Source organism: Pikeienuella piscinae, assembly GCF_011044155.1.
Lineage (GTDB): Bacteria > Pseudomonadota > Alphaproteobacteria > Rhodobacterales > Rhodobacteraceae > Pikeienuella > Pikeienuella piscinae.
In genome coordinates, this window is the sequence record NZ_CP049056.1 from 4,158,490 (window position 1) to 4,214,736 (window position 56,247).

53 protein-coding genes and 1 tRNA gene (2 of these 54 cut by a window edge) are annotated in these 56,247 nt (G+C 67.5%); 29 read left to right on the forward strand and 25 right to left on the reverse strand.

Going from position 1 to position 56,247, the window contains the following annotated elements; genetic code table 11:
• Positions 1–676: the 5' portion of an MBL fold metallo-hydrolase gene (locus G5B40_RS19805; RefSeq protein WP_165102512.1), read on the reverse strand. It extends 404 nt beyond the left edge of the window; only the first 676 of its 1,080 coding nucleotides appear in the window; it begins with the start codon at positions 674–676; its stop codon lies off the left edge, out of view.
• Between the two features lie 3 nt (positions 677–679).
• A complete protein-coding gene (locus G5B40_RS19810) occupies positions 680–2,386 on the reverse strand; it encodes an acyl-CoA dehydrogenase family protein (RefSeq protein WP_165102515.1) in 1,707 nt (568 codons plus the stop codon).
• 218 nt (positions 2,387–2,604) lie between these two features.
• Between G5B40_RS19810 and G5B40_RS19815 the strand changes: the two genes are divergently transcribed.
• From G5B40_RS19815 to G5B40_RS19825, 3 genes are read left to right on the forward strand one after another with little or no spacing between them, the layout of a single operon-like run.
• Positions 2,605–3,792: an MFS transporter gene (locus G5B40_RS19815; protein WP_165102518.1), complete on the forward strand. Its 1,188-nt coding sequence runs from the start codon at positions 2,605–2,607 to the stop codon at positions 3,790–3,792.
• 41 nt (positions 3,793–3,833) lie between these two features.
• Positions 3,834–4,799 (forward strand): L-threonylcarbamoyladenylate synthase, encoded by a 966-nt coding sequence (locus tag G5B40_RS19820; RefSeq protein ID WP_165102520.1) that lies wholly within the window; start codon positions 3,834–3,836, stop codon positions 4,797–4,799.
• Positions 4,800–4,812: 13 nt separating this feature from the next.
• Positions 4,813–6,234: an FAD-binding oxidoreductase gene (locus G5B40_RS19825; RefSeq protein WP_165102523.1), complete on the forward strand. Its 1,422-nt coding sequence runs from the start codon at positions 4,813–4,815 to the stop codon at positions 6,232–6,234.
• Between the two features lie 7 nt (positions 6,235–6,241).
• Here the strand turns inward: G5B40_RS19825 and G5B40_RS19830 are convergent, their stop codons facing one another.
• The 3 genes from G5B40_RS19830 to G5B40_RS19840 all read right to left on the reverse strand — a co-directional run bounded on the left by G5B40_RS19830 (position 6,242) and on the right by G5B40_RS19840 (position 9,413).
• Complete coding sequence (locus G5B40_RS19830; protein ID WP_165102526.1) at positions 6,242–8,071, reverse strand: hypothetical protein; 1,830 nt, start codon at positions 8,069–8,071, stop codon at positions 6,242–6,244.
• 163 nt (positions 8,072–8,234) lie between these two features.
• Positions 8,235–8,984, reverse strand: a complete 750-nt coding sequence (gene recO / locus G5B40_RS19835; RefSeq protein ID WP_165102529.1) for a DNA repair protein RecO — start codon at positions 8,982–8,984, stop codon at positions 8,235–8,237.
• A gap of 3 nt (positions 8,985–8,987) precedes the next feature.
• Positions 8,988–9,413 (reverse strand): PaaI family thioesterase, encoded by a 426-nt coding sequence (locus G5B40_RS19840; RefSeq protein WP_165102532.1) that lies wholly within the window; start codon positions 9,411–9,413, stop codon positions 8,988–8,990.
• Between the two features lie 199 nt (positions 9,414–9,612).
• Between G5B40_RS19840 and G5B40_RS19845 the strand changes: the two genes are divergently transcribed.
• The gene (locus G5B40_RS19845) at positions 9,613–10,014 is read left to right on the forward strand and encodes a hypothetical protein (protein WP_165102535.1); all 402 of its coding nucleotides are present in this window, start codon (positions 9,613–9,615) and stop codon (positions 10,012–10,014) included.
• 4 nt (positions 10,015–10,018) lie between these two features.
• On the opposite strand, the gene G5B40_RS19850 is transcribed toward G5B40_RS19845, so the two are convergent.
• The 7 genes from G5B40_RS19850 to G5B40_RS19880 form a co-directional block, all read right to left on the reverse strand.
• On the reverse strand, positions 10,019–10,351 hold the full coding sequence (locus G5B40_RS19850) for a DUF1491 family protein (protein ID WP_165102537.1): 333 nt from the start codon (positions 10,349–10,351) through the stop codon (positions 10,019–10,021).
• Positions 10,348–11,283, reverse strand: coding sequence for a GTPase Era (era, locus tag G5B40_RS19855; RefSeq protein WP_165102540.1), 936 nt, complete (start codon positions 11,281–11,283; stop codon positions 10,348–10,350). Before era ends, G5B40_RS19850 begins: the two co-directional genes overlap by 4 nt.
• The gene (gene rnc, locus G5B40_RS19860) at positions 11,276–11,962 is read right to left on the reverse strand and encodes a ribonuclease III (RefSeq protein WP_165102542.1); all 687 of its coding nucleotides are present in this window, start codon (positions 11,960–11,962) and stop codon (positions 11,276–11,278) included. Before rnc ends, era begins: the two co-directional genes overlap by 8 nt.
• A 6-nt stretch (positions 11,963–11,968) precedes the next feature.
• Positions 11,969–12,739 carry a signal peptidase I gene (gene lepB / locus G5B40_RS19865; protein ID WP_165102545.1) on the reverse strand — a complete coding sequence of 257 codons (771 nt, stop codon included), beginning with the start codon at positions 12,737–12,739 and terminating at the stop codon, positions 11,969–11,971.
• A 69-nt stretch (positions 12,740–12,808) separates the two neighbouring features.
• Positions 12,809–13,216: a holo-ACP synthase gene (acpS, locus tag G5B40_RS19870; protein ID WP_165102548.1), complete on the reverse strand. Its 408-nt coding sequence runs from the start codon at positions 13,214–13,216 to the stop codon at positions 12,809–12,811.
• Complete coding sequence (locus tag G5B40_RS19875) at positions 13,213–13,845, reverse strand: LysE family translocator (RefSeq protein ID WP_165102550.1); 633 nt, start codon at positions 13,843–13,845, stop codon at positions 13,213–13,215. The genes acpS and G5B40_RS19875 overlap by 4 nt, the downstream gene beginning before the upstream one ends.
• Entirely contained in the window at positions 13,842–14,621 is a 780-nt protein-coding gene (locus G5B40_RS19880) for a pyridoxine 5'-phosphate synthase (protein WP_165102553.1), read from the reverse strand. Before G5B40_RS19880 ends, G5B40_RS19875 begins: the two co-directional genes overlap by 4 nt.
• A gap of 181 nt (positions 14,622–14,802) precedes the next feature.
• On the opposite strand from G5B40_RS19880, the gene G5B40_RS19885 reads away from it, so the two are divergent.
• From G5B40_RS19885 to G5B40_RS19905, 5 genes are all read left to right on the forward strand, one after another.
• Entirely contained in the window at positions 14,803–16,617 is a 1,815-nt protein-coding gene (locus G5B40_RS19885; RefSeq protein WP_165102556.1) for an adenylate/guanylate cyclase domain-containing protein, read from the forward strand.
• A gap of 92 nt (positions 16,618–16,709) precedes the next feature.
• Positions 16,710–17,753, forward strand: coding sequence for a signal recognition particle-docking protein FtsY (gene ftsY / locus G5B40_RS19890; protein ID WP_165102559.1), 1,044 nt, complete (start codon positions 16,710–16,712; stop codon positions 17,751–17,753).
• A 92-nt stretch (positions 17,754–17,845) separates the two neighbouring features.
• Positions 17,846–18,043: a hypothetical protein gene (locus G5B40_RS19895; RefSeq protein WP_165102562.1), complete on the forward strand. Its 198-nt coding sequence runs from the start codon at positions 17,846–17,848 to the stop codon at positions 18,041–18,043.
• 170 nt (positions 18,044–18,213) lie between these two features.
• On the forward strand, positions 18,214–19,116 hold the full coding sequence (locus G5B40_RS19900) for a DMT family transporter (protein WP_165103892.1): 903 nt from the start codon (positions 18,214–18,216) through the stop codon (positions 19,114–19,116).
• Between the two features lie 80 nt (positions 19,117–19,196).
• On the forward strand, positions 19,197–19,793 hold the full coding sequence (locus G5B40_RS19905; protein ID WP_165102565.1) for a septation protein A: 597 nt from the start codon (positions 19,197–19,199) through the stop codon (positions 19,791–19,793).
• 31 nt (positions 19,794–19,824) lie between these two features.
• On the opposite strand, the gene G5B40_RS19910 is transcribed toward G5B40_RS19905, so the two are convergent.
• Complete coding sequence (locus G5B40_RS19910; RefSeq protein ID WP_165102568.1) at positions 19,825–20,820, reverse strand: 2-hydroxyacid dehydrogenase; 996 nt, start codon at positions 20,818–20,820, stop codon at positions 19,825–19,827.
• A 92-nt stretch (positions 20,821–20,912) separates the two neighbouring features.
• Here G5B40_RS19910 and G5B40_RS19915 point away from each other — a divergent pair, with 92 nt between their 5' ends.
• Positions 20,913–21,440, forward strand: coding sequence for an SH3 domain-containing protein (locus tag G5B40_RS19915; protein ID WP_165102570.1), 528 nt, complete (start codon positions 20,913–20,915; stop codon positions 21,438–21,440).
• 12 nt (positions 21,441–21,452) lie between these two features.
• On the opposite strand, the gene G5B40_RS19920 is transcribed toward G5B40_RS19915, so the two are convergent.
• A complete protein-coding gene (locus G5B40_RS19920; protein WP_165102573.1) occupies positions 21,453–22,958 on the reverse strand; it encodes a M48 family metalloprotease in 1,506 nt (501 codons plus the stop codon).
• A 149-nt stretch (positions 22,959–23,107) separates the two neighbouring features.
• Between G5B40_RS19920 and G5B40_RS19925 the strand changes: the two genes are divergently transcribed.
• A tRNA-Arg gene (locus G5B40_RS19925) sits at positions 23,108–23,184 on the forward strand.
• A gap of 38 nt (positions 23,185–23,222) precedes the next feature.
• Here the strand turns inward: G5B40_RS19925 and G5B40_RS19930 are convergent.
• The 8 genes from G5B40_RS19930 to G5B40_RS19965 all read right to left on the reverse strand — a co-directional run bounded on the left by G5B40_RS19930 (position 23,223) and on the right by G5B40_RS19965 (position 33,622).
• Positions 23,223–24,038, reverse strand: coding sequence for an NAD-dependent epimerase/dehydratase family protein (locus tag G5B40_RS19930; RefSeq protein ID WP_165102575.1), 816 nt, complete (start codon positions 24,036–24,038; stop codon positions 23,223–23,225).
• A 165-nt stretch (positions 24,039–24,203) separates the two neighbouring features.
• Positions 24,204–25,406 (reverse strand): ABC transporter permease, encoded by a 1,203-nt coding sequence (locus tag G5B40_RS19935; RefSeq protein ID WP_165102578.1) that lies wholly within the window; start codon positions 25,404–25,406, stop codon positions 24,204–24,206.
• A gap of 16 nt (positions 25,407–25,422) precedes the next feature.
• A complete protein-coding gene (locus G5B40_RS19940; RefSeq protein ID WP_165102580.1) occupies positions 25,423–26,358 on the reverse strand; it encodes an ABC transporter permease in 936 nt (311 codons plus the stop codon).
• Between the two features lie 34 nt (positions 26,359–26,392).
• Entirely contained in the window at positions 26,393–28,048 is a 1,656-nt protein-coding gene (locus tag G5B40_RS19945) for an ABC transporter substrate-binding protein (protein ID WP_165102583.1), read from the reverse strand.
• A 169-nt stretch (positions 28,049–28,217) separates the two neighbouring features.
• Complete coding sequence (locus G5B40_RS19950; protein WP_165102586.1) at positions 28,218–28,631, reverse strand: DUF427 domain-containing protein; 414 nt, start codon at positions 28,629–28,631, stop codon at positions 28,218–28,220.
• A gap of 37 nt (positions 28,632–28,668) precedes the next feature.
• A complete protein-coding gene (locus G5B40_RS19955; protein WP_165102589.1) occupies positions 28,669–30,135 on the reverse strand; it encodes an aromatic amino acid lyase in 1,467 nt (488 codons plus the stop codon).
• On the reverse strand, positions 30,132–31,469 hold the full coding sequence (locus G5B40_RS19960) for an aromatic amino acid lyase (RefSeq protein WP_165102591.1): 1,338 nt from the start codon (positions 31,467–31,469) through the stop codon (positions 30,132–30,134). The genes G5B40_RS19955 and G5B40_RS19960 overlap by 4 nt, the downstream gene beginning before the upstream one ends.
• Positions 31,470–31,732: 263 nt before the next feature.
• The gene (locus G5B40_RS19965) at positions 31,733–33,622 is read right to left on the reverse strand and encodes a LysR substrate-binding domain-containing protein (RefSeq protein ID WP_165102594.1); all 1,890 of its coding nucleotides are present in this window, start codon (positions 33,620–33,622) and stop codon (positions 31,733–31,735) included.
• A 118-nt stretch (positions 33,623–33,740) separates the two neighbouring features.
• On the opposite strand from G5B40_RS19965, the gene G5B40_RS19970 reads away from it, so the two are divergent.
• From G5B40_RS19970 to G5B40_RS20010, 9 genes are all read left to right on the forward strand, one after another.
• Positions 33,741–35,351 (forward strand): S-methyl thiourocanate hydratase, encoded by a 1,611-nt coding sequence (locus G5B40_RS19970; protein WP_165102597.1) that lies wholly within the window; start codon positions 33,741–33,743, stop codon positions 35,349–35,351.
• A gap of 9 nt (positions 35,352–35,360) precedes the next feature.
• On the forward strand, positions 35,361–36,428 hold the full coding sequence (locus G5B40_RS19975) for an S-methyl thiohydantoin desulfurase (protein WP_165102600.1): 1,068 nt from the start codon (positions 35,361–35,363) through the stop codon (positions 36,426–36,428).
• A gap of 9 nt (positions 36,429–36,437) precedes the next feature.
• Complete coding sequence (locus tag G5B40_RS19980; RefSeq protein ID WP_165102604.1) at positions 36,438–37,049, forward strand: glutathione S-transferase family protein; 612 nt, start codon at positions 36,438–36,440, stop codon at positions 37,047–37,049.
• Complete coding sequence (locus G5B40_RS19985; protein WP_211907374.1) at positions 37,046–38,719, forward strand: S-methyl thiourocanate hydratase; 1,674 nt, start codon at positions 37,046–37,048, stop codon at positions 38,717–38,719. Before G5B40_RS19980 ends, G5B40_RS19985 begins: the two co-directional genes overlap by 4 nt.
• Entirely contained in the window at positions 38,716–40,059 is a 1,344-nt protein-coding gene (locus G5B40_RS19990) for a dihydroorotase (protein WP_165102606.1), read from the forward strand. The genes G5B40_RS19985 and G5B40_RS19990 overlap by 4 nt, the downstream gene beginning before the upstream one ends.
• Positions 40,056–41,315, forward strand: coding sequence for a Zn-dependent hydrolase (locus tag G5B40_RS19995; protein WP_165102609.1), 1,260 nt, complete (start codon positions 40,056–40,058; stop codon positions 41,313–41,315). The genes G5B40_RS19990 and G5B40_RS19995 overlap by 4 nt, the downstream gene beginning before the upstream one ends.
• 64 nt (positions 41,316–41,379) lie before the next feature.
• Positions 41,380–42,411: a TRAP transporter substrate-binding protein gene (locus tag G5B40_RS20000; protein WP_165102612.1), complete on the forward strand. Its 1,032-nt coding sequence runs from the start codon at positions 41,380–41,382 to the stop codon at positions 42,409–42,411.
• Between the two features lie 62 nt (positions 42,412–42,473).
• Entirely contained in the window at positions 42,474–43,016 is a 543-nt protein-coding gene (locus G5B40_RS20005; protein WP_165102615.1) for a TRAP transporter small permease, read from the forward strand.
• 4 nt (positions 43,017–43,020) lie between these two features.
• Positions 43,021–44,325 carry a TRAP transporter large permease gene (locus G5B40_RS20010; protein WP_165102618.1) on the forward strand — a complete coding sequence of 435 codons (1,305 nt, stop codon included), beginning with the start codon at positions 43,021–43,023 and terminating at the stop codon, positions 44,323–44,325.
• Positions 44,326–44,351: 26 nt separating this feature from the next.
• On the opposite strand, the gene G5B40_RS20015 is transcribed toward G5B40_RS20010, so the two are convergent.
• On the reverse strand, positions 44,352–45,152 hold the full coding sequence (locus G5B40_RS20015; RefSeq protein ID WP_211907375.1) for a phosphate/phosphite/phosphonate ABC transporter substrate-binding protein: 801 nt from the start codon (positions 45,150–45,152) through the stop codon (positions 44,352–44,354).
• A 128-nt stretch (positions 45,153–45,280) separates the two neighbouring features.
• Here G5B40_RS20015 and G5B40_RS20020 point away from each other — a divergent pair, with 128 nt between their 5' ends.
• Positions 45,281–46,306: an ornithine cyclodeaminase family protein gene (locus G5B40_RS20020; RefSeq protein WP_165102623.1), complete on the forward strand. Its 1,026-nt coding sequence runs from the start codon at positions 45,281–45,283 to the stop codon at positions 46,304–46,306.
• Positions 46,306–47,955, forward strand: coding sequence for a hypothetical protein (locus G5B40_RS20025; RefSeq protein WP_165102626.1), 1,650 nt, complete (start codon positions 46,306–46,308; stop codon positions 47,953–47,955). The genes G5B40_RS20020 and G5B40_RS20025 overlap by 1 nt, the downstream gene beginning before the upstream one ends.
• Positions 47,956–48,349: 394 nt before the next feature.
• On the opposite strand, the gene lexA is transcribed toward G5B40_RS20025, so the two are convergent.
• Both lexA and G5B40_RS20035 read right to left on the reverse strand, forming a co-directional pair.
• On the reverse strand, positions 48,350–49,036 hold the full coding sequence (gene lexA, locus G5B40_RS20030; RefSeq protein WP_165102629.1) for a transcriptional repressor LexA: 687 nt from the start codon (positions 49,034–49,036) through the stop codon (positions 48,350–48,352).
• A gap of 29 nt (positions 49,037–49,065) precedes the next feature.
• The gene (locus G5B40_RS20035) at positions 49,066–49,830 is read right to left on the reverse strand and encodes a DUF599 domain-containing protein (protein ID WP_165102631.1); all 765 of its coding nucleotides are present in this window, start codon (positions 49,828–49,830) and stop codon (positions 49,066–49,068) included.
• A gap of 117 nt (positions 49,831–49,947) precedes the next feature.
• On the opposite strand from G5B40_RS20035, the gene G5B40_RS20040 reads away from it, so the two are divergent.
• The 7 genes from G5B40_RS20040 to G5B40_RS20070 all read left to right on the forward strand — a co-directional run.
• Entirely contained in the window at positions 49,948–51,384 is a 1,437-nt protein-coding gene (locus G5B40_RS20040) for an FAD-linked oxidase C-terminal domain-containing protein (protein ID WP_165102634.1), read from the forward strand.
• Positions 51,384–52,544, forward strand: a complete 1,161-nt coding sequence (gene glcE, locus G5B40_RS20045) for a glycolate oxidase subunit GlcE (protein ID WP_165102637.1) — start codon at positions 51,384–51,386, stop codon at positions 52,542–52,544. Before G5B40_RS20040 ends, glcE begins: the two co-directional genes overlap by 1 nt.
• Before the next feature lie 2 nt (positions 52,545–52,546).
• A complete protein-coding gene (locus G5B40_RS20050) occupies positions 52,547–53,209 on the forward strand; it encodes a response regulator (RefSeq protein WP_165102640.1) in 663 nt (220 codons plus the stop codon).
• 4 nt (positions 53,210–53,213) lie between these two features.
• On the forward strand, positions 53,214–54,500 hold the full coding sequence (gene glcF, locus G5B40_RS20055; RefSeq protein WP_165102643.1) for a glycolate oxidase subunit GlcF: 1,287 nt from the start codon (positions 53,214–53,216) through the stop codon (positions 54,498–54,500).
• Complete coding sequence (locus G5B40_RS20060; RefSeq protein ID WP_165102646.1) at positions 54,497–55,219, forward strand: trypsin-like serine peptidase; 723 nt, start codon at positions 54,497–54,499, stop codon at positions 55,217–55,219. The genes glcF and G5B40_RS20060 overlap by 4 nt, the downstream gene beginning before the upstream one ends.
• A 100-nt stretch (positions 55,220–55,319) precedes the next feature.
• The gene (locus G5B40_RS20065) at positions 55,320–55,790 is read left to right on the forward strand and encodes an Hsp20 family protein (protein ID WP_165102649.1); all 471 of its coding nucleotides are present in this window, start codon (positions 55,320–55,322) and stop codon (positions 55,788–55,790) included.
• 237 nt (positions 55,791–56,027) lie between these two features.
• Positions 56,028–56,247: the start of an AMP-binding protein gene (locus G5B40_RS20070; RefSeq protein WP_165102652.1), read on the forward strand. It continues 1,748 nt past the right edge of the window; 220 of the gene's 1,968 nt are visible here — the first part of the coding sequence; it begins with the start codon at positions 56,028–56,030; its stop codon lies off the right edge, out of view.

Here is a 56,247-nt window from a genome sequence, read left to right on the forward strand (position 1 = left end):
GGTCTGCGCTCAGCACCACCTCGCCATCCGTCGACCAGAAGGTCGCCTGTTCCGGCGCGTGGCCGTCGCCGGTGAAGACCCGCCATGCGCGTCCGCCCATCTCGATCCGCTCGCCATCTCTCAGACGGCGATAGCCGGGCGGGAGCGGCGCGACGATACGGGAGAAATTCATCGGCTCGCGCGCGCGCGCCCACTCGAGCCGGGCGGCGTCCGCGCCCGCTCGTTTCATGTGGAGAAGATTCGGCGCCGAGGTCCGCTCCTGATGGTCGAGGGTCAGCATCCGCGCGAAAAGCCAGGCGGTGCGCGTGGTCCAGAGGCTGGCGCCGTGCTCGGCCTGAAACCAGCCGGCGAGGCCGATATGGTCCGGGTGGTGATGGGAGGCGATTACGCGGCGAACCGGCTTGGCCGCCAGCGGGCCGTTCATCAGGTCGGCCCAGATCGCCTTGGTCTTGTCGGTCTGGAAACCGGTGTCGACGATGGTCCAGCCGTCGCCGTCGTCGAGCGCGTAGACGTTCACATGGTCCAGAGTCATCGGCAGCGGCAGGCGCAGCCAGAGGATGCGTTCCGCGACCTCGATCGCCCCGTTCGGCGCCGGTATCGCTTCGCCGTGCGGGTAAGCGAGCCCGGCTGGCAGGCGGCGGCTCTCATCGAGGGGCGCGTCGGTTCGTTGGTCCATCCCTCAGCCTACCAGCGCTTCGGCGGAAAGCGCATAGAGCGGGGCCGCGCCTTCGGTCGCAGCAACGAGGAGGCCCGGAATCTCCGCCATCGCCTGCCTGATGTGAAAGGCCGCGAGAGGCGCATGGCCGGGGTCTTCCGCAGCTTTCAGGAAATGCCAGCCGCCGAGAAGGAGCGCCCAGGCCCGGAGATAGGGCGCGGCGCCGGCGAAACGGTCGTTGATCTCCGGCGCGTTCAGCATCCAGTCGGTCGCCCGCGCAACCTCGGCGTGGGCGGCCAGCACCCGACGAGCGAGTTCCGAATCGCCGGAAGCTTTCGCCCCGGCTTCGATCTCCGCCAGCAGCGCGTGCGCGGCGGCGCCGCCATCGGAGAGCTTCCGTCCGACCAGGTCCATCGCCTGCACGCCGTTCGTTCCCTCGTAGATCGGGGTAATGCGCGCGTCGCGGGCGAATTGCGCGGCGCCGGTCTCTTCGATGAAACCCATGCCGCCATGGACCTGAATGTTCAGATTCGCCACCTCATTGCCGATATCCGTGGAGAACGCCTTGGCGATCGGGGTGAGGAAGGCGGCGCGCGCCTTCCAGCCCGCGCGCTCCGCCTCCGGCGCCGCGCGCGCCATGTCGGTGCTGAGGGCGGTGTCGAGGCAGATCGCGCGGGCGGTGAATGTCAGCGTCTTCATCCGCAGCAGCATCCGGCGGACATCGGCGTGGTCGATGATCGCGCCCGACCCTTCCACCGGCGTCCGGCCCTGCTTGCGCTCGGCCGCGTAGGCAAGCGCCATCTGCGTCGCCGCTTCGGCGATCCCAAGCCCTTCCGCCGCCACGCCGAGGCGGGCGTTGTTCATCATGGTGAACATCGCCGCCATACCGTCGCCCGGCTCGCCGACAATCCAGCCGGTCGCGCCCTCGAAGGCCAGAACGGCGGTGGGCGATCCGTGAATGCCGAGCTTGTGCTCCAGGCTCACCACCTTCAGCGCGTTGCGGACGCCCGGTTTTCCGGCCTCATCCGGGATCAGCTTCGGGACGAGAAAGAGCGAGAGTCCCCTGGTCCCTTTCGACGCCTCCGGCAACCGCGCGAGCACTAAATGGCTTACATTTTCCGCGAAGTCGTTGTCGCCCCAGGTGATGAAGATCTTCTGGCCGGTGATGGCGAAGGTCCCGTCATCGTTCGGCTCCGCCCTGGTGCGGAGAGCGCCGACATCGGAGCCCGCCTGCGGCTCGGTCAGGTTCATCGTGCCGGTCCATGTACCGTCGATCAGTTTCGGCAGGTAGAGCGCCTTCAAATCGTCGGAGGCGTGATGCTCCAGCGCTTCGATCTGGCCCTGGGTGAGAAGCGGACAGAGCGAAAGCGAAAGACAGGCCGCCGCGGTCATCTCGTTCACGACTGTGCCGAGCGTGAACGGAAGACCCATGCCGCCATGCTCGGGATCGGCGGAGATGCCGACCCAGCCGCCCTCGGCGATGGCGCGGAAGCCTTCGGCGAATCCGGGTGAGGTGCGCACCACCCCGTTTTCCAGTCGCGCGGGATGCAGATCGCCGGCGCGCTGCAAGGGGGCGATCGCGTTCTCGACCATCCGCCCCGCCTCTTCGAGGATCGCGGCGCGCGTCTCCGCTGTCGCCTCGGCGAAGCGTTCCGTCTCAGCCAGCCGGTCGGCGGCGATGATGCGGGAGAGGATGAATTCGATCTCCGCGAGCGGGGCGCGATAGGTCATGTTGGCGGCCTCGATCTAGTCGTGGCGGGAAAGGCCCGCCAATTGACGTTTACGTTAAAGTCATTACCGACGTCGGGCAAGCGACGCTCACCCCCTGATGCGCAATGACCGCGTCCACGTCCAGTGGGGGAGGGAGAATTGGCTGTGAAAACCGGCGCGGCCGCGCAGGCCGCAGGCCGCGACTTGCCGCCGCCGTCGGCGCGCCCTAACGATTGCGGATGCCGTCCCCGACCGACGATCCCAAACGCGGCGCGCTGCTGATTCCCGTCCTCTCGGCGGCGAATTTCACGATCGGCGTGGGCGCGTTCATGGTGATCGGCGTGCTTGGGCCGATCGCCGGCGATCTCTCGATGACCGAGGCCGAGGCGGGGCTGATCATCACCGTCTACGCCGTGGCTTACATGATCGGCTCGCCCCTTCTCGTGGCGTCCACGGGCGGATTCGGGCGGCGCAATCTTCTGGCGGGGGCGCTCGTCGTCTTCGCCGCCGCCGCCGTTCTGATGGCGCTCGCCGAGAGCGCGGCGGCGCTCCTGGCCGGGCGTGCGCTAGCGGCCATCGCGGCGGGCGTCGTCTCCCCCGTCGTCGCCGCCACCGCCGCCGCCTCGGCCACCCCGGAGACGCGCGGGCGGGTGCTCGCCGCGGCGTTCTTCGGATTGACGCTGTCGCAAGTCGTCGGCGTTCCGATGGGCGTCTGGGTCGGATACACCTATGGCTGGCGGGTGGATTTCTGGGCGATCGCGGCGCTTTCGTTACTCGCAGCCGTCGCCATTCGACGATTCGTTCCGAAGGATATCGCGGCGGATCCGGGCCGGCTCGCCGATCTCGGCGCGGCGCTAGCCGACTGGCGGGCGATGCTCGCGATCTCGTTCACCACCATCTTTGTCGGCGCCGCCTATCTCTTCTACACATTCGTGGCGCCTGTCCTCGAAGCCGGTATGGGCATGGGGCGCGATGGCGTCAGCCTCTTTCTGCTGGTTTGTGGTTTCGGAGCCGTCGCCGGCAATCTGATGGCGGGGCGGCTGGCGGACAGGATCGGCCCGGCCCGGACGCTCGGTTTGCTCTGTCTCGTCGTGATTGCGGTTCTGCCGGTGTTCTCGATGCTGCCGACGCCGGCTTGGGCGCTCTATCTTGCGGCGTTCGTCTGGTCGGCGTTCGGCTGGGGCTTTTTCGCCGTGCAGCAGATGCGGCTGTTCGCGCGCGCGCCGCAGCAGGGCGGGGTGATACTGTCCTTGAACGCCGCCGCGCTCTATCTCGGCATGTCCCTTGGCTCCGCGCTGGGGGCGGCCCTGGTCGCGTGGGTCGGGCTGCACGCGCTCGGTTGGGGCGCGTCGGCGCTCGCCGCGCTCGCGTTGCTCAACCTTGTCGTCGCGGAGCGCGCGCTCGCCCTGCGCGGCGCGGCGGCCTGACCCGCTCGCGTTCCGGCGCAGCCGATGCTATCCGGTCATCCATGAGTATTGCCGCCGAGCCGGCGCTGAAAAGCGCACCGACCCTTCGCTGGACAGCGGGGGAAATCGACAGGGCTGCGGAGACGCTTGCGCAAGGCCGACTCGTCGCCTTCCCAACCGAGACCGTTTACGGGCTTGGCGGTGATGGCGGCGCGGATGCGGCCGTCGCTGCGATCTACGCGGCCAAAGGGCGGCCGCGCTTCAATCCGTTAATACTGCATGTGGCGGGACTGGAGGAGGCGTCGGCGTTGGCCGCCTTGCCGCCCGGCGCGCGCTTGCTGGCGGAACGGTTCTGGCCCGGCCCGTTGACGCTTGTCGCTCCGGCGCGGTCCGGCGCGCCGATCTCGGCGCTCGCGCAGGCCGGGCTGTCAAGCGTCGCGCTTCGCGCTCCGGCGCATCCGCTGGCGCAGGCGCTTCTCACGGCGTTTGGCGGGCCGCTTGCGGGGCCTTCCGCCAATCCGTCGGGCGCGATCAGTCCGACGACGGCCGATCACGTTCTCGCCGGGCTTGCCGGGCGCATCGCGGGCGTGTTGGACGGCGGCCCCTGTGTGATCGGAGTAGAGAGCAGCATCGTCGGGTTCGATGGCGACAGGCCGGTTCTGCTTCGCCCCGGCGGGCTGGCCGCGGAGACGATCGAGGCGGCGCTCGGGCGGCCGCTGGGGCGGCCGGGCGGCGCGATCACCGCGCCCGGGCAACTGACGAGCCATTATGCGCCAAAGGCGCGACTTCGGCTCAATGCGGACGAGGCGGAGAAGGATGAAGCGCTGCTCGGCTTCGGCCCGACGCCGGGCGCCGCGCTCAACCTCTCGCCTTCGGGCGATACCGAAGAAGCCGCCGCCAATCTCTTCGCCATGCTGCGCGCGCTGGACGCGCGGGCCGACGCCATCGCCGTCTCGCCGGTTCCTGAGCGCGGCCTTGGCAACGCGATCAACGACCGGCTGCGCCGCGCCGCCGCGCCGCGCCCCTGACAGGAACGGCCCCATGAACCTCAGACCCGCCGCAGAGGATCTTCTCGCCGGTTTGCGCGATTTTCTCGGCCCGCCGGGCTGGCGTGCGCCCGATGACGCACCTGAGGTCTTCGTCGACGATCGCGACCGGTTCACCGGCCGTGGCGCGCTGGTGGCGCGGCCGGGGACGACGGCGGAGGTCGCGGAGGTGGTCCGCCGCTGCGTCGCCGCGCGCTATCCGGTCGTTCCGGTCTCCGGCGGCACGGGGCTGGTCGGCGGGCATCTGACGATGACCGAACCGGCGCCGGTCATTCTCTCGCTTCAGCGGATGAATCGGATTCGCGCGGTTGACGCCGCCGATAATGCGATGATCGTCGAAGCAGGGGCGATCCTGAAGGATGTTCAGGACGCGGCCGAGGCGGCGGATCGCCTGTTTCCGCTTTCGCTCGCCTCCGAGGGTTCCTGCCGGATCGGCGGCAATCTCTCCTCCAACGCGGGCGGGGTGAACACGCTGCGCTATGGCAACGCGCGCGATCTCTGCCTCGGGGTCGAGGCCGTGCTGCCGGACGGAACCGTATTCAACGGGCTGAAGCGGCTCCGGAAGGATAATATGGGCTATGACCTGCGCCATCTGCTGATCGGCGCGGAGGGCACGCTCGGCGTCATCACCGCCGCCGCGCTGAAGCTCTTCGCGCGCCCGGCCGAAAGCGCGACCGCGTGGCTGGCGGTCCCCGATCCGGAGGCGGCGGTCGAACTGTTGCATTTTCTGCGCCCGCGCGTTGGCGACGTGATCTCGGCGTTCGAACTGATTGACGTGGTTGGTTTCGGGTTTCTGGAGGAAGCCGGTCTCGATCGGCCGGCGCCGCTCGACCCGATGCCGAAATGGTCGGTGCTTGTCGAATGCGGCGGGCGTCCCGGTGTCGCGGAGGCGCTGGAGACGGCGCTCGGCGCGGCGTTCGAAGCCGGGTTGGCCAGTGACGGCGTGATCGCGCAGTCCCAGAGCCACGCTTCCGATTTCTGGGCGATCAGGGAGACGATACCGGTCGCCAATCGCGCCGTCGGCGCGGTCTCCAGCCACGATATTTCGGTTCCCGTGGCGCGCGCGCCGGAATTTATCGAGCGGGCGACTGCGGCGCTCGGGGCGTTCGACGCTACGCTCCGGATCAACTGTTTCGGGCATGTCGGGGACGGCAATCTGCATTTCAACGTTTACCGGCCGAAGGGCGCGGACAAGGCCGCCTACGCCATGAAGAGCGAAGACGTGAAACGCATCGTCAACGATCTGACGCATGCGTTCGAGGGATCCGTCGGGGCGGAGCATGGTGTCGGCCGGGCGAAGACAGTCGATTTGGTCAGATATGGCGATCCGGGGCTGTTGGCGGCGATGCGGGCGATCAAGGCGGCGCTCGACCCGCATGGCGTCATGAATCCCGGCGCGGTGCTGGCCGCACTGTGACACGAGTTCAGGCGGCGCGTCGGCGCCCCGCCGCAGCCACGGCGACCAGAGCCGGTGCGAGCCGTCGGTCGAGCTGCGCGAGCGCGGCGGAGTAGGCGGCGCGGGCTTCCCGCTTGAGGGACGCCGCGCGCTCCGGGCGCGCCTTCGCCTCCGTCTCCAGCGCTTGGCCGAGAGCGATCTGAAATCCGGCCCAGCGGAGCGGGCCGAGCGCGACGGGCGTCATCGTCAGCGCCCGCCGGCAGAGCGCCGCCGCTTCGGCCGCCGCCTCCGCCGCCGCTTCGCCGCTCAGCGCGGCCGCCTCCGCTTGGCGCGCGCCGGCGAGCGCGCCAAGCGCCGCGGCCCATGGTTCGAGCCCGGCCTCCAGCGGGCGGGCGGAAAGCGCGGCGCGCGCCGCCGCCGTCGCTTCGGCCGCCAGCCGCGCCGCGCTCTCGCGGTCGGCGCTTGCGGCGAGTTCGGTAAGCGCCAGCGCGAGATTGGCGCGGATCGCGGCTCTGCGCGGATCTTCCGCCGCGCCCTCGCCGCCGAGCGCGCTCAGGGCGTCGCGATAGGCCTCGACCGCCCGCGCCAGTAGCGCGCCGTCGCCGCCGGCCATCGCCCGGGCGCGAAGCGCATTGCCGAGATTGTTGCGCGCCGCCGCCCAGTGCTCGGGCGTCGTTTCGCGGTCGTAAATGCTGAGCGCGGCCTGGCTTGCTATCGCCGCGTCTCGCAGCAGGCGCACGCCCTCCGCGCGAGGCGCGCTCAGGGCCGCCGCGCCGAGCGCGAGACCGAGTTCGGCCTGCGCTTCGGCCCAGCTGGCGGGTTTCGCACGGCGCGAACAGACCGAAAGCGCGTCGCGATAGGCGTCGGCGGCGGCGGAGAACAGCGTCGCCGCCTCGCCGCCTCGCCGGCGGCGGGCGAGGTTGGCGAGCGCGGTCGCGAGGTTGCTATGCGCCGCGCCCCAGCGTCCGGGGTGCGCAGTGCGGTCATAGACCTTGAGCGCGGCGCGATAGGCCGTGATCGCGCGCTCAAGCAGGGCGGCGACGGCGTCGCCTTCCTGTTTCAGAGCGAGGTCGTGCAGGACATTGGCGAGGTTGTTCTGGGTCATGGCCCATTTCTCCGGGCGTCGGTCGCGCCGCCAGTAGTCCAGATTGCGGCGAAAGAGCCGCGCCGCCGCCTGCTGGCCTTCGAGGCCGAAAAACCGCCCGTGCCGATGAAGCGCGCCGGCCGCGGCGTTCCTCAACTCCGCCGCGGCGTCCGGCGCGAACGGGTCGAGATAGCCTGCGGCGGCCGCGAAATGCCGTTCGGCGCGCTCGGCGTCACACCCGAGCAGGGCGATCTCCGCGCGCTCCTTGCGAAATTCGATCCGCGCCGGGCCGCGCCGGGCGCGGGCCTCGGCCTCCGCCAGCAAGCCGTCCGCCTCCAGAAAGCCGGCGCGGTCCAGCGCGGCCTGCGCGGCCTGCGTTGTCGGCCGGAGCGCGGCGCGAGTACGCCCAAGGGCCGCGAGCCGCAAGCGTGACGCGTGATAGTCCTGCGCCTTTAGCCGGGCCGCCGCCCTGCGCGCGGCGCCTTCGGTGCTCGCGAGTCGTTGCAACGCCTGTTCGAGGACCGGCGCGGGCGGCGGCGTCGGGCCGAGTCCGGATTGCTCCGCGGCGTTGAACCCGAGCGCGCTGGCGAGCGCCTCCACCACGCGCGGCGCCGGCGCGCCGATCAACCCGTCCTCGATATCGGCGATTCGGTGTTCGGAAGCGCCGGCGCCGAGCGCGGCGGCGGCGAGGGCTTCGCGGCTCATACCGCGCGCCAGGCGTTTCGCCTTCACGAGCCCGCCGAAAGCGGCGCCGAAACTCAGGGAGGAACGCATTTTGACACTCGCCCGCGACAAGAACTGGAAGCTTCATCGATTTTCGCCCGCATGGCTGGCGTTCGGCCACCGAATTCAACGCGGCATTCGTCTCGAATGCGTTCTAGCGCGTTGTCGGCGCTGGGCCGGGCCGCGTCCGCGGGACGTCAGATGAAAATCCGCGTTAGTCGGGGAGATCAGTCTCCCGCCCGACGCCGCGCCGCGACAACCGTTCGACAAGGCGGTCGCGGGCTTTGGGCGGGGTCTCTGCGCCAAAGCCCGGCGCGACCCACTGGCGAAGGAAGTGCCCGGTCATGCGCAATCCGGCTCGAAGCGCGTTCGCGTCGCTCTCCTCACCCGCGAGAAAACCGGGAAGAGGCAGTAGCCTGTCGGCATAAGGCGCCCCTGCGGCGGCGCTCACCGCCTTTCCGGTGCGTGGCGAGACCCATTTCAGCCCGTCCGTCGCCCCGGTCGCGGCGCAGGCGGAAAGATCCAGCGGAAAGCCGAGTTCGGCGAGCAACATCACCTCCCACCCGATATATGCCTCCGGCCAGTCCGCGCTCACGCCGAGCCGGTCGAGAAGCCCGACCGTCGCCGCATAGAGCGCGGGATGCGGATCGCGTTCGGGAAGATAGGCGCAGAGGAGCGCGGCGACCGAACCCATCGCCGCCAGCGCGTCACCCTCCGTCATCAGAGCCGCGGCGCGCGAACGCGCCGGCTCGACCCGGTATGCGCCGAGATGTGATTCGAGCCGCGCGCGCCACTCGACGCTGAGCTGTGTTCCAGGCTGCAACGCCGGCGCCATACGGCGCGAGGAGCCGCCGCGCACCACGCCGGCGTGACGGCCGTGCGCCGCGGTCAGCACCTCGATGATGGCGGCGTCCTCGCCGTGGCGGCGGGCGGTCAGGAGAACGCCTTCGTCGCGCCAGTCCATCGATCAGCCCTTCGGCCAGAGCACCATCTGCGTGCAACGGAATTGCGCCATCGGGCGGCCTGTCGCCGTGGATGTCACGGCAGCGTCCCAGACCTGCGTCCGGCGGCCGAGATGGAGCGGCGTCGCCGAACAGATCGCCTTCCCCTCGCGCGCCGTCGAGAGGAAATTCGATGAGAGGTCGATCGTGGTGAATCCCGTGGCGCCGTCGGGAAGGGTTCTCAGCGCGCCGACGCCGCAACAGGTGTCGGCCAGCGTTACGACCGCGCCGGCATGAAGATACCCGTTCGGCGCGAAAAGGGCCTTACGAACATCGAGAACGCCGATCACTTCGTCGGGCTCGGCCTTTCGCAGGCGCAGTCCGACCAGGCCCGGGAAACATCCTTCGAAGCGCGCGTTCCAGTCTATTGGTTCGCTCGTCTGCCGGCTCATCTGCGTCTCCTCTCATCCCGGCGAAGAAGATGGTCCGGGCGCCGCGCACAGTCGAGGCCTTTGTCGCCATGCCGGACGCGCATGGGGCCCGTCGGCCGGTGAAATCAGGTGAAGCGCGAACTGGTCGGATGCGCTAGTATGGTCTCCGTCGCCCGAGGGCGCGTGCGCGTCCACAGGATTTGAAGAGTGGGAATCTGACATGAATCGACTTTTCTTGAGCGCCGCCGCCGGTCTGGTTCTGGGGGTCGCCGGCTGCACCGGCGACGTGCAGGAGACGTCGCCGACCGCTGCAACCACGCCCGCCGGCCCGTCGCCGCTGGCCGGGATCGCGTCGGGCGACTACAAGTCCGATCAGGTTGATGGCTGCGCCTATCTCACCGTCTCCGGCGAAGAGCCCGTTCTCTTCAACTGGAACCCGAAATGCGACGGCAGCCCCGATTTCACCTCGCGACCGCCGAAGCTGAGGGTGGAGGGCGACAAGATCTTCGTCGGGCGGCGGGACACTTCAAATTATTCGAACATTCGTCCTTCGGGCGACGGATTCATGGCGACTCAGGAGTTCCGCGGCAGAACGCTGGACGTTCAGTTCTCGCCGGACTGAGGGGTCAGTCCAAACCCTCTTCGGCGAGCAGCGTGCGGCCCTTCGGGTCCTCGATCTCGACGATCCAGAGGTCGGGGTCGAAATTGCGCTGGCGGGCGAGAACGGCGTCGACATCGGGCTCCGGCGCCGCTTCGGCCAGCGGCGTCCAGACGCGGTCGCCCTCTGGTCCATAGGCGCGGGTGAAGGCGGAGGCCCGCCCGTCCATCGTCGCCACCTTGACGATGACGGCGCCGGCGGTCGGGTCGCCCTTCGCGGCGAGATAGGCGGGGATCGCCGCCCTCTCCAGCCGCGCGAGATAGGCGGCGACCCAGAATTCGGCGGTCAGGCGGGGTTTCACTCGTCTCCGCCGGAGAAATCCAGGCCGATCGCGTCGAACCGCTCTTTCTCATCCAGCCAGCCGGGGCGGGATTTCACTTCGAGGAAGAGATGCGCGCGCCGGCCGATCAACTCCTCGATGTCCTTTCTCGCCTCGGCGCCGATCGCCTTGATCGTCTCGCCGCGTTTCCCAAGCACGATCCCCTTGTGGCCGTCGCGGATCACATAAATGATCTGCTGGATGCGGGCGGAACCGTCCTTCAACTCGCTCCAGCTCTCGGTCTCGACCGTGAGCTGATAGGGCAACTCCTGATGCAGGCGCAGCGTTAGCTTCTCGCGGGTGATTTCGGCGGCGATGGTCCGGAGCGGCAGATCGGAGATCTCGTCCTCGGGGTAGAGGAACGGGCCGACCGGCATCTCCTCGGCCAGCCATTCGCGCAGCGTTTCGACGCCGTGGCCGCGTTCGGCCGAGATCATGAACGTGGCGGCGAAATCGCGTTTCTCGTTCATCTCCGCGGTCAGCTTCAGGAGCGCAGGCGCCTTCACCCGGTCGATCTTGTTGATGATCAGGGCGACGCGCGCTTCCGGCCGATTGGCGAGTGTCTCCATGATCGCCTCGACGCCCTCGGTGATCCCGCGATGCGCTTCGATCAGCAGGCAGACGACATCGGCGTCCTCCGCCCCGGCCCATGCGGCGGCGACCATGGCGCGATCAAGCCGGCGGCGCGGGCGAAAGAGGCCGGGCGTGTCGATGAAAACGATCTGCGCGCGTCCGCCATCCGGCGCGGCGCCCATGGCGACGCCGCGGATGCGGGCGCGCGTGGTCTGCACCTTGTGGGTGACGATGGCGACCTTGGCGCCGACCATCGCGTTGAGGAGGGTGGATTTGCCGGCGTTCGGCTCGCCGATCAGGGCGACGAAGCCTGCGCGGGTCTGGGGGGCTGCGTCAGTCATCGATCTCTCCGATCAAGTGGAGCAGGCGATACGCCGCCTGCTGCTCGGCGGCGCGTTTCGAGGTCGCCTGCGCCATCGCGGCGCCGCCATTCTCCAGCGTCACCTCCACCGTGAAAAGCGGCGCGTGATCCGGGCCTTCGCGCCCGGTGACCTGATAGCGCGGCGGGCGCATCCCCCGGCCCTGCGCCCATTCCTGCAACCATGTCTTGGGATCGCGCGGGGCCTCGTCTCCCTGCGCCTCAATCCGTACGGTCCAGAAACGGAGGATCGCCGCGCGCGCCGCCTCCAGCCCAGCGTCCAGATAGATCGCCGCGATCACCGCCTCCATCGCATCGCCGAGGATCGCGGTCTTGCGCCGCACCCCGCTGCGGCTCTCGGCCTTGCCGAGGCGCAGCCAGCCGTCGACGCCGATCTCGCGGGCCACCGCGGCGCAAGTCTCCTTGCGCACCAGCTCGTTGAATCGCGGCGCAAGTTCTCCTTCCGTCGCCTCGGGGTAGCGTTCCGCCAACGCTTCTGCGATGACCAGCCCAAGCACGCGGTCGCCGAGAAACTCCAGACGCTGGTTATGCGGCCGCGAGGGGCTGGCGGCGGAACTGTGCGTCAGCGCCTCGTCCAGGAGCGCCGGCCGGTCGAACCGATGGCCGAGCCGGGCCTCGGCCGCATTTTCGTCAGCGGCCAAGCGCGCTCACCTTATGATGGTCAGGAGCCGGCCCCAGCGCCAGTTCCAGATTTCGTAGAATGGCCCGTCGGAGGAGACCGCGATCACCTCCGCGCGGCCCACCAGATTCTCGAACGGCACGAATCCGACGCCCTGCCGGCTGTCGTTCGAATTGTCGCGGTTGTCGCCCATGAAGAAATACTGCCCTTCGGGGACCGTGAAGACGCGGGTGTTGTCGGTGGCCGACGAAAGGTTGCCGTCGGCGTTGAGTACGGAGTGGGTGACGCCGTTGGGCAGCGTCTCAAGCCATTCCTCCTTCACGCAGCGAACGTCCCCGTCGATCACCGGCTTGTCGATGCAGCGGGTGCGCATCGGATCGATATTCTCGATGAAATCGCCGTCCCGCACCATCTCCACCGGCTCGCCATTGATCTGCAGGACGCCGCCCTTCACCTGCACCGTGTCGCCGGGAAGGCCGACCAGACGCTTAATGAAATCCTCGCCGTTGCGCGGATGCTTGAAGACGATGACGTCGCCGCGCTCGGGCTGGCTGGCGAAGATGCGTCCGTCGAACGGACCGAGCGACCAGGGGAAGGAGTGCTTGGAATAGCCGTAGGCGTATTTCGAGATGAAGAGATAGTCGCCGATCAGCAGCGTCGGCTTCATCGAGCCGGAGGGAATCCAGAATGGCTGAAAGAGGAAGGTGCGAAAGACGATGGCGATGAGGATCGCCCAGACGATGGTGCGGATTGTCTCGCCAATCCCGTCCTTCTGTTTGCCGTGTTTGGATTTGGCCATCTTCCGCTCCGATTTGAGGCGTCGCTTGTGGCGGGGGCGAGGGGGCGAGTCAAGTTGACGAAACCGCGCTCAGCCGCTCAAGGAGGGCAGCGCCTCGATCACCACGAAAGCCTGGGCGTAGGGATGATCGTCGGTGATGGTGACGTGAATCGAAGGCGCGTGGCCAGGCGGAATCAGGGCCGCCAATCGCGCCGCCGCGCCGCCGGTGAGCGCCATGGTGGGTTGGCCGGAGGCGAGATTCACGACGCCCATCTCGGACCACGCGACCCCCATCCGCAGCCCGGTGCCGAGCGCTTTCGAGCAGGCTTCCTTTGCGGCCCAGCGCTTGGCGTAGCTGGCGGCGCGGGCGCGGCGCCGTTCGGATTTCGCTTGCTCTATTTCGGTGAAGACGCGCTTGACGAAGCGCTCGCCGAACCGGTCCAGCGTCTTCTCGATCCGTCTGATATCCGCGAGGTCGGAGCCGATGCCGACGATCATGGCGATTCCGCCCGCCACGTGAGGAGCCGAAGCCCGGCGAGGCAGAAGAGCGCCGCCGCCGCGCCCTCGACCCAGCGCCGCGCGGCGGCGTAGACCCGCCGCGCCGTCGGGCGGGCGAAGAGCGCGGAATAGCCGAGATAAGCGACAAGGCCGAGCGCGGAGCAAAGCGCCCATATCAGCCAGACATCCGCCGCGCCGGTGTCCGGTCGAACCCCGAGCGCGATCACCGCGCCCCAGGCGAGCAGCGCCTTGGGGTTGACGCCGTTGAGCGTCGCGCCGCGCAGGAACAGGCGGCCGCTTGGTCGGGCCGGCGCCGCGTCCGGCGCGTCCTCGGCCGGTTTGAGCGCGCGCCGCGCCGCGCCCCAGGCCAGCCAGAGGAGGAAGAGCCCGCCGCCGACCTTCAACGCCAGCAACGCGGGCGCGAAGGCGGTGAGGACCGGGCCGAATCCGGCCGCCGCCAGCGCGCCCCAACCGGCGAGGCTGAGGCCGAGACCGGCCGAGAGCGCCGCCGCCGCCCGCCCGCCGGAGGCCATCGCCGTCTTCGCCACCGTCAACGTCGCCGGGCCCGGCGCGGCGGCGAGCGCGAAGAAGGCCAGCGCGGGGGCGATGAGGAAGCTGAAATCGCTCACGCCGCGCCCGTCCCGAAAGCGTCGCGCCGGGCGCGGTCCATGATTTCGCGCATCCGGCGAATCGCGCTGTCGAGGCCGGAGAAGATCGCCTCGCCGATGAGGAAATGGCCGATATTCAGCTCCATCACCTCAGGCAAGGCGGCGACGGGCGAGGCGGTGTCATAGGTCAGCCCGTGCCCGGCGTGAACCTCGAGGCCGAGCTCATGGGCGAAGGTCGCCATCTCCCGCAGCCGCTCAAGCTCTGTGTCGCGGTCCGCGATGCGGTTTTCGGCATGAGCGTCGCAATACGCGCCTGTGTGGAGTTCGATCACCGGTGCGCCGATCCGCGCCGCCGCCTCGATCTGCGGCTTGTCGGCGGCGATGAAGATCGAGACGCGGCAACCGGCGTCGCGCAAGGGCGCGATGAAATGCGCGAGACGGTTTTCCTCACGCGCGACTTCAAGGCCGCCCTCGGTGGTGCGCTCCTCCCGCTTTTCCGGCACGATGCAGACAGCGTGCGGCTTGTGGCGGAGCGCGATCGCCTGCATCTCGTCGGTCGCCGCCATCTCGAAATTCAGCGGAATGTCGATCGCCGCCATGATCGCCTCGATATCGGCGTCCATGATGTGGCGGCGGTCCTCCCGCAGATGCGCAGTGATGCCGTCGGCGCCCGCGGCTTCCGCGATGCGCGCGGCGCGCACGGGTTCGGGCGTGGCGCCCCCGCGGGCGTTCCGGATCGTGGCGACATGGTCGATATTGACGCCGAGGCGCAGGCGGCCGAGAGGGGGGTGCGGCATTCTTTCGCTCCTTTTCCGGCGCAGTCTAGGTCACGGCTTCGCAGGTCCGCAACAGGATGCGATGCGGGCCGGGCCGGCGCGGGCGCTTCGGTGTCGCGCCTCTCGCATCGCGGCCGCGCGCGGCCTGTCCGCACTTGGCGCCGCTTGACGTAATGACCGGCACGCCGGATCTTCATACGCCATGGACAGATCTGACGCCGTCGCCCGAATCCGCGCCCTCGCGGTCGAAGGCGAATTGCTGGCCGCAGTGGACCTCGCCCGCGCCGCCGCGCCCGAGGCCGCTGACGAGGGTGAGCGCCGCGCGATCCGGACCGAGGAGGTGATCGTCCTCGCCCGCATGGCTTCGCTGGAGGAAGCGCGCGAGAAATACGAGGAATACGGTCTCGCTACTGGCGACGGGCTTGCGCGTTCGCTCCGCGCGCGGCTTCTGAAGGATGTCGGCTTCGAGGCGGAGGACGAGGGCGCGAGCGCCCGCCTCATGCGCGAGAGCCGCGATCTCTATCTCGATATCACGTTCGGGCATGACCCGGACGGGCCGGCGCCGAATCGCGAGCAATACGAGTATAACGCGATCAACGCGATCACGCTTTCGCGGCTGATCGGCGACATGGGCCCGGTGGCGGAACCCGTGGAGCGGTTGGGGCGCGGCCGCCCGGAAGACACCTACTGGAGCTGGGCGACGCGGGCGGAGTATCTGCTCGCCACCGGCGCGCCGGCGACGGCGGTGGGCGATGCGCTTGGCGAGGCGGTCGCGCGACCCGGCGCGGGCGTCGGGCCGCGCGCCACGACGCTAAGACAGCTCACCCGAATCGCGCCGGACCATCCGGCGCTGGATATTCTGCGGCCCGGACCCGCGCTCCACCACGCTGGCCACATGATCGCGCCGAAGGGCGCGCGCCACGGCCGCATTCTCGCGTCGAACGAGGCCGAACTGACGCGGCGGATCGGCGAGAAGCTGACCGAAATTGGGCCTTCAGCCGTTTTCGGCTCGCTCGCCTCGGGCGCCGACGTCATCGTCACCGAATGGGCGTTGGCGAACGGTCGGGACGCGCATGTCTATCTCCCGTTCGCGAAGAAGGCCTTCTTCGCCGCTTCGATCCGCCCGGCCGGCGCTGCGTGGGAGGAGCGAGCGCGCGCCTGTCTCAGGCATCCGCGCTGCCGACTCATCGAATTGACGGCGGAGCAGCCGGTGCCCGGCGACGATCATGCGTTCAACGCGGTCTCGCGGTTCGCGATGGGCGCCGCGATCCTGCGAGCGGAGCGCGCGTTTGGCCCTGCGGAGCAGCTTCTGGTCTGGGACGGGACGCCGGCGACAGGCCCGGCCGGCGCGGCGGCGGACGGCGAGATGTGGCGGCGAACCGGGCGTGCGCAGCACATCGTGAACGTCTCCGATCTCGGCACCCGCCCGCCTGCGCCGCCGTCGCGAGACGCGGCCAGCCCAAATCGCGCCGCCCGCGCGCTGGTTTTTGGCGACGTTAAAAACTTCTCAAAGCTGAACGAGGCCCGTCTTCCCGAATTCGTCGCCGTTGTCATGGGTGCGGTGCGCGCCGCGCTCGACGACGCGGCGGCGCGGGCCGGGGCGGCCGTCTTCGTCAACACCTGGGGCGACGGTGTCTTCGCGGTTTTCAACACGGCGGCGGCGGCGGCGGTGTTCGCGCTCGCCCTCCAGGATCGGATGCGCGCGCTCGATCTCGCGGGTCATGGGCTGCCGCCCGATCTGGCGATTCGGCTCGGGTTGCATTTCGGCATGGTCTATCCTCTGGCCGAGCCGGTGACCGGCGCCGACAACTATTTTGGCGAGGCAGTCGCCCGCGCTGCGCGGATCGAGCCGATCACCCGCGCCGGCCGCATCTTCGTCACAGAGGAGTTCGCCGCCGAACTCGCGCTTGATCGCGAAAGTCCCGCCCATCCCGAATATGTCGGCGAGGTCGATGCGGCGAAGAAATACGGCAGGTTCAGGCTCTACCGTATCCGTTGGCGACGCGGCGCCGGATGAGCCGGGCGCCGGCGTCCGCGCCCGGTGGTCAAGCTTTGAGCGAGACGCTATCAGGGGCCATCGACCCGATGGATGGAGGCGTTGGCCCGCCGATGAGTTTCTTTTCCAAGCTGAAGGCCCGGCTGAGGAAGTCCTCCTCGAAGCTTGACGAGGGGGTGGAGACGCTGATCGCCGCCGACCCCCCTGCGCCGGCCGCCGTCGAATCGGCGTCAAAGACGGTACCCGAACCCAACGCGCCAAGACCCGGCCTCGCGGCGCGTCTTGCGGGGGCTGTTTCCGGACGCGGGGCCGAGCATGGCCGCGTGCTCGACGACGCGATGCTGAACGAGTTGGAGGAGCTTCTGATTTCGGCGGACATGGGCGTCGAGACGGCGATGCGCGTCGCCGCCGCGATGGCCGAGGGCCGCTTTGGAAAGCGGCTCGACGCGACGGAGATCAAGTCGGCGCTGGCGGCGGAGGTCGCGCGCATCCTCGCGCCTGTGGCCCGGCCGCTGCCGCTCTACGGGAAAAAGCCGCAGGTCGTGCTGGTTGTCGGTGTGAACGGTTCCGGCAAGACGACGACGATCGGAAAGCTCGCCAGCCAACTCAAGGGCGCGGGAAAATCCGTGGTGATCGCCGCCGGCGACACGTTCCGCGCGGCGGCGGTCGAGCAGTTGCAGATCTGGGGGGACCGGGCCGGCGTGCCGGTGATGGTCGCGCCCGAAGGGTCCGACCCCGCCTCGCTCGCGTTCGAGGCGATGGGGCGGGCGGAACGCGACGCGGCGGATATTCTGCTGATCGACACGGCCGGGCGGCTGCAGAATCGCGCCGACCTCATGGCTGAGTTGGAGAAGATCGTCCGCGTGATCCGAAAAAAGGATCCGGAGGCGCCGCATAACACGCTGCTCGTCCTCGACGCAACGACCGGACAGAACGCGCTTTCACAGGTCGATATCTTCCGGCGGATCGCCGCGGTCTCCGGTCTCGTGATGACCAAGCTTGATGGCACCGCGAAAGGAGGCGTGCTGGTCGCGCTGGCGGATCGCTTTGGTCTGCCGATCCATGCCATCGGTGTCGGTGAGCAGATCGACGACCTCGCGCCCTTCGATCCGGAGGAGTTTGCGGCGGCGCTGACCGGCCTCGATTCACGAATGTAAGAAATATCACGTTACTTTCTCCTCAAATACGCCATAATGCGGGGGCTAGCTGATGTGGTGGCTGGCATGTGAAGTGTTGTGGAGTTGGGGCTATGACCAAAGAAGAAATGCACGCGCCGGAATCCGTGATGGATCTGGCGCTCGATGTGATTCCGGCCAGGGCGGAAGCATACGCCATCGACCATCCGACAAACGAAAGCCGGCGCGCGACCGGGCGGTCGTCCGTGCGTGCGCGCCGACGCGAGACCGCTGGCTGGGAGTTGATGCGCGATCCGGTCTACGAGCACTGAGCCGGGACCAATCAGCGTCAAGGGAGGTGCGGAGCGTAACGAGCCATGTTCGGACGCTCCGCGGCAGTCCGCCCGGCTGAAGCATGGCCGCTATGCCGTGCTTGCGCAGCGACTTTCCTGTAAGCGCCATCTTGGATGCGCCGGTGGAGGCGCGGTGAGAGGCGCCGATGCTGGCCGATTGGGTCGGAGCGATCGAGGGAACGGAAACCGGCGCGGCGGTCGCGACTGCGCTGGCGCTCACGTCCGCGCTCGCTCACGCTGTATTCGGCGCGATCCAGAAGGGCAGGGGAGTCGACCCCTGGCTGATCAGGGGCGCCATAGATATCTGGTACTTCCTGATGGCGCTGCCGATCGCGCTATTCGTCTTTCCGCTGCCGTCGCTGGAACTGGCGCCGGTCTTCTTCGGCGCCTTCGTGATCCACTCCTGCTACAAGCTTCTGCTCGCCGCCGCATATGCGCGGGGCGCCTTCACGGTGGTCTATCCGGTGGTGCGCGGGGTCAGTCCGCTTGCGACGGTCGTCTTCGCCGGGGTGGTCTTCGGCGAGAGCTTCCGGCTCGGTCAATGGGGCGGGGTGCTGCTGCTTTCGCTGGCGATCATGGCGCTGGCGGCGGTCAATCTCCGTCGGGTGACAATGGGGCGGGAGACGCTGCTCAACGCGCTGATCCTCGCGCTTTTCACCGGTCTTTTCACGGCGCTCTACACCACCTACGACGCCTGGGGCATAAGACTGGCGGAGAACCCGTTCTCCTTTCTCTTCTGGTTCTTCGTCGCCGACGGGTTCTTCTTCCCGATCCTCGCCTTCATTCTCTGGCGGCGCCGTCCGTCGCGCCCGCCGCTCATGCCGATGCTGAGACTCGGCTTTGTTGGGGCGCTGATCGCGTGCGTCAGCTTCGGCGCGGTGATGATGGCGACCCGGCTCGACAAAGTCGGCGAGGCGGCGGCGCTGCGCGAGACGTCGGTCGTTTTCGCCGCGATCATCGGTTGGCTCTTCCTGAAGGAGGAGGTCGGCCCGCTTCGCGCCGGGTTGATGGCGCTGATCGGCCTTGGCGCGATGCTGGTGGAGTTCGGCTGAGCGAAGCGGCGGAAAATACGACGTGAGGCGTCCGCTGTCCGGCTTTCCGCGCCGCCGCTTTTCCGCTAAGGGGCGCTTCCATGAGCACAAGAGAAATCAACCCCTATCTCCGGCTCGGCCTGGAGTTCGGGCCGCTGGCGATATTCTTTCTCACCTATCGCGCCTATTCGGACGAGGCGTTGACGCTTTTCGGCGAAAGCTACGAGGGCGTGGTTGTGGCGACCATCGCCTTCATCCCGGCGATTCTCCTTTCGCTCGGCGTCTCCTGGGCGATGACGCGTCATTTGCCGCGCACGGCGGCGGTGACTGCGGTCGTCGTCGTGGTATTCGGCGGGCTGACGATCTGGCTGAACGACGCGACCTTCATCAAGATGAAGCCCACCATCGTGAACCTGATCTTCGCCGTCATGCTCGGATGGGGGCTGCTACGCGGCCGGTCCTATCTGAAATTCCTGATGGGGGAGCTTCTGCCGCTCACCGACGAAGGCTGGATGGCCTTCACCCGTCGCTGGGCGCTTTTCTTTCTGTTCATGGCGATTTTGAACGAGGTGATCTGGCGCGGTTTCTCCGAGGATTTCTGGGTCAATTTCAAGACCTTCGGCAGCCCCGTGGTCACGCTTGTCTTCATGTTCTCACAGACGGGGCTTCTGCGGCGACACACGCCGCCGGAGAGTTGATCGGGAACCGGACGCGCCGTGGGCGGCGGCCTCAAAGCATGGACGGCAGCACCTGGTCGGGCGGGCGATGACCGTCGGCGAAGGTCTTGATATTGATGATGACCTTCTCGCCCATCTCGATTCGGCCTTCCTCGGTCGCCGAGCCCATATGCGGCAGCAGCATCACGTTTGGCTGCGCCATAAGCTTCGGGTTCACCGCCGGCGCGCGTTCGAATACGTCGAGGCCGGCGCCGGCCAGTTCGCCCCGCACCAGCATCCGCGTCAGCGCGTTCTCGTCCACGATCTCGCCCCGCGCGGTGTTGACGAGATAGGCGGTCGGCTTGAGCAGCTTCAGCCGCCGGGCGTTCAGGAGATGATAGGTCGCCGGCGTATGCGGGCAGTTGACGCTCACCACGTCCATCCGCGCCAACATCTGGTCTAGGCTCTCCCAGTATGTCGCCTCCAGCGCGGCTTCGATGTCGCCATGCAGCCGGCGGCGGTTGTGGTAATGCACCTGCATCCCGAAGGCGCGCGCCCGGCGCGCCACCGCCTGGCCGATCCGGCCCATGCCGAGGATGCCGAGGCGTTTCCCCGTCACCCGTCGCCCCGTGAGCGCGGTTGGCGACCAGCCGCCCCATTCGCCGGACTGGATCAGCGCCACGCCCTCCGCCAGCCGGCGCGGCACCGCGAGGATCAGCGCCATGGTCATGTCGGCGGTGTCCTCCGTCAAAACCCCGGGCGTGTTGGTGACGAGAACGCCGCGCCGCCGCGCGGTCTCGACGTCGATATGGTCGAACCCGGCGCCGTAATTCGCGATCAGCTTCAGCCGCTCGCCGGCCTGCGCCAGCAGCTTCTGGTCGATCTCGTCCGTCAGGGTCGGCACCAGGACATCGGCGCTCTTCATCGCCGCGCCAAGCGTGGCGGCGTCCATCGGCGTGTCGCTCTCGTTCAGCGTCACGTCAAAAAGTTCTCGCAGGCGTGTCTCCACCGGCTCCGGCAGGCGACGGGTGACAGTGACCGACAGGCGGTGTTTGGGTCGGTCGGTCATGGGCTGCGCCTCCGGTTGCGACAAGCGAACGAACTGGTGATATTGTATGCGTTGAGACGGCACAAGAAACCGATCCGGACGCGAGGGCGAGCATGAACGGGGCGAGAGGCGCGGCGTTCGCCGTGGCGATGGCGCTGATGGCGCTGGGGCCGATGGCGGGGGGTGAAACCGCCGCCGGGGCGCGGGCGGAGACACTCGGTCCGGTTACGAACCTTCCGCTGCCGCGTTTCGTTAGCCTGAAGACGGACAAGGCCAATATCCGGCGCGGCCCGGGTCTCACGCATCGCGTCGACTGGGTGTTCATGCGCCGGGGAATGCCACTGGAGATCACCGCCGAATTCGGCCACTGGCGCCGGGTGCGCGACGTCGACGACGCCGGTGGCTGGGTGCATTTCGCCATGTTGCGCGGCAGCCGCTCCGCCGTCGTCACCGCGCCGCGCGCCGCCCTTCGCGAGGGGCCGGAGCCGGGTGCGAATCTCGTTGCGCTCGCGGAGGCGGGGGTGATCCTCTCCGTCGAAAAGTGCGTCAGGAACTGGTGCGAAGTCGAGACGAAGGGCGACAGCGGCTGGATCGCGAAGCCGGAAATCTGGGGGGTCGGGCCGGACGAGGTGTTCGACTGAGGCGCGCGCCGGTCAGCGCCGCACCAGCTTGACCTTCTGTCCGGGGCGGAGCCCGGCGCGCGGGCCGAGACCGTTCAGCACCCTGAACCGCTCGACCGCCCGGTTGCGGAACGGGGTGAGACGCGCCAGGCTCGCGGGCGTTTCTCCGGCCGCGACGGTGTGGATCTCGATCCGCTGCGCGGAGATGCGCCGCGCCTGCGCCGCCGTCAGTTTCCTGAAACTGGCCGCGGCCTGATCCATCCGCGCGCCGAGGCGATCCGCGCCCGTCGGCTGCACGCCGAGAAAACGCCAGACCGAGCCGCCGTCGCGAATCGCGGTCATGCGAAGAATCTTGACTCCATCGCCAGTCTGGACGGGCAGGACGGCCGAGGCCGCGTCCAGCCCGCCGATCCGACTGCGCCGAAGGTTCTGAAGCTGACCGGCGCGGGTCTGACGGGCGATCTCGGGCGCCCATGCCCTGGCGATGTAGTCGTCCATCGCGCCGCCGCCGCTCCGATCGCCATCGAAGATGATTCCAGAACCCTGCGGTCCGGTCGCGATCACCTTCGCGGCGGTGTTCCTAATGCGGAAACCCGTCGGCGCGGTGAAGTTGAATCGGAGCGCGGCGTGGCTGAAGCGCCGCCCGTCGACAACGCCCTGATCCGGGCTGTGGCCATAAACCATGCCGGAGATCGCATCGAGAAACCGCGCCCGGTTGCGCAGCGCGCCGGCGGCGTCCACCTGACGTTCGGCCGCAGCGGTCGCCTCCCGCACGCGTTCTGGCGTCGCCGGATGGGTGGAGAAGAAGTCAACGCGGTTCGGGTTGTAGCCGCCGCCGGCGATCTGCGCCTGCAGCCGCGCCTCGGCCTGCAGATTGGCGAGGAAATCGGCCTCCGCGCGCGGGTCGTACCCGGCCCGCGCGAGATAGCGCACGCCAAGCTGGTCGGCCTCGAACTCCTGGGTTCGCGAATAGGACGCGACATAGCCCTGTCCCAGCGTGGAGCCAAGCTGGCTGACGGTGTTCAGCGCCTGACCCGAAAGCCCGGCGGCCGCGCCGAGAAGGGACACGCCGAGCGCACCGATCTGCGCGAGCCCGGCCTGCGTCTGCCGCTGGGCGGAATGCGCGGCGACGACGTGGCCGATCTCATGGCCGATCACGCCGGCGAGCTCGGCCTCGTCATTCGCCAGCGCGATCAGTCCGCGCGTGACATAGACATAGCCGCCGGGCAGCGCGAAGGCGTTGACCACCGGGCTGTCGAGCACGGTGAAGGTCCAGCGCGCGTTTGGCTGCTCGGTCTGCGCCACGAGACGCCGTCCAATTCCATCGACATAAGCGCGGAGCGCCCGGTTCTGCACCTCGCCGCCGAACTCGGCGACGATCTTCGGATGGTTCTGCGCCCCGATCCGCTGCTCGGACGCGCTACGCGCCGACGCGGTCTGCGGCTCGGAGCCAGGCGGCCCGCCCGGCGCGGAACAGGCGGCGAGCGCGAAAGCGGTCAGCCAGCCGAAACAGATCCTCGGAATGGTCGGGCGTCCCATCGTCTAGCCTCCAGTTTCCGTCAACTCGCCGTCTTTCATCACAGCGCGACGGCGCCGAAGGCCCCGGACATAGCGGCGCCGTTTCTAGAACTAGGCCGGCGTAACCCGGTTGCAAGCCCGCGCCCCCCGCCGCATAAACACGGCTCGACGGCCCCGTAGCTCAGCAGGATAGAGCAGCCGCCTCCTAAGCGGCAGGTCAGAGGTTCGAATCCTCTCGGGGTCGCCAGACCATCGCGAAATGGGGCGAGAGGCCCGGCCTGCGCTTCATTCTGCGGGTTTGTCGTCGGGGTGGCCAAGCTCGCAGAACCAGCCGCCGAGATATCTGACAGAGGGCCTGAGCGGATCGGGGACCGGCGTGCGTCCCTCCACGCCCTCGCGGGCCGGCTCCGAGCTGTCCAGTGGCGTGAAGCCGAGATGGTTCGCGCCGCTGTTGTCCACCGGCTTCACCTTGTTGTCGGATATGCCGAAGGAGATCGTGTGCCCTACGCGCGGCGCGGTCAGCGCCGCCTCCACCAGGCGGACGCAATCCGCGAAGGAGAGATACGACCAGAGCATGCGCCGATCCGCGGGTTCTGGAAAGGATGAGAATATGCGCAGGCAAGCGGTCTCGATTCCGAACTTGTCCCAGTAGAGCCGGCTGAGGCTTTCGACGAAGCATTTCGAGACGCCGTAAAGGCTGTCGGGGCGGGGCGGGGCGTCGACGCCGATCTGCGCCTCCACCTCGTGATAACCGATGGCGTGCACGGAAGAGGCGTAGATGACTCGCTTCACCCCGTGTCGCCGCGCGGCTTCGTAGATGTGGTAGGAGCCGCGGATGCTGGAATCGAGCACGGTCTCCCAGACGCATTCATGTGGCGCACCGCCGAAATGCACGATGGCGTCGCAATCCTTCGCGGCCTCGATCGTCGCCTCCATGTCGGCGAGATCGAAGATCGCCGCTTCCTCGTTCGGCTTCAGGTCGCCAAGCGGTTCGCGGTCCGCCAGCCGGATCTTCTTGGCCAGATGCGCAAGGCCGGGACGCAGCACCGAGCCGAGACGGCCGGCGGCGCCGGTGAGGAGGATGCGTTCGTAGTTCGGCATGTCGTTTTCTCCTGTTCAGCGACAGCGGCCTTGATGCGCTGGATCGCTTCCGAAAGCGAGGACCTCGCCAGTCGCCGTCCGGACATCATTGGGGGCAGGCGGGGCCATGGCGGTCCGACCGCAAGATGTGTTCGTCCGGAGGGTGGCTGGCGTTCCGCTCGTCGCTCAGTCCCTCATTGACTGTTCGCGCAGCCCGTCCGCCATCAGGTTGAGGCCGAGCACCAGCGTCATCAGAGCGATCGCCGGGGCGAGCGCCATATGCGTCGTCGAGGCGAGACGCACGAAGGACCGGCCGTGATTGATCATCGAGCCCCAGTCAGGGCTCTCCGGTTCAAGCCCGAGGCCGAAGAAACCGAGTGTGCCCAGAAGGATCGTCGTGTAGCCGATACGGAGGCAGAAATCGACGATCAGCGGCCCGCGCGCGTTCGGCAGAATCTCCCAGAGGAGAACATACCAGGTGCTTTCGCCCCTGGTCTGCGCGGCGGCGACATAGTCGCGGGTCTTAATGTCCATGGTGAGGCCCCGGACGATGCGAAAGACGCCGGGGCTGGAGCCGAGCACGACGGCGGCGAACACGTTGAGCTCGTTCGGATCGAGCCTGATCGGCGACCAGTCGGCGCCGAAGACGAGCCCCGGATAAAGCCAAAGCGCGGCCAGCAGTGTCGGCGCGACCGTCAATGATAGTCGCAACGGATCGGATCCGAAGCGGGTGATCCAGGCGAGCATCAGAAACCCGACCGGGAAGAGAAAGAACAGCGCCGCCATCGCGATCGGGATCGACCACGGGATGGTGAAGCCGAGAACGTGGTGCATTGTCGGCGCCCGCACTTCTGGCGTCACCAGCAGGTAAAAGAGCAGGATCAGCGGGAAGGCGAGGACGAGATTGGCGAGAAACGACGCGACTGCGTCGACCGCGCCGCGCCTGTAACCGGCCGGCAGGCCGAGCGTCGCGCCGACCATGAAAGCGATCAGCGTCGCAGCCGGCGCAATGATCAGGACGATCCGCGCGCCATATACGACTCGACTGAAGACATCGCGGGCGAGGTTGTCGGCGCCCCAGAGAAAGACGGTCCCGGTCTCCGCGTCGATCGCGCCCGGCGGCGATTTCTTGATGCCGAAGGTGAAAGACTGATCGAGCGGTCCCATCGGCGCGATCCAGTCGGCGAAGATGGCTGCGAATATCCAGAAGAGGACGATGACGAGACCGGCCGTTCCGACCCGCGAGCGAAAGATGAGCCCCATAAGGCCGATGCGGCCGCGCAGCGCGTAGAGCAGGCCCAGCGCCGCCGCCAGCGCCGCCAGCGCCGGCCAGAAGCGGAATATGGAAAGCAGAACAATCTCCGCCGGGCCGATAAATTCGGGCGTCATGGCTGGCGCTCCGCGCTCATCGCACCCGTATCCGCGGGTTCAGGTAGACGTAACCGATATCGGATATGAGCTGCGTCACAAGAACCAGAACCACCGCAACCCATGAAATCGCGAGCAGAAGGTCAATGTCGTTGTTTCCCGCCGCCTGCACCAGCGTCCAACCGAAGCCCTTGTAGTTGAACATGGATTCGACGATCACGACACCCGTCAGCAACCATGGGAACTGAAGCATGATGACCGTGAAGGGCGCGATCATCGCGTTGCGGATCGCGTGTTTCAGGACGATGCCAGGAAACGCGACCCCTTTCAGCCGGGCGGTGCGGATATATTGCGCCGTCATCACCTCGGCCATCGACGCGCGAGTCATCCGCGCGATGTATCCCATGCCGTAGATCGCTGTCGTCATCACCGGCAGCGCGAAATTCTCGAATGTCACGTCCCCCGCCCGCGCGACGCCTTTCAGGAGGCCGAGCGAACTGGCGAAGATGACGGTGAAGATGATCCCGGTGACGTATTCCGGGGCGGAGGTTGAGGTGATGGCAGCGAAAGAAAGGCCGCGATCCAGCCGCGAACCCTCACGCATGCCGGCGAGGACGCCGAGCGCCAACGCCGAGGGCACCATCACGATCATCACCCAGAACATCAATATCCCGGTATGATAGAGGCGCTCGCCGATTACCTCTGAGACGGGTTTGCGGAACTGCCGGCTCCAGCCCATGTCGCCCTGAACCGTGCCGGCCATCCATTCGCCGTAGCGAGTGAGGAAAGGCCGCTCATACCCTTCCTTTTCCAGCCAGACGACGACCTCGGCGTCGCTCATCCGGTTGTTGGCTTCCGATTTCGCGAGCTTCTCGAGGTTCCCCGGCAGGTTGACCAGCGTGAAGACGATCAGCGTCAGCGCGAACATCGTCAGCAACATCGCGCCGAGCTTCCGGATCAGGAAGATCGTCATCGCATCATCCCGGGTGTCGCGCGCGCGCTTACGCCTAACTTTCCAGCCAGACCTCCTCGAGATGCATCTCGTCCGACTGGTGTTTTTCGTAGCCGTGGACGCCTTCGCGATAGCTCAGATAGATCTTGCGCCAATAGGGTTGGATGATGATTCCCGCGTCCTGCAGCCTTGCTTCGAGCTTGGCCATGATCGCGCGCCGCGCTTCGACATCGGGTGTCGCAGAGGCCTTCTCCAGCAGCGCGTCGAACTCCGGATCCGAGAACGCGGTTTCATTCCAGGACCCTCCGGATTTGTAGGCGAGGTTGAGCACCTGAACGCCAAGCGGCCGGCCGGTCCAGTTGGTCGTGGAGAACGGGTATTTCGTCCAGTCGTTCCAGAATGTAGCGCCGGGGATGATCGTCCGCTTGACCTTGATCCCCGCGTCGCGAAGCTGCGCGGCGATGGCGTCGGACGTGTCGCGCCGCCAGTCGGTGTCGATCGAGATCAACTCGAACTCGGTGTCTCGATGCCCCGCTTCCTCCAGCAGCGCCAGCGCCCTTTCGACATTGCGGGAGATTGGCGGCAGCGGGGCGTATTCGGTATGCACGGGACCGACATGGTGGTTCTCCGCCGGCTCCCCGGCGCCGTCGAGGCCGAGCTGGAGGACGATGTTGTTGTCCACGGCGAGCTGAAGCGCATTCCGGACACGCTTGTCGTCATAGGGCGGGTTGGCGACGTTCATCCGCGCCACGATCGTCTGACCGGTGGCGATTTCGGATCTCAGCATCCCAATCGCGTCCAGCTGTTCGAGCGCGGAGGGCGGCGTGTCATTGCTTCCATCGACCTCGCCGGCTTCGAGAGCGTTGATCATCGCCGTCGTGTCGGTCCCGAAATCGATCCACTCGATCCCGTCGAGATATGGCTCGCCGGCCCACCATTCGTGGTCCTTTTTCCGGCGCACTTCGGCCCGAACGCCGGTCTCGTAGGCGACGAGTTCGTAAGGGCCGGTGGTGACGGCGCAGATTTCCTCCGCCGACGCGCCGCCGCCATAGCTGCGGTGCACGACCAGCGCGGGATAGTCCGCCATGGCGGCGACCAGCGTGATGTCCGGCGTCGGTAGGTGGGCGATCACGGTGTGGTCGTCCACGATCTCCAGCGCGCCTTCGCGGAGTTTGCCGGTGTCGGGGTCCACCAGCTCGCCCATGCGCGAAGCCATGGAGTTGCCGGGAACGTCCTTTTCGCACCAGCGGGCGATATTGAAGACCAGGTCCTCGGCGCCGAATTCGTCGCCGTTGGACCACATCACTCCCTTGCGGCAGTTGAGCGTATAGGTCGTCGCATCGTCGCTCACCTCCCAGCTCTCCAGCAGCCGGCCCTCGAAGGTGAAGTCGCGTTTCCAGCGCACCAGATATTCGCAGCATTGGCGTGTGACGTTGGCGAGGGAGCCCCAATCATAGGTGCGCGGGTCCTTCATCGCCTGGACTTCCATCTCGATTCGCAGAACTCCGCCCTTCCTGCCTTCCGCGGCCCGGGCGAGGCCGGGTGCGAGCCCGCCGAGCGCATAGGCCCCAGCCGCGGAAACGCCGACGCCGGTGGCGATGCTGAGGAACTCCCGTCGGCTGAGCCGACCCGCGCGAAACGATTCGGCGCTGGATCGCGCGATGGGGTGAAGTCTGGCGAGCGTGTCGTCCTGGACATCATTCCGTTTCATGGGTCGTCTCCCTGTCGCAAAGGCGCCGCAGCGTCCGAATATCGCACGCAGCTAATCACGCCGAGTCGCCGCAGGCCAAGAAAGAAAACGGCGGTTGGCCGCTCCGGCGGGGGCGAGCGGGCGGGTTTTCGGCAAATAGATGGCGGCGATAACAAACGCCGATGGGCGTTCAGACCCCCCGCGTCTCGATAATCACATGTTCGGGATAGAAGGCGATCAATCCCTTGAGGTCCGTCGCGAAGTCGAACGGCTCCGGATAGGTCCACGCGATGTTCTCGACGGCGACCGCGCCGGTCTCGTCCAGGAGGTCGAAATAGGCCGCGTCTCCCTTCAGCGGACAATGGGTCGATTTCGTGTTCCGCCGCAGTCGCGCGCGTATGGCCACTTCGGGGAAATAGACCAGCGGAGCGTAAACGTCCTTGCCGACTTCGATCATGTGAACCGCGTTTGAAGCATCGGCCAGCACCGTGTCGTCGCGAAGCGCGCGGGCGCGCCCCGTCATCGGCCTTAGCCGCATGAAGTGGCGCGGCTCGGCCGGATTGTGGATAGTGTGCTCGGACATCGTGATGGCGGAATCGGGCATCTCAGGTTTCCTTCTTTGGCGCGGCCCGCGCCGGGTTTCAGCGCGAGTGCGAGTGCGGGTTCGGGCCGCCGGTGATCGCGAGCGTCGCGAAACGGGTTTGTAAGGCATGCAGATCGGCGCCGAGATCACGCTCGCGCCGGTCGGTGACGGGCGCGACATGGGCGCGAATCTCGTCAAGAAACGGGCGGAGCGCCGGCGCGGGTTCGCGTTTCGTCACCCAGAGCGCTTGACTCGCCGCCGCGGCGAGCACCGCAAGCGAGGCTTCGAGGCAGAACGAGCTTCGCAGATTCTTGGCGTACGAGAAGGCCGCGGTGGTCGCCACGTCGTTCTGCCCGCCGATGCCTCCGCCTTCGCTCGGCGGCATGAAGGTGCGCCGCGCCGCATGACGCGCCTCCTCGCCGAAGCCGATCTGGACGAAGCTGATCACTCCGGCGCCGTAGGGCGGACCGTTTGGATCGACCAGCCCGGCGGGCAGATGCTCGGCGCTGAAGAGTTTCATCGTCTGGCGGTCGGCGAGGGTGCACAGGTCCGCCTGGCGCGCGTTCACGGCGTCGACGGCCGGCGTCGCGGCGGCGTTGTGATAGCCGCCGGTCGACATCACGCGCCCGTCCGGATGGCTCTCGTCCGGAAGCACGTAGACCGGATTGTCGGTGACGGAGGAGAGGGATATCTCCGCCACTTCCTCCAACGTCGCGACCGCCGCCTCCGCGGCGCCGAGCACGGTGGGAAGAATGCGCCATGAGACCGGCGCCTGATAGTCGATCCGCCCCGCCGTCGGGGCGTCCTCCAGCCACGCGCGGAGCGCGGTGAGCGCGGCCCGTTCATGCGGGTCGGCGATACGCCGCCCGAGACCTGCATCGTAGGGCGCAAGGGGTGCGCCATAGCCCTCGACCGAAAGCGCCATGATCGCGGTCGCCAGTTTCAGTCGCCCGCGCGCCGTCAGCGCCGCGTCGGCGGCGAGACCGGCGGAGACCGGCGAGCCGTTGATGCGCGCCATCGGCTCGGCTTCCTCGACCTCGCCATCGGGCATCGCGCTCATGATGTGAAAGAGCGGAAGAATCTCGCCCGCCCCGAGTTGGCCGGTCAGCGGCAGGCGCGGAATCGGCGCGTCGAGCATCGACGCGATCCGCTCCGCCTCCACCGGTCGGGTCTTTGCGTTCCCTTCCACATAGTTGGCGAGACGGGCGAGGATGATCATCCGCACCGCGCGTTCAGGCACAGCTTCCGGGCCGAAGCCCGCGCCATTGAAAGTACGTCTGTTTTCGGCGGCGCGGGCGCGTTGCTGGTCGGGCGGCACCGGCGTTTTCGCGTTCTGGCCGGCGCCTGACGTGACGCCGTAGACGAAGCGGGTCCGGTCGGCGTCGAGATAGCGCATGAAGCTTTCCCGCGCCCGATTCATTGCCGTGACCGCCTCCGGACCGATGGCGACGCCTTCGCCGCCAAGGCCGACCCGGCGCGCGGCGTCGAGCGTCAGATCTTTACGATTCCTGAGTGTTACCGTCATCGCCCGTCCTCCGCTGCAAGCGCCGCGTCAGCCATGTCGTCGTCTGTCAGAAGGTCGCTCTCGCTGTTCGCCGCATCGGTCAAGGCGGCGGCCAGGCGGGCGGCGTCTTCGCCAAGCACGCGCTTTTCGATGACCGGCGGAAAGCGGCGGCGGACGGCTGCGAGAAAAGGCGAAAGCGGCGGGGCGGGATCGCGTCCGGCGATATGAAGCGCGTGCGACGCCGTGGCGGCCAGAATCCCGATCATGCGATCGAAGAGAACGGCGACCTTCGCCTCGTTCCGGCAAGCGATCAGCCCCGGCGCGCTGACATCGTCCTGAAGCGAGGCGCCCGCTTCCGCAGGGGAAAGGAGCGCGGGTTCGCCGAGTCTCCTCATGTCGTCGATGATGTCGTTGCCGACGAATTCGATGTAGCTGGTCGAGCGGCCGGTCCAGTATTTTTCTCCCTCCGGCAACAGCCTGTCAGGCAGGCCGGAGACGTCGCCGCGGTGAAGCTTCACCACCTGCCGCTGGGCGAGCGTGGCGATGTCGACCCAGTTCGCCATCACCGTCTCGACCGCCTGAGCGGTGATGGCGTTGTGATAGCCGCCGGTGGAGACGGCGCGCGGCGCGCCGGCGTCCGGCCCACCCTCGATAAAGGAAGGGTTGGAAACCATGCCCGCGAGCGCGCGCTCCGCCGCCGCAATCAGCCCCGCGGCGCCGCGATTTCCCTGGCCGAGCACGCGCGGCAGGATGCGCCAGGAGACCGGCGCCTGATAGGGGCGCCGCCCTTCCGTCGTCGCGCCCGCCAGCCAGCGGGCGAACGAATCGAGCGAAGCGGCCTCGTGCGGGTCGCCCCAGAGCGGCTTCAACGCCGGATCGAAATGCTCCAGCGGCGCCAGAATCGCTTCGGCCGAGAGCGCGAACACCTTGTGCGCAAGCGCCATGCGCCGGCGCGCGCGAATTGCGGCGAGCGCCGCCATGCCGGTCGATGAGCAGGCGGAGTTGGCCTGGCTCGCCTGGACCTCCTCCGGGTCGCGGCGCATCAGATCGGGGGCGCCGCGCATGAGATAGAACATCGGCAATATCTCGCCTGGCGAGGTCAATCCGCCATCCGGAATCTCCGGTTGCGGGCCGTTCAACGCCTCCTCCACGGCCTTCGCCGCGCGCAGCGTCGAGGCGGGGGCGCCGCCGATGACGAGGGCCAGCATGGCGAAATACATCGAGCGGACTTCGGCCTCACCAAGCGGACGGTCTCCGAGCGAAAGGCCAAGAAAAGGCATCCCGCCCGCCGCCCGCCGCCGCCGCGCCTCGGCGTCGACGCGGTTCTTCGCATTAGGTCCGAAATCGCTGGTCACGCCGTAAACGAACGCATTGCCATTGGACTCAAGAAAGTCACGGAAGCATTTATTTTTACGTATAATTTCATGTATTGCCGGGTCGCCGATCCGAGCGTCTTCGCGCTTGATGACGACGCGGTTCAGCGCGTCGAGCGTGAAGTCTTCGGGGGCATTGAAAACGATGGACATAGAGGTGCTCACCAAGTTGCTTGCGTGGGGTCGATTCGCCCCTTCGGCGCGCCGCAAGGATGGCCGCGGCGCGCCAAATGGCAAGTGGGAGTCTAGAAAGTGGCGCGGGGCGCGGCCGCATCGAGGGTCGAGTCCGGCCCATCTTCCGCCTCTGTCGACGCGCCCGACGCCGAAGCGGATGCGAGGCGCTGAAAGGCCGCCGCGATCTGCTCGCCGAGGGCCTCCAGCACAGGGTCCGGCGGCCCCGCGCTTCGCGTTGCGAGGCAGAGTCTCCTCTCGATTCGCGGGGCGATGACGCGTCGCGCGACGAGCCGCCCGGCCCCGAGATCGTCGTGTATGGCGCTCGACGGCAGCACCGTAGCGAAACGCCCGGTTTTCACCAGCCGAAGCGTCAGGGAGAGCCCGTCGATCTCCATCGCGGGAGTAAAGGCGAGACCGGTTTCGGCGAGCGCCCTCTCCGTGAGCGCCCGAAGGCCGAAGCGGCGCGAAGGCGTGATGAGATCGACCTCGGCCAGCGACCGTCCCTCGATTTCGGACGAGCCGTCGTCCCAGCGCGAACCAGGGGCGACGACAAGCACGATCGGCTCACGCAGGATCGGCCGTATGGCGAGGCCGGGCTGCTGATCGAGCGTGTCGATGAGCGCCAGGTCGACGAGTTGGGCGCGGAGCCAGCGGGTCAGCACCCCGGTATACCCTTCGGCGACGGTGAGCGCCGCGTCGGGGTAGGCGGGCCGCCATTCGTCGAGCGCGGCGGCGGCGGCGCGCGCGACGAGGCTCGATTCGCCCGCCGCCGGAATGAGGCCAAGCCGCACGCGCCGCCTGTCGGGACCGTGCGCGGCGGCACGCAGCCGTCTCATCGACTCGTCGTGATCGTTTAGAATCGGCGCGGCGAAATCATAGAACCGCACGCCCGCGCTGGTCGCTGTCATCCCGGCGCTTGACCGGTCGAAGAGCGTCCGTTTCAGCGCGCGTTCGAGCTTTCGCAGCTGCACGGAAAGCGCGGGTTGGACGATTCCGCGCATCTGCGCGGCGCGGGTGGTGTTGCCGGTCTCCATCGTCGCCGTGAAGCAGCGAAGGCCGTGAAGATCGATCCGCGCATCGACGGCGCGAAGGCGTGGTGGCGCGCCAGGCCCCTCGGCCACTGTCCGCGTGGCTTCGCGAAGGATCGAAAGTTCGAGATCGCGCCCGCTTCCACGCACCTCGATTTCGGGGACGAACGGCGCGCCGACGACAGGCCGTATCGACAGCGCCGGCGCGGAATGCCCGGCGGCGAGGCAGGAGGCCGGAACGAGTAGCGCGACGTCCTTGCGATCGAGAAGCGTGAAATGAACGCCGGTGGAGTCAAGCTTCACGGCCTGCGGGCGTACGCCGTCGACGGCGAGCCGCGCCGCATCGGTCGCATCGAACGGGCCGACGAGCACGCGCAGTGCGGCGAGCGCGCTCCAGCTCGTCGGGGCGTCCGAGGCCCCGCCGCGCAGCGTCAGCAGCCGCCATTCGTCGCGGATCCGGCGCCCCGGCGCGGCGTTGGCGGGTGCGAGCCGCCAGGTGATGTTGACGCCGCGCGACGAGGGCGCCGGTTCGGCCGGCAGGCGCAGGATCACCGCGCGCTCGCCGCTGCGACGGGTGTTGGCGAGCGCGCCGGCCAGCGTCGCGCAGTCAAGCGCGGAACCGGGTGGAGCGCCGACGAGCGTCACTGTGCGAGGCTCCGAAGCGCCGACACGCCCGCTATGGAGATCGGCGAAGGCGTGCTCGACATCGAGCGTCAGCGCGGCGCCGTGATCGCGCAGCCGCGCGCCGACCTCGGTCAGGCGCGCGCCGAGCCGCGTCGGCGCGAGCAACCGGGCGCCGATATCGTCCTCCAGCGTCCTGATCGCGGCGCTGACGGTCGACTGCGCGAGGCCCATCCGCCGCGCGCCCGCCGAAACGCCGCCTGCGCCCGCGGCGGCGAGAAAACACCAGAGAGTTCTGAGCGTGGCGGGCATTTCGACAAACACACATCGGTGAAAGTGATCAAAATCATAGAAAACTATTATTTGTCGCCGCGCAACAGGCGCCGATAGCATCCTCTGGAGATGCTCATAGACCTGCCTGGAGAGCGCAATGACCAAGATCACCGCGGCGCGTGGAGGCGCCCTTCGCTGCAAGGGATGGCGGCAGGAGGCGATCCTCCGAATGCTGGAGAACAATCTCGAAAATGGCGAGCGGCCGGAGGATCTGGTGATCTACACCGGCGCGAGAGCCGCGCGGGATTGGGACGCCTATGAGGTGATCGTCCGCACGCTGAAGGATCTCGATGACGACGAGACCATGCTCGTCCAGTCCGGCAAGCCGATCGCGCGGATGAAGACACATGCGCGGGCGCCGCGCGTCCTGATGGCCAACGGCAACGTCCTCGGCCGCTGGGCGGGCGAGGAAGAGTACTGGAAGCTGGAGCGCAAGGGCCTGACCTACATGCCGGGGATGACCGCCGCGGCCTGGCAGTATATCGGCGCGCAGGGCATTCTTCAGGGCACCTATCAGAGCTTCATGGGCGCCGCCGAGCGGTTTTTCGGCGGAACGCTGGCGGGGCGGACGATCCTGACCGCCGGTTGTGGCGGCATGGGCGGGGCGCAGCCGCTCGCCGGCAAGATGGCGGGCGCGGCGACGCTGGTGGTGGATGTCGATCCGACTCGCATCCAGCGCCGCGTCGACACCGGCTATTGCGACCGGATGACCGCCGATCTGGACGAAGCGTTGGCGTGGATCGAAGCGGCGCGCGCCGCCGGCGAGGGGCTTTCCGTCGGCCTCGTCGCGAATGTCGCGCCGGCCTATGAGGCGCTGCTGGAGCGCGGTTTTCAGCCCGACATCCTGACCGACCAGACGATGACCGACCCGCGCCGCGGCTATGTCCCTGACGGCATGACCGCGGAGGAGGCGCGCAAGATGCGCGAGACGGACCCCGATGAACTCGGGCGTCGTGGCGACGAGACGCAGCGCCGCCACGTCGCCGCCTTCCTGAAATTCCGGGAGCAGGGCGCGGTGACCTTCGAATACGGCAACGGCTTGCGGCTTCGCAGCGCCGACCGCGGGGTGACGGAGATGCTGGAGGTCGAGAGCTTCGTCACCATGTTCATCCGTCCGCTCTTCTGCGAGGGGTTCGGCCCGTTCCGTTGGATCGCGATCTCAGGCGACCCGGGCGATATCGCGGTCGTCGACGACCTGATCGGCGAGACCTTCTCGGACAATCACCCGATCCACGCCTGGATCGCTCTGGCGCGTGAGCACGTGCAATTCACCGGACTCCCCGCCCGCATCGGCTGGCTCGGCCACGGAGAGCGCAGCCGGCTGGCGTTGAAGGTCAACGAGGCTGTGGCGGATGGACGACTCAAGGGTCCGATCGCCTTCACCCGCGATCATCTTGATTCCGGCTCCGTCGCCAATCCGTTCCGCGAATCGGAAAAGATGGCGGACGGGTCGGAGGCGGTCTCCGACTGGCCGATCCTCAACGCGCTGCTCGCCTGCGCCAACGGCGCCGATCTCGTCGCCGTGCACAGTCATGGCGACCGTTCGCAGAGCGCAGGGCAGACTTGCGTCGCGGACGGGTCGGATCTGGCGGCGGCGAAACTCGGGGCGGTCCTCGACGGCGACACCGGCATTGGCGTCGTCCGGCACGCGGAGGCGGGGTATGAAAGCGCGATCCGTGCGCGCGGGCGCGCCGGGCTCGATCTTTAGGGAGGCGACATGTCCAGAATGTTTACCGAAGAAGATGTCGAGGCCGCGCTGTTCGGCGGCCTCTTTCTCTCCGCCGGCGGCAGCGGCAGGGGGCGCGCGGCGCGCCAGCGCGAAATCGGGCGGATGGCGCTGACCTATGGCGGCGTGGAGTTCGCGCCGCTCGACGAATTTGACGATGACGAGGTGATCGTGACGGCGACCGGGGTCGGCGCGCCGGGCGGCGGCAAGCCGGTGATTGCGCCGCGCGACTCGGTCGAAAGCGCGCGCCTTCTGATCGAGATGCTGCCCGCCGTGCCGACCGGCGTGATGTGCGGCCATGTGCCCGGCTTCAACGGCTGGCTGGTCGCCGCCGCGCTCGACCTGAAATATGTGGACGCCGCCGCGAACGGGCGCGGGCACCCGACCGTGATGATGGGGGGGCTCGGGCTCGCGTCGCGTCCGGAAATCTCGATAACGCAGGTCGGCGTCGGCGGGCTGCGTCAGGACGGCTCGCGTCTCACCGTCGCGGCGACCGGCAATATCTCGCTCACGGAGAAGGTGCTGCGCCAGGCCGCCGCGCTCAACGGCGGCCTCGTGTCTGCGACGCGCGGTCCGCTCAAGGCCGGCTTCGTCAAGGCGAACGCGGCGCCAGGCGCGATCACGTTCCAGCTCGACCTCGGGCGCGCGATGCTGGCCGCAGAGGGCAGGGCGAGGGTCGCGGCGGCGGTGGATTTCCTTGGCGGCGAGATTCTTGTCGAAGGCGAAGTGGTGAAGAACGATGTCTCCTATGGAGCGGGATTCGATCTTGGCGAGATGAGAGTGAAAGGACCCCAGGGTGAATTCGCGTTCGGCGTCTACAACGAATTCATGACGGCGGAGAAGGACGGCGAGCGAATCGCAACCTTCCCGGATCAGATTGGAACGCTGGACCCCGAGGACGGCCATCCGGTGGCGATCTCCGAGCTGCCTGTCGGCGCGAAATGCGTCGTGATCCTCGCCCGGCGCGATCGCTTCCCGGTCGGCAAGGGCGCCACCGACCCCGCCGTCTTTCCCGAAGTCGAGGAAGCGATGGGGCTCGACCTCCGCTCCTATCTCTGAGGCTGCGCCATGCCGAAGCTTTACGACAGCAAATTCTCGGGCAACGCTTGGAAGGTGCGAATTCTGCTCAGCAGGCTCGCCATTCCGTATGAGCGGATCACGCTGGACCTCGCCAAGGGCGAGGCGAAAGAGCCGGGGTTCGCGGCGAAATCACGCTTCCAGCGCGTGCCGGCGCTAGAGCTGGATGATGGCCGCTGCATCGTCGAATCCTGCGCCATGATGCTTTATCTCGCAGAGGGGTCGGACCTCCTGCCCGCCGATCCGGTCGCGCGGGCGGACGTGGTGAGCTGGCTTTTCTTCGAACAGGCGGACCTCACCAAGCCGCTCGCGATCCCACGCTTCTTTCACCTTCGCGGGATCGCCGGGGAAATGGCGGCGCGCATCGCGGCGCTGCAGGAGCAGGGCTATCCCGCGCTCGACAAACTCGAAGCATGGATCGCGCCGCGCGAATGGCTGTCTGAGGGACGTTGCACGCTCGCCGATCTCGGGGTCTATCCCTATGTCGCGCTGGCGCATGAGGGCGGCTACGACATGAGCCGCTACCCAGGTATCGGCGCCTGGCTGAAACGGGTGGAGGCGGAGCCCGGCTGGGCGCCGCTGATTGAGGAGGGCGCACGATGACCATTCCGATGCGGCGCGGCCGCGAAGTGAAGGCGGCGCGGGGGACGGCGCTCCGCTGCAAGGGCTGGCGGCAGGAAACGATCCTCAGAATGCTCGAGAACAACCTCGAGAACGCCGAGGATCCGGACAATCTCGTCATCTACATGTCGATCGCCAAGGCGGCGCGGAACTGGGAAAGTTTCGACCGCATCGTCGGCGCGCTGGAACGGCTGGAGACCGACCAGACGCTGGTGATGCAGTCCGGCAAGCCGGTCGGCGTCTTTCCTGGCCAGGCGACGACGCCGCTGGTGGTGATGGCGAACGGCAATCTCGTGGGCGGCTGGTCGAGCGACGAGAAGCGCCGCGAATACGAGGCCGCCGGCCTGACCATCACGCCGGGCATGACCGCGGGCGCATGGCAGTATATCGGCAGCCAGGGCATCCTTCAGGGCACCTATGAGACGTTCATGTCGGCCGCGCGAAAGCATTTCGGCGGCGATCTGGCCGGCCGGCTGATCGTCACCGCAGGGCTTGGCGGCATGAGTGGCGCGCAGCCGCTCGCCGGCAAGATGGCGAAGGCTGCGACGCTGGTGGTCGAGGTCGATCGCGCACGGATCGAACGGCGAATAGAGACCGGCTACCTCGATGACTGGACCGATGATATCGAAGATGCGCTGGCGCGGATGCGACAGGCGCAGGAGCGGCGCGTGGGCGTCTCGCTCGGCTATCTGGGCAATGTCGCTGACGTGCTGCCGCTTCTGGTCGAACGCGGGATCACGCCCGATATCGTGACGGATCAGACCTTTCCCGATCCGCTGAAGGGTTATGTGCCGCGGGGCTATACAGTCGCGCAGGCGCGAGAGGCGCAGGAGAGCGACCCCGGAAAACTGATGGCGGACGCCGGCGCATCGGTCGCCGCCCATGTCGAGGCGATGCTGACGCTGAAGGGTCGAGGCGCGCTGGTCTTCGAATACGGCAACGGCCTGCGCCAGCACGCGGCGGAGGCGGGGGTGACGCGCGCGTTCGAGATCGGCTCTTTCGTCGATCTCTTCATCCGGCCGCTCTTCTGTCAGGGGATCGGCCCCTTCCGCTGGATCGCCCCGTCCGGCGATGCGGCCGATATCGACGCCATCGACAACCTGATCGAGGAGAACTTCTCCGCCAACGCGCCGATCACGCAGTGGATCCGCATGGCGCGCGAGCACGTCAAGTTCACCGGGCTGCCGGCCCGCATCGGCTGGCTCGGCTATGGCGAGCGCAGCAAACTTGCGCTGCTGGTCAACGATGCGGTGCGGGAGGGGAGGGTCTCCGCCCCCATCGCCTTCACCCGCGATCATCTCGACAGCGGCTCCGCCGCGCTCCCGCATCGCGAGACCGAGAACATGGCCGACGGCTCGGACGCGATCTCGGACTGGCCGATCCTGAACGCACTGCTCAACTGCGCCTCGGGCGCCGATCTCGTCGCGATCCACGGCCTTGGCGGACGCGGGGTCAGCGCCGGGGTGACCGTCATCGCGGACGGGACGGAGGATGCGGCGGCGCGACTGACGCGGGTGCTCGACGGCGATACAGGCATCGGCGTGCTTCGCCACGCCGACGCGGGCTACGAGGCGGCGAAATCGAAGGCGGAATCCGCGGGTCTCTCCGCGACCTTGCCGCCAATCGGAGCGAAAGCGGAGAGCGGAGCATGACCGACAAGGTATTTTACGGCGCCGTCGTCCTCACCGACCGGGTGATGGAGAACGGCTGGGTGCTCGTCGCTGACGGAAAGGTCGCGCGTGTCGGCTCCGGTGCGCCGCCGGATGGTGAGCGAATCGGCGGACCGGGCGCGTTGATCCTTCCCGGAGCGATCGACGCCCAGGTCCACAGCCGCAGTCAGAAAGGGCAGGAGGATTTCATCTGGTCCACGAAATCCGCCGCCGCCGGCGGCGTGACCACGATCGTCGATATGCCCTATGACGACGGCGACCTGATCTGCTCCGCCGAGCGGCTGAAGGCGAAGGGCGCGGCGGCGGCTGAGCAGGCGCGCGTCGACTTCGCGCTCTACGCCACCATCCGGCCCGACGAAGGCGCGGCGCGGATCGGCGAAATGGTCGATGCGGGCGCCGCCGCCTTCAAGTTCTCGACCTTCGGCACCCATCCGCAGCGCTTTCCGCGCATACCGCCGCATATCCTCCATGATTGTTTCGCCGAAATCGGGCGTCGCGGGCTGATGGCGGGCGTCCACAACGAGAACGACGAAGTCGTTCGCGCCCATATCGAGCGGGTCGAGGCGACGGGCGAGACCGGCTATCGGGCGCATGCCGCCTCGCGCCCGCCGATCTCCGAGACGTTGGCGATGGCGGAAGTCTATGAGATCGGGCTCGATACCGGATGCGACGCCCATGTCGTCCACTGCTCGGTCGGGCGCGGTTACGACATGTGCGCGGCCTATCGCGCGCAGGGAGCGAATGCGACTGTGGAGGCCTGCGTTCACTACCTCACGCTCTCAGAGGAAGAGGATGTCGCGCGCCTCGTCGGCAAGGCCAAGATCAACCCGCCGATCCGTCCGAAGGTCGAGGTCGATGCGCTCTGGCGGCATCTTGCGGCTGGCAACGTCACGATCGTTTCAACCGATCATGTGAGTTGGTCGGAGGATCGCAAGTCGGACCCGGAGATGCTCAAGAACGCCTCCGGCGTGCCGGGACTGGAGGCGCTCTATCCCCTGCTTCTCAAGGGGCTGGTTGAACACGCGCTGCCGCTGACATGGGCGGCGCGGCTTCTCGCCGAGAATCCGGCGCGGCTGTTTCGACTCTCCGATCGCAAGGGCGGAATCGCGCCGGGCCGTGACGCCGACATCATCGTGGCGCGGCGCGATCCCCACCGCTATGATCCCGGCGCGAGCGGGTGCAACTTTGTCGCCTGGAGTCCCTATGAGGGGATCGAGATGCCTTATCGGATCGAGGCCACATACTTGCGCGGCGCGCCGGTCTTCGATGGTCGTGAGGCCGGCGCGCCCGGGGCCGGCCGTTGGCAGAAGCCGGCTCGATGAGCTGCGCGGCCTCCGAGCCCGCCATCGACGCGGGTCGGCTCTGGTCCGACATCATGGCGCTCGCCGAAATCACCGAGCCGGACCGGCCGTGGACCCGTCGCTCCTTCACGCCCCGTTTCGACGAGGGGCGTGAATGGCTCCGCCGGCGGATGGAGGCGGACGGGCTCTCGGTGCGGATCGACGCCGCCGGCAACATGATCGGGCGGAGAGAGGGAAGCGAACCCGGGGCGAAGGCGATCCTGATCGGCTCGCACACGGATACGGTGCCTTCCGGCGGGCGCTTCGATGGCGTCGCCGGCGTCGTCGTCGGGATGGAGATTGCGCGCGCGCTCGACTCGGCGGGACATGTGTTGCGTCATCCGCTCGAGGTCGTCGATTTCCTCGCCGAAGAGCCGAGCGAATTCGGCCTTTCCTGCATCGGCAGCCGGGGCATGGCGGGGGCGCTCGACGCCCACATGCTGGCCGCGACGCGCCCCGACGGGTTGCGCCTTGACGACGCGATCCGCGCCGTCGGCGGCGCGCCCGAGCAACTGGGCGCGCCACTGCGTGACGACATCGCGGCCTATTTCGAACTCCATATCGAACAGGCGACGCAGTTGGAGCGCGCGGCGCTCAGCGTTGGCGTGGTCACCGGGATCGCCGCGGTGGTTCGCATCGCGATTCGCTTCGAAGGGGTCGCCGCCCATGCCGGGGCGACGCCGATGAATCAGCGCGCGGACGCGCTGGCGCCCGCAGCCGAATGCGTCGGCGTCGTGCGCCGACTGGCGGAGGAAACCGTCCAGGGTTCGAACGCCCATTTCGTCGCGACGGTCGGCATTCTCGATGTCCATCCGAACGCGGCGAATATCGTGCCGGGTTCTGCGCGGCTCGCAGTCGACATCCGCGCCGGCGAGCCAGGCGACGCAGATCGTTTCATCGCCCGGCTCGACGAGGAGAGCGCGAAAGCCTGTGCGGCGCATGGCGTTACGCGCGCCGGGTTCGACCTCATCTCCCGCTCGGATCCGGCGCTTTGCGACGAGGGTCTGCGCGGCCGGCTGGAGGACGCCGCTTGCGCCGCCGGATATGATACGCTCAGCCTCGGCAGCGGCGCCGGGCATGACGCCATGTTTGTCGCCCGGCTTGCGCCGATGGCGATGCTCTTCACGCCCTGTCTCGGCGGGCGCAGCCATTGCCCGGAGGAATGGGCGGAGGCGAGAGATATCGGCGCAGGCGCGACGACGATGCTCGGCGCGATCCGCGCATTGGACGCCGGATGAGAAGACGCGCGCCACAGCGCTTCCGCGTGGCGTTAACCTGTTCAACCTGAATGGAGGTCAAGAGATGAAGTCCAGAACCCGCATCCCGGCTGCATTCGCCGTTTTCGCCTGTATTGGCGCGCTGGCCGCGCCCGCATTCGCGGCCGATGAGACGGTAACGCTTCGCTGGGCGAGCTTCGTCTCGCCGATGGGCGCCACCAACCGCCTCGTGATTCCTGAATGGAAGGAGAAGATCGAGGCGGCGTCCGAAGGGACGCTCAAGATCGAGCATTATCCGGGAGGAACGCTCGGCAAATCGCCGCTTCAGCAACTTTCCATGGTCGAGAGCGGCGTCGCGGACATCGCCGAGGTCGTGGTCGCCTACACACCCGGCCGCTTTCCGGAACTGGCCGTCTTCGAAACGCCGTTCCTCGTGGAGAACAATCTTGAGGCCGGCTTGGCCGCTTACAAGATGTATGAGAAGGGGCTGCTTTCGGATTTCGACGATCTCATGCTCGTCGGGATCATCATCTCAGGGCCGTACGGACTCGCGCTGAACGAGCCGTTGACCGGCCCCGAGGCGCTGGAGGGCAAGCGCATCCGCGCCGGAGGCCCCGCGCAAACCGCCATCGTCGAGGCCATGGGCGCGACCCCGATCGGCAATGTTCCGGCGCCGCAGATCGCCGAGAACATCAGTCGCGGCCTTCTCGACGGCGCGCTCATGGCGCCTGCGAATCTTTATACCTTCCGCATTGCGGACGCCGCGTTCCACCACAACTGGGACGTAAAGTTCGGCTCTGTCGCCGTCATCTTCCCGATGCGCCGCGACAAGTACGAAAGCCTGCCGCCAAAAGCGAAGGCCGCCTTCGACGAATTCACCGGCGAATACCTGGCCAGGAAAATGGGCGAGGCCATGGATCGACTTGAAGCGGAGTCCAAGGCGAAGATTCGCGCTGACGACCGGCAGACGGTTCATGAATGGGATGACGCCACGATAGCGAAGGTGCGCGAAGCGGTGGCGCCGGTGACGGCCGAATGGGACAAGCCGAACGAGAACGGCGTCAATGTCTATGAAGAGGCCCAGAAAGCCATCGAGGAGGCGCGCGGCTCGATGTGAGCCGCGTCGCCCGGCCGCGCGCGTCGGGCTGACTTCATGGGCGGACGAAAGCGGGGTGGCGCATGGCGTTGTCTGCGAATGCGAGGAAATATCTGGGTTGGGCGGAGCTGACCGCCGCGATCGGTCTGGTCGGCCTGGTTGTGCTCTCGGTCGCCACGTTGGCGGACGCGCTGATGCGCACGTTCTTCGAGTCGCCGATCTACGGGTTGAGCGATCTCGCCGAGATCGTGACGCCGCCCGTCGTGGCCTCGTGTCTGCCTGCGGCCATCGCGGCCCGACGCAACATCGCGGTCAGGTTCCTCGGCGCCGCGTTGCCGGCGCGCGGCGGGCAACTGGTCGAGCTTTTCGGCCAGGCCGCGGCGCTTCTGATCTTCACCGGGATCGCCTGGCAGACGGGACTCCATGCGGCGGATATCGTCCGCAACGGGCAGCATACCTGGCTTCTGAGCATTCCGATGGGGCCGACATGGATACTGACCGAGGCGATCCTGATCGCCTGTCTTCCGGTTCAGGCGCTGATCGTGATCGAGACCTGGGGCCATGTCCGCGACGGGGCGCCGCTGGCCGAGACCCAGAACGACGACGACCCTGAATTGCAGGTGTGAGCCTATGGACCCGATTCTTGTCGGACTGATCGCATTCGCGGTGATGCTCGGGCTGATCGCCCTGCATACGCCGATCGGCGTCGCCATGGCGCTGGCCGGCGTCGGCGGGTTCTGGATTCTGACCGGCAACTTCACCGCCGCCGTCTCCATGCTCGGCGCCGAGACGGCGAGCGCGATCGCCAGCCCCGAACTCGTCATCATTCCGATGTTTCTCTTGATGGGGGCGTTCGCGGGCACCTCGGGTCTCGCGGGCGACATGTATCATCTTGCGCACAAGCTGATCGGGCACCGGCGCGGCGGCCTCGCGATGGCGACGGTGGCCGGGTGCGGCGGATTCGGCGCGGCCTGCGGCTCCTCCATCGCGACGACGGCGACAATGGCCCGGATCGCCCTGCCGGAGATGGAGCGCCGGGGCTACGCCCAGTCTCTCGGCGCAGGCTGCATCGCCGCGGGCGGGACGCTCGGCTCTCTCATACCGCCATCCTCGATCATGCTGATTTACGCGTTTCTGACGGAGCAGTTTGTCGTTGATCTCTTTATAGCGGGAATTCTGCCCGGGCTGCTCACCATCGCGGTCTATTTCGTAGCCATCGCCCTCACCGTGCGCCGCCGCGCCGATATCGCGCCGGCCGGGCCGCGGGCGACCTGGCGCGAGACCGGCAAGACGGCGCTCGGCGCATGGGGGATCGTGACGATCATCCTCATCATGACCGTGGGGCTCTACGGCGGCATATTCACCGTGACCGAGGCGGCTGCGGCCGGCGCGCTGATCTGCATCGTTTTCGCCATTGCCCGCGGCCGCCTGAGTCGCAAGAGTCTCGCGCGGACCATCGCCGAGACTGCGTATAATGTCGGGCTCCTCTACATCATCATCATCGGCGCGCATATCTTCTCAAACCTCATCGCGCTGACCCACATGCCTGCGGCTATCGTCGACGGGGTTGCGGGGCTCGGCCTGCCGCCGCTCGCCGTGATCTTCATGCTGGCGGTGATCTACATCGCGCTCGGCGCGGTCTTCGACAGCGTGGCCGCGATGGTGATTACGCTTCCGTTCGTCTTTCCGCTGGTGACGGAGGGACTCGGTTACGATCCGATCTGGTGGGGGATCGTGATGATCATGGTGATCGAGATCGGCATGATCACGCCGCCCGTGGGCATTAATGTCTTTGTCATGCACGGGGTGAGGAAGGATATCCCGTTACGGACGATATTCTCCGGCATCGTGCCATTTCTCGGCGCAGACATCGTGCGCCTGCTGCTCGTGATTCTCTTCCCCTCCATCGCGCTCCTGCTGCCGGGGTTGCTGTGAGCGCGGCGACGCCTTCTGACGCGCGTTCAGGCGATGCGCGGATAGCCGGCGGCCTCCGCCTCCTCCCGCCAGCGTTCTGTCAGCGCATAGCTGTCGGGAATGGCTGGCGCGAAGCGCCGAAGGGCGAGGGCCGCGAGAATCTCTTCCCCCTCGTCATCTTCATGGGTCGAGAGAAGCGCGGCGCGCAGCGGCTCGATCATGGCGCGTGGCGCGCGGGGCGATGCGACGAGAAGCGGGATCGGCGCGGCGGGCGTCTGCGCCACGACGCGCAGACGGGCGGCGGTTTCAGGCTCATGCCGCTTGAGCAGAAGATGGAAATAGCCGTCGAGCGGCGCAATGTCGGCCTCGCCGTTCAGAACCGCCGCGATGGCGCCGCGCGGGGTGATGACGGGGCCGACCGTCCGGGCGAAGAGCGCGCCGCCCCGCGCGTGATCGGCGAGCAGCCGCCGCGGCGCGTTCCAGCCGGAATGCGAGCCCTCCGCAGTCCACGCCATGACGCCGCCGAAGGCGTCTTCGAGCCCGTGGATCGGCCCGTCCGCGCGCGCGATGATGTCGCTCCTGTAGATCGCCTCCTCCTCTCCCACCGGGACGGGCGCGGCGACCGGAACGGGGCGTGGCTCGGCGCGCTGGAACGGCCAGCCGCACATGAATACGAGTCCCATGTCGGGCCGGGACCAGAGCGTGTCCAGTGGCGCGGGCGCGGGGTGCGCGACAACTTCGAGGGGAGCCCCCGCACGAGCGGAGACATGGGAGAAAAGCCGCGTCCAGAGCGCGGCGACCGCAGGCGTCGCCGCATACATGCGCGCGTTGGCGATCAACTCCGGCAAATGACGTCCTTTCCATCCTGCGCCGCGGGACGCGGCTTGGCGAGCGTAACGAAACAGCGTCATCCCGCGCAACCGGGCCGCCGCGCTCGCGGCCCTTTCGATACGGCAATAACCGAGAGGAACGTCGCATGACCGCCGAGACCCCAGCCGCCGAGCCATCCGTCTATCTCGACTACCTGAACCGTTGGGACATCGAGGCGCTCCACTTCAGCGATCAGGAGATTCTGGCCGCGGCTGAACAGGGCCTTCTCATGCAGGGGCGCGGCGAGACAGAGATCGAACCGCGCACCCATATCCGGCCGCGCGCCGGGGCGGACGGTCATTTCAACGTGCTGCGCGGTTGGATCGGCGGCGACGTCGACAGCGCCGGCGTAAAGGTCGTCGGCGATTTCGTTGAGAACTACCGCGAGGGACGACCCTCCGAATACGGTCTCCTGACGCTCTTCGACCCGCGGATCGGGGCGCCCAAGGCGCTGATCGACGCGACCGGGATCACCGAGATGCGGACCGGCGCGATCACCGCGTTGGGCGCAAAACATCTCGCGCCGCGAAATCCGAAGGTGCTCGGTCATATCGGCGCGCGCGGCACGGCCTACTGGAATGTTCGTCTCCTGTGCGGGCTTTTCGATTTCGACGAGGTGCGCATCCATTCCCGCCGCCCTGAAAGCCGCGAGGGTTTCGCCGCGAGGCTCGAAGCCGATCTTGGCCGGAAGATCATCGTGACCGAGGACTGGCGCTCCTGTCTCGAAGGCGCGGACATCATGGTGGAGGCCTCGCGCCTGCCCGAACCGTCGCCGCATTTCCTCACCGAATGGGTGAAGCCCGGCGCGCTCGTCATTCCCTATGGCACCATGTCGGCGGTGGAACTCTCCCTGACCGACATCATGGACAAGGTGGTGATGGACGATTGGGGCCAGGCGCATGGCGTATTCGGAGCGCTCCGCGCTCATGTAGACGCCGGAAAGCTGACGGCGGAAACGCTCCACGCCGAGCTTGGCGAGATCATCGCGGGCTTGAAATCGGGCCGTGAGAGCGAAGATGAGACGATCCTCTTCTGGCATCGGGGCCTCTCGCTTTCCGACATCGCGCTTGGCCATGCGATGCTGGCGAAGGCGAAGAAGATCGGCGTCGGCCAGAGGCTGCGCTTCTACTGATGGCGTATCCCTTCGATCTCGGCGGCTGGTCGCGACCGGTCGCGACGCGGTCGAAAGAGGCGCAGGTCTGGTTCGATCGCGGTATTAACTGGACCTACGGTTACAATCAGGAGGAGGCGGTCGCGTGTTTTCGCCGCGCGATCGAAGCGGACCCGGATTGCGCGATGGCGTGGTGGGGCGTCGCCTATGCAAACGGACCATTCTACAATCGCCCCTGGATCCGCTTCACCGACGCCGAGATCGACGCTGTGCTGCCGACCTGCGTGGAGGCGGCCGCCGAGGCCGCGCGGCGGGTCGGGGACGATCCGGTCGAGCGCGCGCTGGCCGAGGCGATTCCGCTTCGGTACCCGGAAGCCGGGCTGCGGGATCGCGATGTTCTCAACGGTTGTCATCGCGCTTTCGCCGAGGCGATGCTGTCGGCGCGGGCCGCGCATCCGGCGGACCTCGATCTGGCGGCCCTCGCCGCCGAAGCGGCGATCACCGCGACGCCGCGCCAGCTGTGGGATCTTTCGACGGGCGCGCCGAAAGAGGGGGCGATGACGGAAGCCGCGCTCGCCGTGCTGAACGACGCGCTGGCGCGGGCTGACGCGACGGGCGTGATTCACCCCGGTCTTCTCCACATCCATATTCACGCGCTTGAAATGTCGCCCGAGCCCGAGGCGGCTCGCGGCTCCGCCGACCGGCTCCGCGGGCTGGTTCGCGACGCTGGCCATCTGGAGCATATGGCGGCCCATATCGACGTTCTTTGCGGCGACTACGCCGCCGCGGTCGATCAGAGCCTGAAAGCGATCGCGGCGGACGATCGCTATCTGGCGGAGGCGGGGCCTGTGAACTTCTATACGACCGCCCGCTGCCACGACTTTCATCTGCTGATGTACGCCGCGATGTTCCTGGGGCGTTTTGACCTTGCGATCCATGCCGCTGATCGCATCCGCGACGAGGCGACGCCCGAACTGATCGCGGCGAGCCCGCCGTACATGGCCTCGATCCTCGACGGCTACGCGGCGATGCGCACGCATGTCCTCGTCCGTTTCGGCCGCTGGCGCGAGTTGATCGAGGAGCCGCCGCCCGCCGAACCCGCGAAGACGCCGATCCTGGCCGCGCTCAGGCATTACGGCGCCGGAGTCGCGCATGCGGCCATGGACAATCCCCGCGCCGCCACGAAGGCGCTCGCCGCCTATCGCGCCGCCGCGTCGTCGATCCCGGAAGAAGCGATCTTTCTCTCGAATCCGGTGCGGACGATGCTGGCGGTCGGCGAGGCGATGCTGGAGGGAGAGCTCGCCTTCCGCGACGGGCGGCGCGAAGCGGCTTTCGAGGCGCTGAGGACAGCCGTCGCCCGCGATGACGCGCTCAACTTCACCGAGCCATGGGCGTGGATGCATCCGCCGCGCCACGCGCTCGCCGCCCTTCTAGCCGAAGACGGAAGGCTCGACGAGGCTGAAACGGAGCTTCGGGCTGATCTGGGCCTCGACGACACTCTGCCGCGCCCATGCCGCCATCCCGATAATATCTGGGCGCTGACCGGGCTGGCGGAATGCATGCGCGCCCGAAACGCCGCCGCCGCTTCAGAGGTGGTCGGAAAGCTCGAAATGGCGCGGAAGCTGGCGGATGACGATATCGTCAGCGCATGCGCCTGCCGCCGGGCTTGAAGCCCGAAACGGGTGGTCGCGCGGGGGTTTGACCCGATCGCCATCGGGTCGCGCCGCTGGGCCGCGCGCCCGGTGTGGTTCGACGCATGTGACCGTCGCGGGCCGAGAAACCCATCCCGCGCAACCCGCGCCGGCTGACGCGTGGGCGAGCCGTCTCGAGATGATCGAGACTGCATGGACGAGCATCGCACAAAGGCCCCGCTCGAAGTGGGGGCGCCTGGCTTCGAATTTCGCGGCTTGCTCCGGACGGTCGCGTCCCGTTCGACGGCGGCCGCTTACGAAGGGGAAGCGCCGTCGGCGAACGGTCGAGATGCAGTCACGCCATCTGTTTGCGAGTGTTGAAACCGCCTGGCCTGGGCGCAGCGCGCAATGCGCTCCCCGAGATCCGGCTCCATCAATAGGTCCGGATCAATCCGACCATCCGCCCCTGAATCTTCACTGACCGCGCGTCGTAGCTCTGCGTCTTGTAGGCCGGGTTGGCGGCGATCAGTTCGACCACGGGGCCCTTGCGCCGGAGGGTTTTCAGCGTCGCCTCCTGATCCTCCACGAGAGCGACGACGATATCGCCGTCCTTCGCCTCGTCCTGCCGCCGGACGACGACGATATCGCCTTCATGGATGCCGGCGTCCAGCATCGAATCGCCCTTCACCTCCAGCGCGTAATGTTCGGCCCGGGGCGAAAGCATCGCGCGCGGAACGGTGACATGATCGACGGTGTGCTGAAGCGCTTCGATCGGCGTGCCGGCGGCGATCCGGCCGATCAGCGGCACCGAGCCGGCGGCGTTGTCGATCACGGCGGCGGGTTCGGGACGGGGACGGAAGTCATGGCGGATGACGTTGGGCGCCGCGGCGCCCGCTTGCTCCATCCCCTCCGGCAGCTTGATGACCTCGATCGCGCGCGCGCGATGCGCAAGGCGGCGGATGAAGCCGCGCTCCTCCAGCGCCGTGATAAGCCGGTGAATGCCGGATTTCGAGCGAAGATTGAGCGCTGATTTCATCTCGTCGAAAGAGGGAGAGACTCCGTCCACGCTAATCCGTCCGTGAATGAATTTCAGAAGATCGAGCTGCTTCCGCGTCAGCATCGTCTAACTCCCTCTTGTTTGCGAGGGTTCTATTGATGTTCCCTTTTTGTGTCAAGCCGTTCCGGCGCCGCGCATCCTCGGAAACTGCTGAAACGGAGCGCTGCGCGGGTCTCCGATCCGAATTCCCGTCGGACAAGCATCGCGGTCGTCATAGTTGTCGCCACGATCAGCGCGATGGGGCCGAGAAACCATGCGAGCAGGGCGAGCGCGAAATAAAGCGCGCGCAGCCCTTCGTTGAAATTCCGCGCGGCGATCCTGTTCAGCGCGGCCGCGCGCGCCGCCTCGCGCTCTATCTCACCCTCCTTGTCGCCCTCCCGGTCGCCGGGCATCGCGCCCATCACCACAGCGCAATAACCGAAGACCCGGAGCGACCAGACGAATTTGAGGAATGCGTAGGCGAGAACGGCGATCAGGAAGAGCGTCTTGCCCTGCTGCGCGGCGCGTGGCGCGTCGAGCCCGCCGGCGACGCTCATCGCCACTGATTCCAACAGGTCGATCTGGCCGAGAAGCGCCACCGCGCCGCCGATCGCGAACACTGTCATCGAGGCGAGAAAGCTGGCGCCGTGGCGCAGAGTGGCCAAGAGCGTGATGTCGGTCACCCGGACTTCCCTGCGCGCCGCACGCCGCATCCAGAGTTGGCGATAGGCTGAGATCAGTTCGCCGGTGGAGCTCCAGGCGCGCGGGTGGTGCGTCACCATCCAGCCGGTCGCCCAGAACGCCAACATGAACCAGAGCAGCGCGCCCCCGTCCCAGAGGGTGAATGGCCCGAGCCAGTCAGGGTGTGCGCCGGTCATTGTAAAAGACTGCCTTGCCCCCGGCTCTTCCACAACGCTCGAATTGGTCTTAGGAGAAGGAGCGCGTTCGTCCCAAGCGTCGAAAGCGCATCGGGAGCGCCAGAGGAGGTTGCGTCGATGGAGATGCCGGAGCCGAACCCGCATGTCATGGCCAACCGCGATGAAATCATCGCGCGGTTGGAGACAGCGCTTCCGGACGGCGCGGTGATCTCCGCGCTCGAGGCGGTCCGCGTCTATGAATGCGACGCGCTCTCGGCCTATCGCTGTCCGCCGCTCGCCGTGGCGCTGCCGGGCTCGACGGAAGAAGTCGCGGCGGTTCTGAAAATCTGCCACGAGTTCGGCGCGCCGGTGGTCCCGCGCGGTTCCGGCACTTCGCTCGCGGGCGGGGCGCTACCGACGGCGGACTGCGTGATCCTCGGCGTCGCGAAGATGAACCGGGTGCTGGAGACGGATTACGACAACCGCTTCATTCGCGTCGAGACCGGGCGCACCAATCTTTCCGTGACCGGTGCGGTGGAGGCGGACGGTTTCTTTTACGCGCCCGACCCCTCGAGCCAGCTCGCCTGCGCCATAGCTGGCAATATCGCGATGAATTCGGGCGGGGCGCATTGCCTGAAATACGGCGTGACCACCAACAACCTGATGGGTGTGAAGCTGGTGACGATGGCGGGCGAGGTGCTGGAGATCGGCGGGCCGTGGCTCGACGCCGGCGGACTCGATCTTCTCGGGGTCGTATGCGGTTCGGAAGGTCAGCTCGGCGTGGTGACGGAGGCGACGCTGCGCATCCTTGCCAAGCCCGAAGGCGCGCGGCCGATCCTGATGGGCTTCGACGAGAGCGAGGTCGCCGGGGCCTGCGTGAGCGACATCATCCGCGCCGGGGTGCTGCCGGTCGCCATCGAGTTCATGGACCGGCCCTGCATCCGCGCCTGCGAAGCCTTCGCCCATGCCGGATATCCGGATGTCGAGGCTTTGCTGATTGTCGAGGTTGAAGGTTCCGAGGATGAGATCGACGACCAGCTTGCGAAGATAAAGGAGATCGCCGCGCGCCATTCGCCGCGCGAGATGCGCGAAAGCCGGAGCGCGGAGGAGAGCGCGCTGATCTGGAAGGGCCGGAAGGCGGCTTTCGGGGCGATGGGGCAGATCGCGGACTACATGTGCCTCGACGGGACGATCCCGGTATCGGCGCTGCCGAAGGTTCTGGGGCGGATTGGAGAAATGAGCCGCTCGTATGGGCTGGACGTCGCCAACGTCTTTCATGCCGGTGACGGCAACATGCACCCGCTCATTCTCTTCGACGCCAACAAGCCCGGCGACCTGGAACTTTGCGAGGAGTTCGGCGCCGAAGTCTTGAAGCTCTGCGTCGAGGTCGGCGGCTGCCTAACCGGAGAACATGGCGTCGGCGTCGAGAAGCGCGATCTGATGCTGCATCAGTACGATCCGGCCGATCTCGAAGCGCAGATGCGGGTGAAGGACGCGTTCGATCCGCACTGGTTGTTGAACCCTGCCAAGGTGTTCCCGATCCGGTTGACGGCGCAGCGCCGCGAGGCGGCCTGATGCTGAATGCGGTCTATTCCGGGGCGGAGGCGGCGCTGGCCGAGGAACTGCGCGCCGCGCATGACGAGGGCGCGCCGGTCGAGATCGTCGGTGGCGGAACGCGCCGGGCGCTTGGCCAGCCGGTGCAGGCGGCGCGCGCGCTTTCGACCTCGGCGCTTTCGGGAATCTCACTTTACGAGCCCGGCGCTCTGACCCTTGTCGTCGGCGCCGGGACGCCGCTGGCCGATGTCGAGGCGGCGTTGGAGGCCGAGGGTCAGCGCCTGCCGTTCGAGCCGATGGACCATCGCGGGCTTCTCGGTTCGGCGGGCGAGCCGACCATCGGCGGTGTCGCGGCGATCAATAATTCCGGCCCGAGACGGGTGCAGGCCGGAGCCTGCCGCGACGCCATGCTCGGCGTTCGGTTTGTTGATGGACGGGGCGAAGTGATCCGCAATGGCGGGCGGGTGATGAAGAACGTCACCGGCTATGATCTGGTGAAGCTGATGGCGGGGTCATGGGGCGTGCTCGGCGTCCTGACCGAAATCGCCTTCAAGGTGCTCCCGGCGCCCGAAGCCGCCGCGACGATCGTGATCGAGGGGTTGGATGACGCGGCGGGGGTTGCGGCGCTTTCCGCTGCGCTCGGCTCGCCCTGGGATGTGAACGGGGCCGCGCATGGGGCCGGACGGACGCTGATCCGCGTCGAAGGTTTCGAGAAACAGATCGCGCATCGCGCGCCGGCGCTGGTCGATGCGCTGAAGGCGCATGGGACCGGCGAGATCGTGACGGGCGCGGCGAGCGATGCGCTCTGGCGCGGCGTGCGGGACGTGGAGGCGTTTCAGGGCCGCGAGGGCGCGGTCTGGCGGCTGTCCGTCAAACCCAGCGATGCGCCGCCGCTCGTCGCTTCGCTTCGCGCGAAGGGCGATTTCGAAGCCGTCTATGACTGGGGCGGCGGTCTGGTCTGGTTGTTCACGCCTGAGGCGGGCGATGCCGGAGCAGGTGCGATCCGCGCCGAGACGCGGGCGCGGGGCGGCCATGCGACGCTGGTCAGGGCCGGCGCCTCGACCCGCGCGGCGGTCGATGTGTTCGAGCCGGCGCCGGCGGCCATCGGCGCGCTCGAGGCGCGGCTTCGCGCTGCGTTCGATCCGAAATCCATACTCAACCCAGGCCGGATGAGAGGTTGACCATGGAGGGCGTCGCCCGGCTTCTCGAGGCCATCAGCGCGTTGCTCTGGCCGATGGCGGCGATCGTCATCATGTTTCTGCTCCTGCCGGTGATCCGCGCGGTGATCGCCAAGAGGGAGTTCTCGCTGGAGATCGGCGGGTTCAAGTTCTCCGCACAGAAGGCGACCGAGAAAATTCAGCAGCAGCTCGCCGACCTTCAGGCCAAGATCGTGGCGCTGGAGACCGGCGGCGAAGTCTCTGGAAAGGGCGAAAAACCGTTCGCGGAAGGCCCCATTCGGCGCCTGTCGATCCTCTGGGTGGACGATCACCCCTCCAACAATGCGTTCGAAGCGGTAAGCTTCCGTCGCGACGGGCACACCGTGCATCAGGTTTCCGGCACGAGGGAGGCGCTGGGCGCGCTCCGCGCCGGTGGCGTCGATATCGTCATCTCCGACATGGGGCATCTGGAAGACGGCGCCAGGGACCCGGAGGCCGGCATGAAGTTACTGCGTGAGATGCGCGGGAAGGGCGACGAGACCCCCCTTGCTTTCTACACCACACGGGCCACCGCGCGACGCTGGGCCGGCGAGGCGCGGGAGCTTGGGGCGATCACGATGACGGATTCCTTCACCACGTTGTGCGCGACAATCAAGCGGCGCTTCACGAGCGCCGAGAAAGGCGGCTGACGCCATGCAGACCAATTTCACCGCTGAGCAACTTCAGAACCCGTTGGTCGCTCGTTCGAATAAGATCCTGCGGACTTGCGTCCATTGCGGGTTTTGCACGGCGACCTGTCCGACATACCAGGTTCTGGGCGATGAACTCGACAGCCCGCGCGGGCGCATCTACCTGATCAAGGACATGCTGGAGGCCGGCCGTCCGGCGGATGAGAAGACGGTGAAGCATATCGACCGCTGTCTCTCCTGCCTCGCCTGCATGACGACCTGCCCGTCGGGCGTCCATTACATGCATCTTGTCGATCACGCGCGCGAGCATATCGAGAAGACCTACAAGCGACCGCTCGGCGACCGGGCGCTGCGCTGGCTTCTGGCGCGGATACTGCCCTATCCGACCCGGTTCCGCTTCGCGATGCTCGGCGCGCGCTTGGCCAAACCCTTTGCGCGGCTCCTGCCCGGCAAGCTCGGCGCGATGATCGCCTTCGCGCCCCCGTCGATGCCGAGCCCGAGCCGGATGGAGGAGCCGCAGGTTCACCCGGCGAAGGGCGCGCGCAAGATGCGCGTCGCGCTGCTCACCGGCTGCGCGCAGCGGGCGCTCAACACCGATATCAACGAGGCGACGATAAGGTTGCTGACCCGGCTCGGCGTGGAGGTGGTGATCGCGAATGGCGCGGGCTGCTGCGGCGCGCTCACCCATCATATGGGCAAGACCGTGGAGAGCCACGCCTTCGCCGCGAAGAACATCGACGCCTGGACGCGCGAAGCCGAAGGCGAGGAACTGGACGCCATCGTGATCAACACCTCTGGCTGCGGGACGACGGTCAAGGATTACGGTCATATGTTCAGCGCTGACCCGGCTTACGCCGAGAGGGCGGCGAAGGTCGCGAACCTGGCGCAGGACATCACGGAAGTGCTGATGAAACTCGATCTGCCATTGGCTGACGGCGTTCCGAAACCGCGAGTCGGCTACCACGCGGCCTGTTCGCTCCAGCACGGCCAACAGATCAAGGATCATCCGAAGACGCTGTTGCGCCGCGCAGGCTTCGAGGTCGCGGAGCCCGCGGACGCGCATCTCTGCTGCGGTTCCGCCGGAACCTATAACCTGATGCAGCCGGAGATCAGCACACAGTTGAAAGAGCGCAAGGTCGCCACGCTCGCGGCGATCCGGCCCGAGGTGATCGCGGCGGGCAATATCGGCTGCATGATGCAGATCGGATCGGCGATGGAGGTTCCAGTGGTTCACACGGTCGAACTTCTCGACTGGGCGACCGGAGGGCCTAAGCCGCCCGCGCTTTCGTGAGGCTGGCGTTCGTTCTGCTTCTTCTGCCTTTCGCCGCCGCCGCGGGTGGACGGGTGATGCTGGACGCGGACTCGCAGGCGGCGTGGAACGGCGTTGGCCGGCTCAACCTCGGGGACGGATTCTGCACCGGCGCGCTGGTGGCGCCCGATCTCGTGGTTACCGCCGCGCATTGCTTCTACTCACCGGCGACCGGGGTCGCGCGCTCGCCCGAACGGGTGCATTTCGTCGCCGGCTATCGGCTCGGCCGCTACCAGGGTCACGCCCGCGCCGCCAGCGTGACGTTTCATCCCGACTATGCTTTCAGCGCCGAGACAGGCGCGGCTTCGATCGCCGCGGATCTCGCGCTTGCGCGGCTCGTTTCACCGATCGACGGCGCCGCGCCCTTCGGCGTCGCGCCTGGGCTGGCGGCGGGAGACAAGGTGGCGATCCTTTCCTATGGTCGCGACCGGCCGGAGATTCCGTCGATCCAGTCGCCGTGCGGCGTCGCTGCTCGGAGCGGCGCGATGGCGGTGCTGGATTGCGACGTGACCTACGGCGTTTCGGGCGCGCCCGTCTTCCTGCTGGTGGGCGGAGAGTGGCGGATCGCCGCCGTAATCTCGGCGATGGGGGAGTGGCGGGGCGCGCCGCGTGCTTTCGCCGTGGTGCTGGAAGATGCGCTTGGCGCGATGCTTGCCGCGTCCCGAATGGGCTTGAAAGCCGGAAAACGACCTCCCAAATAGATGCTGTCGGACGCCGGTGAACGGGTCCGGCGATCGAATGAGGCGCCGCCCGCAATGGGGACGCCGTCCATCAGTATCGCTCCAAAGGAGGACATCTGACATGCGCAACTTTGACCTCACCCCGCTATATCGCTCGACCGTCGGTTTCGACCGCTTCGCGAGCATGCTCGACCAGGTTCTGACCCAGGAATCCGCGCAGCCGGGCTATCCCCCCTATAATATCGAGAAGACCGGCGATGACGCCTATCGCATCACGCTCGCGGTGGCCGGATTCGCGATGGGCGATCTCGATATCGAGGCGCGCGAAGGCGTGCTGGTCGTCAAGGGCGGCAAGGCCCCGGCCGATGGCGACGACGCCCCGGTCTATCTCCACCGCGGCATCGCCGAGCGAAGCTTCGAGCGCCGCTTCCAACTCGCCGACCACGTGAACGCCACTGGCGCGGCGTTGGAGAACGGCTTGCTGCACATCGATCTCGTCCGTGAACTTCCGGAGGCGCTGAAGCCGCGCAGAATCGAGATCGGCGGCCGCAAGGCGATCGAAGGCAAGCGCAAGGCGAAAGCCGACGCGTGAGCCACTGATCGCCTAAGGCGATCAGATGAATGACATTGCGCGCGCCGGGAGATCGGCGCGCGCATTTCCTTTTTTGGTTTCGAAACAGAACCTCTGGATACTGGCGGTTTGTCGCCAGCGCCGGATCAATCCGGTCGCAGACGCTTGACCCGGCCGGGAATGCTGCGCAATTTCCTACCATAACGCCGTTAACAGGCGGTCGCCGGCAACGCCCGGCATCACTGGGAGGAAGCGCCTTTGGGCGATCATGTCGCGCCGCCAGAGGCGCTGGACACCTTGCCGAAACTTCTCGAATGGAACGCGACATCGCGCGCCAATGCGCCAGCGAGTCGCGAGAAGGAATTCGGCATCTGGCAAAGCTTCACCTGGGCCGAGGTTCGCGATGAGGTGCGCGCCCTCGCGCTCGGACTGCGCACGCTTGGTCTCGGCGCCGGGGACAGGGTGGCGATCATCGGCG

Excerpts from the sequence above, each read along its gene's own strand:
- G5B40_RS19810 (WP_165102515.1), bottom strand. The coding sequence starts at position 2,386 with ATGACCTATCGCGCCCCGCTCGCGGAGATCGAATTCATCCTCTCCCGC.
- G5B40_RS19815 (WP_165102518.1), top strand. The coding sequence starts at position 2,605 with ATGCCGTCCCCGACCGACGATCCCAAACGCGGCGCGCTGCTGATTCCC.
- G5B40_RS19820 (WP_165102520.1), top strand. The coding sequence starts at position 3,834 with ATGAGTATTGCCGCCGAGCCGGCGCTGAAAAGCGCACCGACCCTTCGC.
- G5B40_RS19825 (WP_165102523.1), top strand. The coding sequence starts at position 4,813 with ATGAACCTCAGACCCGCCGCAGAGGATCTTCTCGCCGGTTTGCGCGAT.
- G5B40_RS19830 (WP_165102526.1), bottom strand. The coding sequence starts at position 8,071 with ATGCGTTCCTCCCTGAGTTTCGGCGCCGCTTTCGGCGGGCTCGTGAAG.
- recO (WP_165102529.1), bottom strand. The coding sequence starts at position 8,984 with ATGGACTGGCGCGACGAAGGCGTTCTCCTGACCGCCCGCCGCCACGGC.
- G5B40_RS19840 (WP_165102532.1), bottom strand. The coding sequence starts at position 9,413 with ATGAGCCGGCAGACGAGCGAACCAATAGACTGGAACGCGCGCTTCGAA.
- G5B40_RS19845 (WP_165102535.1), top strand. The coding sequence starts at position 9,613 with ATGAATCGACTTTTCTTGAGCGCCGCCGCCGGTCTGGTTCTGGGGGTC.
- era (WP_165102540.1), bottom strand. The coding sequence starts at position 11,283 with ATGACTGACGCAGCCCCCCAGACCCGCGCAGGCTTCGTCGCCCTGATC.
- lepB (WP_165102545.1), bottom strand. The coding sequence starts at position 12,739 with ATGGCCAAATCCAAACACGGCAAACAGAAGGACGGGATTGGCGAGACA.
- acpS (WP_165102548.1), bottom strand. The coding sequence starts at position 13,216 with ATGATCGTCGGCATCGGCTCCGACCTCGCGGATATCAGACGGATCGAG.
- G5B40_RS19880 (WP_165102553.1), bottom strand. The coding sequence starts at position 14,621 with ATGCCGCACCCCCCTCTCGGCCGCCTGCGCCTCGGCGTCAATATCGAC.
- G5B40_RS19885 (WP_165102556.1), top strand. The coding sequence starts at position 14,803 with ATGGACAGATCTGACGCCGTCGCCCGAATCCGCGCCCTCGCGGTCGAA.
- ftsY (WP_165102559.1), top strand. The coding sequence starts at position 16,710 with ATGAGTTTCTTTTCCAAGCTGAAGGCCCGGCTGAGGAAGTCCTCCTCG.
- G5B40_RS19895 (WP_165102562.1), top strand. The coding sequence starts at position 17,846 with ATGACCAAAGAAGAAATGCACGCGCCGGAATCCGTGATGGATCTGGCG.
- G5B40_RS19905 (WP_165102565.1), top strand. The coding sequence starts at position 19,197 with ATGAGCACAAGAGAAATCAACCCCTATCTCCGGCTCGGCCTGGAGTTC.
- G5B40_RS19910 (WP_165102568.1), bottom strand. The coding sequence starts at position 20,820 with ATGACCGACCGACCCAAACACCGCCTGTCGGTCACTGTCACCCGTCGC.
- G5B40_RS19915 (WP_165102570.1), top strand. The coding sequence starts at position 20,913 with ATGAACGGGGCGAGAGGCGCGGCGTTCGCCGTGGCGATGGCGCTGATG.
- G5B40_RS19920 (WP_165102573.1), bottom strand. The coding sequence starts at position 22,958 with ATGGGACGCCCGACCATTCCGAGGATCTGTTTCGGCTGGCTGACCGCT.
- G5B40_RS19930 (WP_165102575.1), bottom strand. The coding sequence starts at position 24,038 with ATGCCGAACTACGAACGCATCCTCCTCACCGGCGCCGCCGGCCGTCTC.
- G5B40_RS19935 (WP_165102578.1), bottom strand. The coding sequence starts at position 25,406 with ATGACGCCCGAATTTATCGGCCCGGCGGAGATTGTTCTGCTTTCCATA.
- G5B40_RS19940 (WP_165102580.1), bottom strand. The coding sequence starts at position 26,358 with ATGACGATCTTCCTGATCCGGAAGCTCGGCGCGATGTTGCTGACGATG.
- G5B40_RS19945 (WP_165102583.1), bottom strand. The coding sequence starts at position 28,048 with ATGAAACGGAATGATGTCCAGGACGACACGCTCGCCAGACTTCACCCC.
- G5B40_RS19950 (WP_165102586.1), bottom strand. The coding sequence starts at position 28,631 with ATGCCCGATTCCGCCATCACGATGTCCGAGCACACTATCCACAATCCG.
- G5B40_RS19955 (WP_165102589.1), bottom strand. The coding sequence starts at position 30,135 with ATGACGGTAACACTCAGGAATCGTAAAGATCTGACGCTCGACGCCGCG.
- G5B40_RS19965 (WP_165102594.1), bottom strand. The coding sequence starts at position 33,622 with ATGCCCGCCACGCTCAGAACTCTCTGGTGTTTTCTCGCCGCCGCGGGC.
- G5B40_RS19970 (WP_165102597.1), top strand. The coding sequence starts at position 33,741 with ATGACCAAGATCACCGCGGCGCGTGGAGGCGCCCTTCGCTGCAAGGGA.
- G5B40_RS19975 (WP_165102600.1), top strand. The coding sequence starts at position 35,361 with ATGTCCAGAATGTTTACCGAAGAAGATGTCGAGGCCGCGCTGTTCGGC.
- G5B40_RS19980 (WP_165102604.1), top strand. The coding sequence starts at position 36,438 with ATGCCGAAGCTTTACGACAGCAAATTCTCGGGCAACGCTTGGAAGGTG.
- G5B40_RS19985 (WP_211907374.1), top strand. The coding sequence starts at position 37,046 with ATGACCATTCCGATGCGGCGCGGCCGCGAAGTGAAGGCGGCGCGGGGG.
- G5B40_RS19990 (WP_165102606.1), top strand. The coding sequence starts at position 38,716 with ATGACCGACAAGGTATTTTACGGCGCCGTCGTCCTCACCGACCGGGTG.
- G5B40_RS19995 (WP_165102609.1), top strand. The coding sequence starts at position 40,056 with ATGAGCTGCGCGGCCTCCGAGCCCGCCATCGACGCGGGTCGGCTCTGG.
- G5B40_RS20000 (WP_165102612.1), top strand. The coding sequence starts at position 41,380 with ATGAAGTCCAGAACCCGCATCCCGGCTGCATTCGCCGTTTTCGCCTGT.
- G5B40_RS20005 (WP_165102615.1), top strand. The coding sequence starts at position 42,474 with ATGGCGTTGTCTGCGAATGCGAGGAAATATCTGGGTTGGGCGGAGCTG.
- G5B40_RS20010 (WP_165102618.1), top strand. The coding sequence starts at position 43,021 with ATGGACCCGATTCTTGTCGGACTGATCGCATTCGCGGTGATGCTCGGG.
- G5B40_RS20020 (WP_165102623.1), top strand. The coding sequence starts at position 45,281 with ATGACCGCCGAGACCCCAGCCGCCGAGCCATCCGTCTATCTCGACTAC.
- G5B40_RS20025 (WP_165102626.1), top strand. The coding sequence starts at position 46,306 with ATGGCGTATCCCTTCGATCTCGGCGGCTGGTCGCGACCGGTCGCGACG.
- lexA (WP_165102629.1), bottom strand. The coding sequence starts at position 49,036 with ATGCTGACGCGGAAGCAGCTCGATCTTCTGAAATTCATTCACGGACGG.
- G5B40_RS20035 (WP_165102631.1), bottom strand. The coding sequence starts at position 49,830 with ATGACCGGCGCACACCCTGACTGGCTCGGGCCATTCACCCTCTGGGAC.
- G5B40_RS20040 (WP_165102634.1), top strand. The coding sequence starts at position 49,948 with ATGGAGATGCCGGAGCCGAACCCGCATGTCATGGCCAACCGCGATGAA.
- glcE (WP_165102637.1), top strand. The coding sequence starts at position 51,384 with ATGCTGAATGCGGTCTATTCCGGGGCGGAGGCGGCGCTGGCCGAGGAA.
- G5B40_RS20050 (WP_165102640.1), top strand. The coding sequence starts at position 52,547 with ATGGAGGGCGTCGCCCGGCTTCTCGAGGCCATCAGCGCGTTGCTCTGG.
- glcF (WP_165102643.1), top strand. The coding sequence starts at position 53,214 with ATGCAGACCAATTTCACCGCTGAGCAACTTCAGAACCCGTTGGTCGCT.
- G5B40_RS20065 (WP_165102649.1), top strand. The coding sequence starts at position 55,320 with ATGCGCAACTTTGACCTCACCCCGCTATATCGCTCGACCGTCGGTTTC.